The 55,438-nt window shown below is 72.4% G+C and carries 52 protein-coding genes (1 of these 52 only partly in view); 32 read left to right on the top strand and 20 right to left on the bottom strand.

Translation table 11 applies throughout. From position 1 onward, the window contains the following. Positions 1-2,562, bottom strand: partial view of a S8 family peptidase gene (locus ACQB60_RS24760; RefSeq protein WP_496928310.1) — the 5' portion only. 1,215 nt of this gene lie to the left of the window's left edge; 2,562 of the gene's 3,777 nt are visible here — the first part of the coding sequence; its start codon is at positions 2,560-2,562; the stop codon falls past the left edge of the window. Positions 2,563-2,777: 215 nt separating this feature from the next. Here ACQB60_RS24760 and ACQB60_RS24765 point away from each other — a divergent pair, with 215 nt between their 5' ends. The 3 genes from ACQB60_RS24765 to ACQB60_RS24775 all read left to right on the top strand — a co-directional run bounded on the left by ACQB60_RS24765 (position 2,778) and on the right by ACQB60_RS24775 (position 4,863). Beyond that, entirely contained in the window at positions 2,778-3,761 is a 984-nt protein-coding gene (locus ACQB60_RS24765; protein ID WP_496928311.1) for a winged helix-turn-helix transcriptional regulator, read from the top strand. Positions 3,762-3,830: 69 nt separating this feature from the next. Next, positions 3,831-4,313: a DUF456 domain-containing protein gene (locus ACQB60_RS24770; RefSeq protein ID WP_496928312.1), complete on the top strand. Its 483-nt coding sequence runs from the start codon at positions 3,831-3,833 to the stop codon at positions 4,311-4,313. A gap of 175 nt (positions 4,314-4,488) precedes the next feature. Next, complete coding sequence (locus ACQB60_RS24775; RefSeq protein WP_496928313.1) at positions 4,489-4,863, top strand: PPOX class F420-dependent oxidoreductase; 375 nt, start codon at positions 4,489-4,491, stop codon at positions 4,861-4,863. Positions 4,864-4,884: 21 nt separating this feature from the next. Here ACQB60_RS24775 and ACQB60_RS24780 read toward each other — a convergent pair whose 3' ends face one another. The 3 genes from ACQB60_RS24780 to ACQB60_RS24790 all read right to left on the bottom strand — a co-directional run bounded on the left by ACQB60_RS24780 (position 4,885) and on the right by ACQB60_RS24790 (position 8,566). Then, positions 4,885-6,327, bottom strand: a complete 1,443-nt coding sequence (locus ACQB60_RS24780) for a bifunctional transcriptional activator/DNA repair enzyme AdaA (protein ID WP_496928314.1) — start codon at positions 6,325-6,327, stop codon at positions 4,885-4,887. 178 nt (positions 6,328-6,505) lie between these two features. After that, complete coding sequence (gene rsgA, locus ACQB60_RS24785; protein WP_496928315.1) at positions 6,506-7,651, bottom strand: ribosome small subunit-dependent GTPase A; 1,146 nt, start codon at positions 7,649-7,651, stop codon at positions 6,506-6,508. Positions 7,652-7,912: 261 nt separating this feature from the next. Further along, complete coding sequence (locus tag ACQB60_RS24790) at positions 7,913-8,566, bottom strand: TetR/AcrR family transcriptional regulator (RefSeq protein ID WP_496928316.1); 654 nt, start codon at positions 8,564-8,566, stop codon at positions 7,913-7,915. A gap of 162 nt (positions 8,567-8,728) precedes the next feature. On the opposite strand from ACQB60_RS24790, the gene ACQB60_RS24795 reads away from it, so the two are divergent. From ACQB60_RS24795 to ACQB60_RS24825, 7 genes are read left to right on the top strand one after another with little or no spacing between them, the layout of a single operon-like run. Then, complete coding sequence (locus ACQB60_RS24795) at positions 8,729-9,901, top strand: VOC family protein (RefSeq protein ID WP_496928317.1); 1,173 nt, start codon at positions 8,729-8,731, stop codon at positions 9,899-9,901. Further along, entirely contained in the window at positions 9,898-10,839 is a 942-nt protein-coding gene (locus tag ACQB60_RS24800; protein WP_496928318.1) for a fumarylacetoacetate hydrolase family protein, read from the top strand. Before ACQB60_RS24795 ends, ACQB60_RS24800 begins: the two co-directional genes overlap by 4 nt. After that, positions 10,836-12,407 carry a bifunctional 3-(3-hydroxy-phenyl)propionate/3-hydroxycinnamic acid hydroxylase MhpA gene (mhpA, locus tag ACQB60_RS24805; protein WP_496928319.1) on the top strand — a complete coding sequence of 524 codons (1,572 nt, stop codon included), beginning with the start codon at positions 10,836-10,838 and terminating at the stop codon, positions 12,405-12,407. The genes ACQB60_RS24800 and mhpA overlap by 4 nt, the downstream gene beginning before the upstream one ends. A gap of 51 nt (positions 12,408-12,458) precedes the next feature. Continuing rightward, the gene (locus ACQB60_RS24810; protein WP_496928320.1) at positions 12,459-14,447 is read left to right on the top strand and encodes an acetoacetate--CoA ligase; all 1,989 of its coding nucleotides are present in this window, start codon (positions 12,459-12,461) and stop codon (positions 14,445-14,447) included. 26 nt (positions 14,448-14,473) lie between these two features. Continuing rightward, positions 14,474-15,073 (top strand): chemotaxis protein CheB, encoded by a 600-nt coding sequence (locus ACQB60_RS24815; RefSeq protein ID WP_496928321.1) that lies wholly within the window; start codon positions 14,474-14,476, stop codon positions 15,071-15,073. Beyond that, on the top strand, positions 15,073-16,977 hold the full coding sequence (locus tag ACQB60_RS24820) for a CheR family methyltransferase (RefSeq protein WP_496928322.1): 1,905 nt from the start codon (positions 15,073-15,075) through the stop codon (positions 16,975-16,977). Before ACQB60_RS24815 ends, ACQB60_RS24820 begins: the two co-directional genes overlap by 1 nt. 25 nt (positions 16,978-17,002) lie before the next feature. Next, complete coding sequence (locus ACQB60_RS24825) at positions 17,003-17,887, top strand: GAF and ANTAR domain-containing protein (RefSeq protein WP_496928323.1); 885 nt, start codon at positions 17,003-17,005, stop codon at positions 17,885-17,887. Between the two features lie 32 nt (positions 17,888-17,919). On the opposite strand, the gene ACQB60_RS24830 is transcribed toward ACQB60_RS24825, so the two are convergent. Then, positions 17,920-18,318: a protein-tyrosine phosphatase family protein gene (locus tag ACQB60_RS24830; RefSeq protein WP_496928498.1), complete on the bottom strand. Its 399-nt coding sequence runs from the start codon at positions 18,316-18,318 to the stop codon at positions 17,920-17,922. A 178-nt stretch (positions 18,319-18,496) separates the two neighbouring features. Next, positions 18,497-19,192, bottom strand: a complete 696-nt coding sequence (locus ACQB60_RS24835) for a pyridoxamine 5'-phosphate oxidase family protein (protein WP_496928324.1) — start codon at positions 19,190-19,192, stop codon at positions 18,497-18,499. 358 nt (positions 19,193-19,550) lie between these two features. On the opposite strand from ACQB60_RS24835, the gene ACQB60_RS24840 reads away from it, so the two are divergent. Together ACQB60_RS24840 and ACQB60_RS24845 are read left to right on the top strand one after the other, a co-directional pair. Continuing rightward, positions 19,551-22,442, top strand: coding sequence for a glycoside hydrolase family 2 TIM barrel-domain containing protein (locus ACQB60_RS24840; protein ID WP_496928499.1), 2,892 nt, complete (start codon positions 19,551-19,553; stop codon positions 22,440-22,442). A gap of 109 nt (positions 22,443-22,551) precedes the next feature. Beyond that, positions 22,552-23,349 carry a hypothetical protein gene (locus tag ACQB60_RS24845; protein ID WP_496928325.1) on the top strand — a complete coding sequence of 266 codons (798 nt, stop codon included), beginning with the start codon at positions 22,552-22,554 and terminating at the stop codon, positions 23,347-23,349. On the opposite strand, the gene ACQB60_RS24850 is transcribed toward ACQB60_RS24845, so the two are convergent. Further along, the gene (locus ACQB60_RS24850; protein ID WP_496928326.1) at positions 23,291-23,950 is read right to left on the bottom strand and encodes a DUF4389 domain-containing protein; all 660 of its coding nucleotides are present in this window, start codon (positions 23,948-23,950) and stop codon (positions 23,291-23,293) included. The genes ACQB60_RS24845 and ACQB60_RS24850 overlap by 59 nt on opposite strands. Positions 23,951-24,111: 161 nt before the next feature. Here ACQB60_RS24850 and ACQB60_RS24855 point away from each other — a divergent pair, with 161 nt between their 5' ends. Beyond that, entirely contained in the window at positions 24,112-24,561 is a 450-nt protein-coding gene (locus tag ACQB60_RS24855; protein WP_496928327.1) for a VOC family protein, read from the top strand. Here ACQB60_RS24855 and ACQB60_RS24860 read toward each other — a convergent pair. Together ACQB60_RS24860 and ACQB60_RS24865 are read right to left on the bottom strand one after the other, a co-directional pair. After that, complete coding sequence (locus tag ACQB60_RS24860; protein WP_496928328.1) at positions 24,538-25,272, bottom strand: DUF6597 domain-containing transcriptional factor; 735 nt, start codon at positions 25,270-25,272, stop codon at positions 24,538-24,540. The two genes, ACQB60_RS24855 and ACQB60_RS24860, sit on opposite strands and share 24 nt — an antisense overlap. Positions 25,273-25,282: 10 nt before the next feature. Continuing rightward, on the bottom strand, positions 25,283-26,242 hold the full coding sequence (locus ACQB60_RS24865) for an AraC family transcriptional regulator (protein WP_496928329.1): 960 nt from the start codon (positions 26,240-26,242) through the stop codon (positions 25,283-25,285). 80 nt (positions 26,243-26,322) lie between these two features. Between ACQB60_RS24865 and ACQB60_RS24870 the strand changes: the two genes are divergently transcribed. Then, entirely contained in the window at positions 26,323-27,195 is an 873-nt protein-coding gene (locus ACQB60_RS24870) for an NAD(P)H-binding protein (protein ID WP_496928330.1), read from the top strand. A gap of 108 nt (positions 27,196-27,303) precedes the next feature. Here ACQB60_RS24870 and ACQB60_RS24875 read toward each other — a convergent pair whose 3' ends face one another. Then, positions 27,304-28,455 carry a YihY/virulence factor BrkB family protein gene (locus ACQB60_RS24875; protein WP_496928331.1) on the bottom strand — a complete coding sequence of 384 codons (1,152 nt, stop codon included), beginning with the start codon at positions 28,453-28,455 and terminating at the stop codon, positions 27,304-27,306. A 17-nt stretch (positions 28,456-28,472) separates the two neighbouring features. Between ACQB60_RS24875 and ACQB60_RS24880 the strand changes: the two genes are divergently transcribed. Continuing rightward, positions 28,473-30,107: an acyl-CoA dehydrogenase family protein gene (locus tag ACQB60_RS24880; RefSeq protein ID WP_496928332.1), complete on the top strand. Its 1,635-nt coding sequence runs from the start codon at positions 28,473-28,475 to the stop codon at positions 30,105-30,107. A gap of 258 nt (positions 30,108-30,365) precedes the next feature. Next, positions 30,366-31,670 carry a helix-turn-helix domain-containing protein gene (locus ACQB60_RS24885; protein ID WP_496928333.1) on the top strand — a complete coding sequence of 435 codons (1,305 nt, stop codon included), beginning with the start codon at positions 30,366-30,368 and terminating at the stop codon, positions 31,668-31,670. Between the two features lie 6 nt (positions 31,671-31,676). Here ACQB60_RS24885 and ACQB60_RS24890 read toward each other — a convergent pair whose 3' ends face one another. Then, entirely contained in the window at positions 31,677-32,195 is a 519-nt protein-coding gene (locus ACQB60_RS24890; protein ID WP_496928334.1) for a hypothetical protein, read from the bottom strand. Between the two features lie 148 nt (positions 32,196-32,343). On the opposite strand from ACQB60_RS24890, the gene ACQB60_RS24895 reads away from it, so the two are divergent. Continuing rightward, complete coding sequence (locus ACQB60_RS24895) at positions 32,344-33,603, top strand: sensor histidine kinase (protein WP_496928335.1); 1,260 nt, start codon at positions 32,344-32,346, stop codon at positions 33,601-33,603. Between the two features lie 29 nt (positions 33,604-33,632). Here ACQB60_RS24895 and ACQB60_RS24900 read toward each other — a convergent pair whose 3' ends face one another. Next, positions 33,633-35,246, bottom strand: coding sequence for a PH domain-containing protein (locus ACQB60_RS24900; RefSeq protein ID WP_496928336.1), 1,614 nt, complete (start codon positions 35,244-35,246; stop codon positions 33,633-33,635). Then, complete coding sequence (locus ACQB60_RS24905) at positions 35,243-35,803, bottom strand: PH domain-containing protein (RefSeq protein WP_496928337.1); 561 nt, start codon at positions 35,801-35,803, stop codon at positions 35,243-35,245. Before ACQB60_RS24905 ends, ACQB60_RS24900 begins: the two co-directional genes overlap by 4 nt. Before the next feature lie 126 nt (positions 35,804-35,929). On the opposite strand from ACQB60_RS24905, the gene ACQB60_RS24910 reads away from it, so the two are divergent. The 12 genes from ACQB60_RS24910 to ACQB60_RS24965 all read left to right on the top strand — a co-directional run bounded on the left by ACQB60_RS24910 (position 35,930) and on the right by ACQB60_RS24965 (position 46,276). Continuing rightward, positions 35,930-36,490 carry a GNAT family N-acetyltransferase gene (locus ACQB60_RS24910; protein ID WP_496928338.1) on the top strand — a complete coding sequence of 187 codons (561 nt, stop codon included), beginning with the start codon at positions 35,930-35,932 and terminating at the stop codon, positions 36,488-36,490. A 139-nt stretch (positions 36,491-36,629) separates the two neighbouring features. After that, complete coding sequence (locus ACQB60_RS24915) at positions 36,630-36,713, top strand: putative leader peptide (RefSeq protein WP_384836728.1); 84 nt, start codon at positions 36,630-36,632, stop codon at positions 36,711-36,713. A gap of 151 nt (positions 36,714-36,864) precedes the next feature. Further along, a complete protein-coding gene (locus tag ACQB60_RS24920) occupies positions 36,865-38,562 on the top strand; it encodes a nitrite/sulfite reductase (protein ID WP_496928339.1) in 1,698 nt (565 codons plus the stop codon). Beyond that, the gene (locus ACQB60_RS24925; RefSeq protein WP_384836445.1) at positions 38,559-38,738 is read left to right on the top strand and encodes a hypothetical protein; all 180 of its coding nucleotides are present in this window, start codon (positions 38,559-38,561) and stop codon (positions 38,736-38,738) included. The genes ACQB60_RS24920 and ACQB60_RS24925 overlap by 4 nt, the downstream gene beginning before the upstream one ends. Then, complete coding sequence (locus tag ACQB60_RS24930; protein ID WP_496928340.1) at positions 38,735-39,451, top strand: phosphoadenylyl-sulfate reductase; 717 nt, start codon at positions 38,735-38,737, stop codon at positions 39,449-39,451. The genes ACQB60_RS24925 and ACQB60_RS24930 overlap by 4 nt, the downstream gene beginning before the upstream one ends. Then, positions 39,448-40,062, top strand: a complete 615-nt coding sequence (gene cysC / locus ACQB60_RS24935; protein ID WP_496928341.1) for an adenylyl-sulfate kinase — start codon at positions 39,448-39,450, stop codon at positions 40,060-40,062. Before ACQB60_RS24930 ends, cysC begins: the two co-directional genes overlap by 4 nt. Continuing rightward, positions 40,059-40,997: a sulfate adenylyltransferase subunit CysD gene (cysD, locus tag ACQB60_RS24940; protein ID WP_496928342.1), complete on the top strand. Its 939-nt coding sequence runs from the start codon at positions 40,059-40,061 to the stop codon at positions 40,995-40,997. The genes cysC and cysD overlap by 4 nt, the downstream gene beginning before the upstream one ends. A 2-nt stretch (positions 40,998-40,999) precedes the next feature. Then, positions 41,000-42,367 carry a sulfate adenylyltransferase subunit 1 gene (locus ACQB60_RS24945; protein ID WP_496928343.1) on the top strand — a complete coding sequence of 456 codons (1,368 nt, stop codon included), beginning with the start codon at positions 41,000-41,002 and terminating at the stop codon, positions 42,365-42,367. 262 nt (positions 42,368-42,629) lie between these two features. Beyond that, on the top strand, positions 42,630-43,733 hold the full coding sequence (locus ACQB60_RS24950) for an aliphatic sulfonate ABC transporter substrate-binding protein (protein ID WP_496928344.1): 1,104 nt from the start codon (positions 42,630-42,632) through the stop codon (positions 43,731-43,733). Between the two features lie 44 nt (positions 43,734-43,777). Continuing rightward, on the top strand, positions 43,778-44,578 hold the full coding sequence (locus ACQB60_RS24955) for an ABC transporter ATP-binding protein (RefSeq protein WP_496928345.1): 801 nt from the start codon (positions 43,778-43,780) through the stop codon (positions 44,576-44,578). Beyond that, positions 44,565-45,491 (top strand): ABC transporter permease, encoded by a 927-nt coding sequence (locus ACQB60_RS24960; protein WP_496928346.1) that lies wholly within the window; start codon positions 44,565-44,567, stop codon positions 45,489-45,491. Before ACQB60_RS24955 ends, ACQB60_RS24960 begins: the two co-directional genes overlap by 14 nt. A gap of 5 nt (positions 45,492-45,496) precedes the next feature. Beyond that, positions 45,497-46,276, top strand: a complete 780-nt coding sequence (locus ACQB60_RS24965) for a sirohydrochlorin chelatase (RefSeq protein ID WP_496928347.1) — start codon at positions 45,497-45,499, stop codon at positions 46,274-46,276. 84 nt (positions 46,277-46,360) lie between these two features. Here ACQB60_RS24965 and ACQB60_RS24970 read toward each other — a convergent pair whose 3' ends face one another. Next, positions 46,361-46,903: an RICIN domain-containing protein gene (locus tag ACQB60_RS24970; RefSeq protein ID WP_496928348.1), complete on the bottom strand. Its 543-nt coding sequence runs from the start codon at positions 46,901-46,903 to the stop codon at positions 46,361-46,363. A 165-nt stretch (positions 46,904-47,068) separates the two neighbouring features. On the opposite strand from ACQB60_RS24970, the gene ACQB60_RS24975 reads away from it, so the two are divergent. Continuing rightward, on the top strand, positions 47,069-47,965 hold the full coding sequence (locus ACQB60_RS24975; RefSeq protein ID WP_496928349.1) for an SCO6745 family protein: 897 nt from the start codon (positions 47,069-47,071) through the stop codon (positions 47,963-47,965). 22 nt (positions 47,966-47,987) lie between these two features. Here the strand turns inward: ACQB60_RS24975 and ACQB60_RS24980 are convergent, their stop codons facing one another. Continuing rightward, positions 47,988-49,049: a helix-turn-helix domain-containing protein gene (locus ACQB60_RS24980; protein ID WP_496928350.1), complete on the bottom strand. Its 1,062-nt coding sequence runs from the start codon at positions 49,047-49,049 to the stop codon at positions 47,988-47,990. Positions 49,050-49,142: 93 nt separating this feature from the next. On the opposite strand from ACQB60_RS24980, the gene ACQB60_RS24985 reads away from it, so the two are divergent. Together ACQB60_RS24985 and ACQB60_RS24990 are read left to right on the top strand one after the other, a co-directional pair. Further along, on the top strand, positions 49,143-50,450 hold the full coding sequence (locus tag ACQB60_RS24985) for an MFS transporter (RefSeq protein WP_496928351.1): 1,308 nt from the start codon (positions 49,143-49,145) through the stop codon (positions 50,448-50,450). A 140-nt stretch (positions 50,451-50,590) separates the two neighbouring features. Continuing rightward, positions 50,591-51,139 (top strand): GNAT family N-acetyltransferase, encoded by a 549-nt coding sequence (locus tag ACQB60_RS24990; RefSeq protein WP_496928352.1) that lies wholly within the window; start codon positions 50,591-50,593, stop codon positions 51,137-51,139. A gap of 10 nt (positions 51,140-51,149) precedes the next feature. On the opposite strand, the gene ACQB60_RS24995 is transcribed toward ACQB60_RS24990, so the two are convergent. From ACQB60_RS24995 to ACQB60_RS25015, 5 genes are all read right to left on the bottom strand, one after another. Further along, positions 51,150-51,794: a mycothiol-dependent nitroreductase Rv2466c family protein gene (locus tag ACQB60_RS24995; RefSeq protein WP_496928353.1), complete on the bottom strand. Its 645-nt coding sequence runs from the start codon at positions 51,792-51,794 to the stop codon at positions 51,150-51,152. A 68-nt stretch (positions 51,795-51,862) separates the two neighbouring features. After that, complete coding sequence (locus ACQB60_RS25000) at positions 51,863-52,891, bottom strand: ketopantoate reductase family protein (protein ID WP_496928354.1); 1,029 nt, start codon at positions 52,889-52,891, stop codon at positions 51,863-51,865. A gap of 22 nt (positions 52,892-52,913) precedes the next feature. After that, positions 52,914-53,303, bottom strand: coding sequence for a nuclear transport factor 2 family protein (locus tag ACQB60_RS25005; protein ID WP_496928355.1), 390 nt, complete (start codon positions 53,301-53,303; stop codon positions 52,914-52,916). After that, complete coding sequence (locus tag ACQB60_RS25010; protein WP_496928356.1) at positions 53,296-53,856, bottom strand: DUF1697 domain-containing protein; 561 nt, start codon at positions 53,854-53,856, stop codon at positions 53,296-53,298. Before ACQB60_RS25010 ends, ACQB60_RS25005 begins: the two co-directional genes overlap by 8 nt. A 91-nt stretch (positions 53,857-53,947) precedes the next feature. After that, positions 53,948-55,156: a S8 family peptidase gene (locus ACQB60_RS25015; RefSeq protein ID WP_496928357.1), complete on the bottom strand. Its 1,209-nt coding sequence runs from the start codon at positions 55,154-55,156 to the stop codon at positions 53,948-53,950. Positions 55,157-55,438: the final 282 nt, after the last annotated feature.

Consider the following 55,438-nt stretch of genomic DNA (forward strand, 5'->3'; position numbering starts at 1 on the left):
CGCCTCGCGGGCGCTGCCGCTGTCGGGGACCTTGACCAGGGCGATGCTGCCCTTGGCTCCGGCGGCGGCGAGCTCCTCGGGGGTGCCGTTCTTGGCGTCGACGAGGCGGGCGCTGCCGGTGCCGTCGAGGTTGACGGAGCCCGTGGAGGCGGTCACCGGGTGCAGCTTCAACGCGTCGCCCTGGACGGCCAGTTCGGAGACGGGCGGGGCGGTCGCCCGCCAGTAGCTCACCGACTCGTAGGTGCCGTCGGTGGCCTTGCCCTCGACCGAGGCGTAGTACCCGGCGACGGCGCGGCCGCCCTGCGCGGTGCCCGTGTGCAGCCAGGTGTCGTCCCAGGAGCGGGCGAAGCCGAGGGTGGCGCCGCTCGACTCGGACGCCTTGTCCGTCTTGATCGACAGGCGGTGGGCCTTGCGGGCGTCGAGGGTGATCGTGGTGTCCTTCTTCACCTCGACCTGTGGACGGGTCAGCTGGGTGAGGGAGTTGACGAGGGTGCCCTGCCGCTCCGGCGTCGCGACGAAGCCCGACAGGAAGTAGGAGCCCGGACGCACCTGGTACGTCTGGTCGCCCGCGCCCCCGTTCGTGCGGCGCTCGCCGCTCGCGTCGTCCATGCCGATGACGTCGACGGACGAACCGGCGTCGGCGGGCCTGCCGCCCCGGTCGATGAGCTTCACGCGCAGGCTCACCGTCTCCGGCTGCACGTACAGGGCGAACGGCGTGGTGACCCGAACTCCCTTGGCCGTGGCGAGGATCCGGCCGGTGACGTCGCCGTACTGGGCGCGCTTGAGGTCCGCGTCGGGGGTGACCTTCAACGGGACCTTCGCGGTGGCGCCGGGGGCGACGGTCACGCTGCTGCGCGCGAGGCGGGCGACGGAGGAGCGGACGGCGGACCCGTCGTTGCCGGTGACGCCCTGGACCTTGAGGCTCAGCTTCACCGGCTTGTCGGTGGTGTTGGTGTACGGGACGTCGACGCTCGTGCGGTCCGAGGAGTCCTGCGGCCAGCCGAAGCTGCCGCCCTGGACGGCGGGTGCGCCGAGGACGCGCTGGTCGACGGCGGCCTTCACGTCGAGGCGGCCGCCGCCGGTCTCCCGGACGTCGCCGGTGGCGCGGCTGTCCGCCGACGACACCAGGGCCGCCTTGATCTGCCGGGCGTCCCAGCCGGGGTGGGCCTGCTTGACGATCGCGGCGGCGCCCGCGACGTGCGGGGTCGCCATGGAGGTGCCGCTCATCGACTGGTAGGCGTAGACGCCGCGGCCGCCCGCGTTGGCCGCGGAGATGCCGACGCCGGGCGCGGCGATCTCCGGCTTGAGGGTGTGCGAGCCGTTGACGGGACCGCGGCTGGAGAAGTTCGCGGTGGAGTCGTCGCGGTCGACGGCGCCGACGGTGAGGACGCTGGGCGCACAGCCGGGCGAGGAGACCGAGTTGAGGGCCGGCCCGGTGTTCCCGGCGGCGATGACGAAGAGGGTGTTCTCCGCCGACCGGGCGAGCTCCTCGGTCGCGGTGGACATCGGGTCGGTGCAGTCGGTCTCCGCCGGGTTGCCGAGGCTCATGGAGACGACGTCGGCCTTCTGGTCGACGGCCCACTGCATGCCCGCGATGATCCACGAAGTGGCGCCCTCGCCCTGGTCGTTGAGGACCTTGCCGTGGAGGAGGTCGGCGGCGGGGGCGACGCCCTTCTTCTTGCCGTCGCTGGCGGCGCCGGTGCCGCCGACGGTGGAGGTGGTGTGGGTGCCGTGGCCCTGGCGGTCCTCGTTGTCCGGGGAGTCCGTGAAGTTCTCGACGGCGGATATCCGGCCCTTGAGGTCCGGGTGTTCGGCGTCGGCGCCGGTGTCGAGGACGGCGACCTTGGTGCCCTTGCCGTCGTAGCCGGCCGCCCATGCCTCGGGGGCGTGCACCTGCTTCGTCGACCTGTCGAGACTGGCCTTGACCTTCTGGTCGAGCCAGAGCTTCTTCAGGCCGGACGCGGCGGCACGGGACCTGGCTCCGGTGACGTCCGCCCAGAAGTCCGCGGCCTTCTTCTTGTCGGCCTTCAGGGCGACGCCGTCGACGGGGTCGAGGACGAGGCCGCGCGTGGCCCCGCGCGGGGCGGCGGGCGCGGAGCGGGCGACGTCAACGCCCTTGCCGTACACGGCGATCAGCGGCAGGGACTTGCTGTGCGCGTCGTCGTAACCCTGCCGGATCAGCCCGGTGACGTTGAAGAGCTCCTCGTCGACGCGGCCGGAGGAGAGCGCGTGGTCGGCGCCCTCGGGGTAGACGTACAGGTCCTTGCCCGACTGGCGGGTCTGCAGGAGGGGGGCGGTGCCGTCCTCGCCGGGCAGGGCCATCGCGGCGGCGCGGCCCTGCGCGTCGTACGACACCAGGACCCGGTCGCCGGTGACGAGCGTGACCACCGAACTGCCCTCGCCGCGCGGCACGCTGCCGGTCAGCGGGTGCTCGCGGCCCTTGTGGGCGGTGTTCTCGCGGGCGGTGTCCGTGTGCGGCTCGGCCATCGACGGCACGGCCGCGGTGACGGCGAGGACGACGGCACTGGCCACTCCCCATGCCGTACGGGCTCTTCGACGCATCGCTCTCCCCAGGGTTGACGGGCACGCACGCCTGACCACGGCGAATGCGGACCAATGGCCCGATTCGCGGCGGTGGTTGGTGCTGCGGTGGCGTCACCCTCGCAGAGAGGCGGCAGGTGCGGGGATGATGTCGAGCGGCGGGTTTACGCCGTGGCCGCTATCCGCCATCGCGGCCGCGGAACCGCCGGAACGGATCCTGGGGAGGACGTCGCCGCATGCTGGCCGCGATAGGACTGGACGAGACACACGAATCGGCATACCGGGCCCTCGTCGCGGTGGGGGCCGCCGACGTGCCCGCGCTCGCGCGCAGGCTCACCCTCGGGGAGCCGGAGACGGAGCGGGCGCTGCGCCTGCTGGAGCGGCACGGGCTCGCCGCGCAGGCGTCGGGGCGCGCGGGCCGCTGGGTGGCGGCGCCGCCCGGGGTCGCCCTCGGGGCGCTGCTCACCCAGCAGCGGCACGAGCTGGAAAAGGCGGAGCTGGCGGCGACCCTGCTCGCCGAGGAGTACCGCGCGCAGGCCGCCGAGCCCGCCGTGCACGACCTGGTGGAGGTGGTGACCGGCGCCGACGCCGTCTCCCAGCGCTTCCTCCAGCTGCAGCTCGGGGCGAACGCCGAGGTGTGCGCCCTGGTGACGGGGCGTCCGGTCGTCGTCTCCGGCATGGACAACAAGGCCGAGGAGCAGGCCACCAGCAGGGGCGTCAGCTACCGCGTCGTCGTGGAGCGGGACGTCCTCGCCCTCCCCCACGGCCTGACCGAGCTGTCCACCGCGATCGGCAGGGACGAGCAGGTCCGCCTGGTCGACCGGGTGCCCACGAAGCTGGTGATCGCCGACGGCGCCCTCGCGATGGTCCCGCTGACCTCGAAGGCCGCCGAACCCGCCGCCCTGGTGGTGCACGCGAGCGGCCTCCTCGAATCCCTCGCCGGGCTCTTCGAGGCGGTGTGGCGGGGCGCGCTCCCGCTGCGGCTCGGCGAGTCCGGGACGGTGCGGGAGGCGGCCGCGGCCGGGCCCGACGGCACGGACCTGGAGATCCTCTCGCTGCTCCTGGCCGGGCTCACCGACGCGAGCGTCGCCAAACAGCTCGACCTCGGGCTGCGCACCGTGCAGCGCCGGGTCAAGCGCCTGATGGAGCTGACGGGGGTGACGACGCGGCTCCAGCTGGGCTGGCACGCGTACGAGCGGGGGTGGGTGGCGCGCGTCTGAGCCCACGGGATCGGTGGGCTCGGCCTAACGTGACCTGCGGTTTTGCCCCGGCTCCTGCACGCTGGGCAGATGGGAGCATGGGAACTCCTGCTGGTCGGCGTCGTCATGCTGCTCGGCCTGTGCGGAGTACTGGTGCCCGGGGTGCCGGGGCCGTGGCTGGTGTGGGCCGCCGTCCTGTGGTGGGCGCTGCAGAGCCCGAACCCGCTCGCGTGGGGGGTCCTGGTCGGCGCCACGCTGGTGCTCCTCGCGGCGCAGGGCATCCGCTGGCAGCTCCCGCCCCGCCGCCTGAAACAGGCCGGCGCGACCCCTCGCATGGCGTACTTCGCGGGTGCGGGCGCGCTCCTCGGCTTCTTCGTGCTGCCCGTGCTCGGCGCGATACCGGGCTTCATCGGCGGCATCTACCTCGGCGAACGGCTGCGGCTCGGCGGCCACGGGGAGGCGGCCACGGCGACGCGCACGGCGATGCGGGCGGGCGGCACGAGCGTGCTGGTGGAGCTGTTCTCGTGCCTGCTGATCCTGGGGGCGTGGCTGGGGGCGGTGTGGTGGGGGTAGGCGCGTGTCCAGGTGACCAGGTGTCCAGGTGTCCATGGTCTTGGGTCTGCGGCTCTGGGGTCCTGGGGTCCTGCGGGGGCCCTTCGGTCCTGCGGTCCTGCGGGGGCCCTTCGGTCCTGCGGCCTAGGTCCGCGCGCCGATGTGGTGGCGGGGGTGGGCGTGACAGGCTCGCGGCATGAGCGAATTCAGTGAGGCGGAGCGCGCGTACCTGAAGTCCCAGCGGCTGGGGCGGCTCGCCACGGTCGACCCCTCGGGCCAGCCGCAGGCCAACCCGGTCGGGTTCTATCCGCAGGACGACGGGACGATCCTCATCGGCGGCTTCGCGATGGGCACGACGAAGAAGTGGCGCAACCTCCTGTCGAACCCGCGGACTTCGCTCGTCGTCGACGACATCGTGAGCCTCAAGCCGTGGAAGGTGCGGGGCGTGGAGGTCCGGGGCGATGCCGAACTCCTCACCGGGCCCCATGAGTTGGGCCCGCACTTCAGCGAGGAGCTGATCCGCATCCACCCGAAGTGGATCCACAGCTGGGGGCTCGACCTGGAGGCGTGACCGGGCGGCCGGGACCGCGGATCAGTGGCCGCGGGCCAGCCAGATGTGCCGCAGTCCGTACGAGCGCCAGGGGCGCCAGCCCGCCGCGTCCGGTTCGCCGTCGCCGGGCACCGCGACGTCCGGGTCGCCCAGGGCGCGCATGCGGATCACGGCGGCGGTCCGCGCGTCCATGCCGGGCAGGGCGCGCAGGGCCGCCGCCGCGTCGTCCCGGTCGGCCCCGGCGTCCAGGCGCAGCGTCCCGTCGGCGAGGGCGGTGGCGAGGGCGCCGAGCGGGCCCGGCTCGCCCGCGAGGGCCGCGGGCTCGGGGAAGACGTGGGTGAGGCTGCCACAGGGCGCGTCGAGGGCCTTGCCGAACCTCAGGGTCAGCTCCGCGGCGGCTTCCGCGCCCACCAGGGCCCGGATCGCCAGCTCCTCGGGGTCCGCGGCGCCGGGCGAGCGCAGGCCGGGGCGGGCGGCGACCAGCGGGGCGAGCCCGGGGTCGGCGGCAAGGCGCTCGTCCACCGCGTACGGGTCGGCGTCCAGGTCGAAGAGCTGACGCAGGCGCTGCACGGCGGTGGTGAGGTCACGCAGGTCGGCGAGGTGCAGCCGGGCGTCGAGCCAGCCGGAGCGGGCGCGCTCCTCGACGGCGACGATGCCGGTGCTGTGCGGGAGGCGGAGCGTACGGCGGTACGTGCGTCCGCCCGGCTCACCTCTCCCGGCCTGCTCGCCTCTCCCGGCCTGCTCGCCCCGCTCGCCCTGCTCGCCCCGCTCGCCCGTGATCTGCTCGATGCCCGCCACCGCCTCGCGGGCCAGGAGGTCGAAGACGACGCCCGCCTGGTAGGGGCCGCGGTAGGCGAGGCGCAGGGGGATGCCCGCGGCGGGTGTGGCCCGCGCGGCACCGCTCTTGGGGGCGGCGGCGCGCAGGGCGGTGGGCGTGAGCGCGTACACGGCGCGGATGGTGTCGTTGAACTGGCGGACGCTCGCGAAGCCCGCGGCGAAGGCGATCTCCGTGATCGGCAGATCGGTGGTCTGCAGCAACACCCGTGCGGTGTGGGCGCGTTGGGCGCGGGCGAGCGCGACCGGGCCCGCGCCGAGCTCGGCGGTGAGCTGGCGCTGGACCTGCCGGGCGCTGTACCCGAGGCGCACGGCGAGCCCGGACACGCCCTCGCGGTCCACGACCCCGTCGCCGATCATGCGCATGGCGCGGCCCACGACGTCGGCCCGCACGTTCCACTCCGCGGAGCCGGGGACGGCGTCCGGGCGGCAGCGGCGGCAGGCCCGGAAGCCGGAGCTCTGGGCGGCGGCCGCGGTCGTGTAGAAGCGGACGTTCTGCCGCTTCGGGGTGACGGCCGGGCAGCTGGGGCGGCAGTAGATGCCGGTCGTCTCGACGGCGAAGAAGAACTCGCCGTCGAAGCGGGCGTCCCGGCTGCGGACGGCTTCGTAGCGGGTGTCTTCTTGTGCGGCGACTGTGTTCACGTAGTCCATTGTGCGGGGGCGCTGCCGCGTGGGCTGGCGGATTTCGGACGCGACGTTCTGGGTGGGCGGCGGGTCTTTCTCCGGCGCTCCGCGCCGGGTGCTTGGGCGCTCCGCGCCCCGTAACCACGGCGCTCCGCGCCGGCCGTGGGGCGCCCTCGGCCTCAAGGGCGCCCCACGATCCCGTTCGCTAGCGCCAGCGCCCCCGCTTCGCCTCCATCGCCGCCTTCCCCTCCGCCCCCTTCAGCCGCCACTCCCGGCGGATCTCCGCACGCAGCCGGGCATCCGTCTTCGCGACGATGCGCTGGTTCTCGCGGAGCAGCTTCCGGTAGCTCTCCAGGCGGCGCTCGGGCAGGGTGCCGTCCTCCAGGGCGGCCCGGACGGCGCAGCCGGGCTCGGACTCGTGGGCGCAGTCGTGGAAGCGGCAGTCCGCCGCGAGTTCCTCGATCTCTGCGAAGACCTGGCCCACGCCCGTCTCCGCGTCCCACAGGCCGACCCCGCGCAGCCCCGGTGTGTCGATGAGCACGCCGCCGCCCGGCAGGACGAGGAGGTTGCGGGTCGTCGTCGTGTGCCGGCCCTTGCCGTCGATGTCGCGGACCGCCTGGACGCCCATCACGGCCTCGCCGATCAGCGCGTTCGCGAGCGTCGACTTGCCCGCGCCGGACTGGCCGAGCAGGACCGAGGTGCCGCCGCCCACGACCGCCGCGAGGACCTCCACGCCGTCCCCGGCCTCGGCGCTCAGCGCCAGGACCGGCACGCCCGGCGCGGTGGTCTCCACGTCCTGGACGAGGTGCGCGAGCGTCACGGGGTCCGGCACCAGGTCGGACTTGGTGAGCACGACGACGGGCTGGGCACCCGACTCCCAGCCGAGCGCCAGGAACCGCTCGACCCGGCCGAGATCGAGCTCGGCGGCGAGCGAGACCGCGATGATCGCGTGGTCCACGTTGGCCGCGAGGATCTGGCCCTCGGACCGCTTCGAGGAGGTGGAGCGGACGAAGGAGGTGCGGCGCGTGAGGTAGGCCCGTACGAAACGGGGGTCGCCGTCGGGGTCGACGGCTGCCCAGTCCCCGGTGCACAGGACCTTCAGCGGGTCGCGCGGCGTGACGTACTCGGTGTCCGCCCGGACGGTTCCGGCGGCCGTGATCACGTCGCACTGTCCCCGGTCGACCCGCACGACCCGGCCGGGCACCAGGCCCTGCGCCGCGTACGGGGCGAACTCGGCCTCCCAGTCGGCGTCCCAGCCGTACGCGGCAAGGGAGTTCGACGAAGACGAGGGCGAGGACGACGCCGAGGACGAGAAAGGAGAAGCGGAAGAAGAGGAAGACGATGAAGACAAGGGGTGACCCTTCAAGAAGGTGACCCCGGCGCGCGCGAGCTCGCGCGGAAGGAAGAGGAAGGTCAGCCGGGGATCACGGAGAGGTGAGAGGACTTCTGGTCGCGGGCAACGCCCATCGCGGCAACAGCCATCGGTCACACCTCCTGGATCACACTCAGCCGACAACAGCGGCACCGGGCCGCCGTCCGAACAACGGGAACCTTAGACGGAGATCCCGGCGGCACGCCAGCTCTTTTTCCGGCACCGGTCCTCACGGGCGGCTCAGCCGCTCGGCACCGGTCCGCCCGGCACCGGCGGCAGCGGGCGCCCGGCCACTTCCCGGGCCTCGTCGGGCGGCAGGCCGAGCATGCGCAGGATCAGCGCCGCCAGCTGCCCGGCCGCCTCGGGGCCCGAGACGTCGGGCCGTACGGACTCCAGTTGCAGCAGTCCGAGGAGCGAGCCGCCGACGGCGGAGAGGGCGATGCGGGGGTCCTCCACGGAGAAGCGGCCGCCGGCGACCCCCTTCTCAATGTCCCGCAGGGCCCGCGGGGCGAGGCCCGTGTCCGCGTGCAGCTGCTCGATGCCGCGCCGCCGCAGCACGTGCGCCAGCTCCGGATGGGTCTCGACCATCCCGACCGTCATCCGCACGCTGACCGAGAAGACCTCCGCCGGGTCCTCGATGCCCTCGACGACGGTGTCGATGAGCTGCCCGTACTCCTCCAGCGCGTCGGTCACCGCCGCGTCGAAGAGGGCGGTCTTGCTCTCGAAGTGGTTGTAGAACGAGCCGAATCCGATGTCCGCGCGGTCGGCGATCGACTGGATGCTCGCCTCGGCGGCCGCCCCCTCCGCCAGCAGGGCGCGCGCCGCACCGATCAGGGCCGCGCGCGTCCGGGCCCGGCGGCGCTCGAAGCGGTTGCTGGTGGGTGTGTCAGGCATGGGGGCCAGAGTACTGGGCCGCGCCACACAACTGACGATCACATCAGGACTGACGTACGACCTGGAAAGTGTTGACACGAGTCTTCATCAAGAGTGATGCTTTCATCAACTTACGACGCCGCTCCCTCCGCACAGCTGCTCGCCCGCCCGAGGAGTACAGCCATGACAGCCAGGACGTCCGGCATCCGCACCCCCTCCCCCACCCCCGCCCAGGACCCCCACCACGGCCTGCACAGCGAGCACGGCTCCCGGCGCGGCGAGCATCCGGGGCGGGGCCGCGACCCCGTGGTGAAGGTGGCCGACCTGGCGTGGCTGGAGTTCGAGAAGCCCGACCTGGACCGGGCCGAGGTCTTCGGCCGCGACTTCGGGTTCGCCGTCGCCGCCCGCACCGAGCGGGAGCTGTGGCTGCGCGGCACCCTGGCTGGCGCGCCCTGCATGGTGATCCGCAAGGGCGTCGCCTCCCGCTTCATCGGCCCCGCCTTCCGGGCCGCCGAACGCTCCGACCTGGCCCGCCTGGCCCGCGCCACCGGCCGCACCGTGCGGCCCCTGAGGGACGCGGACCACCTGCCCGGCGGCGGCGCGACGGTCGACCTCCTCGACCCCTCCGGCTGCACCGTGCGCGTCGTGCACTGCGCCGAGGAGCTGTCCGCGCTGCCCGAACAGCGGCCGCTCACCCTCAACTTCGGCACACGGCACCCGCGCACGAACGCCGTGCAGCGCCCGCCCCGCGAGCCGTCCCGCATCCAGCGCCTCGGCCATGTCGTCCTGGAGTCACGGGTGTTCGCCCAGGCCCTGGACTGGTACCTGGACACGCTCGGCATGATCGTCAGCGACTTCCTGTTCCTGGACGGGCAGCGCGACCGGGGCCCGACGATGGCGTTCCTCCGCTGCGACCAGGGCGGCCGGGCCGTCGACCACCACACCCTGGCCCTGCACCTGGGCCCCGGCACCGGCTATGTCCACTCCGCCTACCAGGTGACCGACCTCGACGCCCTGGCCGCGGGCGGCGAGTACCTCAACGAGCGCGGATATCAACGGAGTTGGGGTATCGGGCGGCATGTGCAGGGCAGTCAGCTCTTCGACTACTGGCGCGATCCCGACCGCCTCATGCTGGAGCACTTCACCGACGGCGACCTCTTCTCGTGCGACGTCGAGCCGGGCTGGGCGGCCATGTCCGGCAGCGGCCTGGCCCAGTGGGGGCCGCCGGTCACCCGTGACTTCCTCGGCGCCGCCCCGTCGCCCGCCCGGCTCCGCGAGGTGCTGACGGCCCTGCGCGGCGACAACGAACTCGATCCCGCCCGTCTGCTCGGCCTGATGAAAGCGATGAACTCATGAGTACGAACGTCCTGCGCGGCGCCGACGGCTGGTGGGCGGTCCACGGCGACCGTGCCGTCCGCATCGACACGAAGGCCGTCACCACCGCGGAACTGCTCGCCGACTGCGACGCCGTGCGCAACACCGCGCACGCGGCTGACGGGGACGGCGTTCCCGTCGGCGACGTCGTGCCGCTGTCCCCGGTCACCACCCCCTGCCGGGTGGTGGCACAGATGGTCAACTACCGCAGCCACGCCCGGGATTCGGGCTTCACCGACCAGGTCCCGCCGACGTTCTTCCGCAAGGCGTCGGGCTCGGTCAGCGGTCCCGGCGACCCCATCCTGCGGCCCCCGCACGTCCGCTTCCTCGACTACGAGGTGGAGCTCGGCCTCGTCATGGGCGCGCCGCTGCCCGTGGGTACCACCGTCGCCGAAGGGGACCTGCCCTCGTACGTCGCCGGGCTCGTCGTCACGAACGACGTCAGCGCCCGTGACGTACAGCTGACCAAGGGGCAGTTCTACGAGAGCAAGTCGTACCCCACCTTCACGCCCACGGGGCCGTATCTGACGCTCCTCGACCCCGAGGACTTCGACCACCTGATCAACCTGCGGCTCACGCTGTCCGTCAACGGCGAACCCCGCCAGGACCGCACTCTCACCGACATGATCGTCCGCCCTGCGCGGGCCCTGACCCTGCTCGCCCGCTTCCAGACCCTGGACCCGGGTGACCTGCTGCTCACCGGAACCCCGGGAGGCACGGCGCTGAAGGCGCCCCCCAAGGCCGTCGAGAAGATCGGTGCGCTGCTGCCGCCGGCGGTGAAGTGGAAGGCGTTCTTCAACAGCCAGGCGAGGAACCCCCGTTATCTGCGCTCCGGCGATGTCGTCACCGCCGCCATCGCCACCCCCGACGGGCGGATCGACCTCGGCAGGCAGCGCACCACGGTCGCGGACGCACGGTGAGCGGCGCGTCCCGCGTTCCCGTGGTGATCGTCGGCGCGGGCCCCGTCGGGGTCACGGCGGCCCTCCTGCTCGCCCGGCGCGGAGTGCGCACCGTCGTCCTGGACCGCCACCGGGACGTGTACCCGCTGCCGCGCGCCGTGGCCATGGACGACGAGGTCCGCCGGATCCTGCAAGCGGTGGGCGTGCACGAGGAGTTCGCCGCGATCGCCCGCCCGGCAGGCGGGCTGCGCCTGCTGGACTCCCGGCACCGTGTCATGGCCGAGTTCCGGCGCGACGCCCCGCACGGACACCACGGCTTCCCGCAGACGACCCTCTACGACCAGCCCGCACTCGAACGGCTGCTGCGCGACGCGCTGGCCACGTACCCCGCGTGCGAACTGCGCGGCGGAGTCGAGGTGACCGGGATCGAGCAGGGCGGGGACGGGGGCGGCGACGGGCGCGGGCCCGTCCGCGTGACCTTCCACGGTGACGGCGGCGAGGAGGAGTTGTGGGCCGACGCGGTGCTCGGCTGCGACGGCGCGGGCGGCCTCACCCGCGAGGCGATCGGCGCGAGCTGGCAGGACCTGCGCTTCGAGGAGCGCTGGACGGTCCTCGACGTGCGCACCCGGCTCCCCGTACGCACCTGGGAAGGCGTGGATCAGGTCTGCGACCCGGTGCGGCCCGCGACCTTCATGCGCATCGGGGAGGACCGCTACCGCTGGGAGTTCCGGCTGGGCGACGGCGAGGAGCCGGACCCCGCCCGGTTGCGTGAGCTGGTGGCGCCGTGGGTGGACGTCCCGCCCGGCGCCCAGGACTTCGAGGTGCTCCGGCAGACGGCGTACACCTTCCGTGCCCGCATCGCCGACCGGTGGCGGCGCGGCCGCGTGCTCCTGCTCGGCGACGCCGCCCACCTGACCCCGCCCTTCATCGGACAGGGCCTGTGCGCGGGCCTGCGCGACGCCCACAACGCGGCCTGGAAGCTCGCCCTCGTCCTGCAACAGGGCGCCGACGAGCGGCTGTTGGACACCTATCAGCAGGAACGCGCACCCCATGCCCGGCACATGATCCGCCTCGCGGTCGCCCTCGGCTGGGCCATGACCGGCGGCCAGGACCGGGCCGCCACCCTGCGCCGCACGGCCCTCGCCGCCGCCTGCCGCGTCCCCGGCCTCACCGCGAGACTCGCCGCCGACCACGGCCCGGCCCTGTCCCCGGGCCCCCTCGTGCGCCGCACCCGGACCGGACGCGGCCTCGCGGGCACGCTCTGCCCACAGCCCTGGATCACGGTCGGCGGCCGCCGCGTCCAGCTCGACGACGCCCTCGGCGACGGCTTCGCCCTGCTGAGCGCCCCGGCCGCCGAGGCCGGTGCTCCCCTGCCCCCGTCCGTACGGGCCACCGCCGAGGCTCTCGGCGCCCGCGTCCTGCGCGTCGACGGTGCCCTCGCCGCGTGGCTGCGCGCGGGCCGGGCGGACGCCGTGCTGCTGCGCCCCGACCGCGTGGTCCTCGACACTCTCGCACCGGGCGCCGCGCACTTCACGGGCACGGAAGCCTGGGCCCCGCTGCTGGCCCCGCACCCCACGACCGCGTCCTGACCTTCCGTACTTCCTGAGCTTCATGACCCGTCCCGACGAGGAGCGCACGTCATGTCCACACCCTCACCGGCCGAACTGCCCGAGCCCTTCTGGACCCCCGACCCGGACGCGTCGGCGGCCAGCCGCATCGCGGAGTTCGCCCGCCGCGTCGGCATCGAGCCCGGCGACTACGCCGCCCTGCACCACTGGTCCGTCACCGACCTCGAAGGCTTCTGGGCCGCCGTCTGGGACCACTTCGCCGTCGACTCGGACACCCCGTACGAGCAGGTCCTGGCCGAGGACAAGATGCCGGGTGCCCGCTGGTTCCCCGGCGCCACCCTCAACTACACCCGGCACGCCCTGCGCGACCTGGACCCCGACGCACCCGCGGTCGTCGCGCTCGACGAGACCGGCGCGAGCCACGAGACGACGGGGGCGGAACTCCGTGCTCAAGTGGCCTCGGTGGCCGCGACGCTGCGGGACCTCGGGGTCGGCCGCGGCGACCGGGTCGTCGGCTATCTGCCCCACACCCCGCACGCCGTCGTCGCCTTTCTGGCCACGGCCTCCCTCGGCGCCGTCTGGTCGGTCTGCGGCCAGGACTACGCGCCCCGGGCGGCCGCCGACCGCTTCGCCCAGCTCGAACCCACCGTCCTGGTCGCCGCCGACGGCTACCTCTTCAACGGCACCGTCCACGACCGCCGCGAGGCCGCCCTCGAACTGGGCCGGTCCCTGCCCACCGTCACCGCCACGGTCCTGGTGAGCCACGTCGGCCTGCCCTGGCAGCCGGACCCCGACGGGCGGACGGTCACCTGGCAGGAGGCGACCGCCCGAACCGTCCCCCTCGACTGCGTCCCCGTACCGTTCGACCACCCCCTCTGGGTCGTCTTCTCCTCCGGCACCACCGGCCTGCCCAAGGGAATCGTCCACGGCCACGGCGGCGTCCTGCTCGAACACCTCAAGACGCTCGGCCTGCACAGCGACCTCGGCCCCGGCGACCGCCTCCTCTGGTACACCACCACCCACTGGATGATGTGGAACCTCGTGGTCTCCGCCCTCCTCACCGGCGCCACCGCCTGCACCTACGACGGCAGCCCCGCCCCGCAGTCCCGGCCGGACGTGCTGTGGGAGCTGGCCGCCCGGCACCGCGTCACCGTCTTCGGCACCAGCCCCCAGTACCTGCTCGGCATGGCCAAGTTCGGCATCGAGCCGTCGGTCCACGACCTGTCCCGCATCCGCGCCATCGGCTGCACCGGCTCCACGCTGCCCGCCTCCGCCTACCCCTGGGTGCGCGAACACGTCGGTGAGCACGTCCAGTTGGTGTCCGGCAGCGGCGGCACCGACGTCGTCTCCGGCTTCGCGGGCAGCGCGCCGACCACCCGGGTCTGGGCGGGCGAGCTGTCCGCCCCCCACCTCGGCGTGGCCCTGGCCGCGTACGACACCGAAGGGCATCCCGTGACCGGCCGGGTCGGCGAACTGGTCGTCACCCGCCCCATGCCGTCCATGCCGCTGTACTTCTGGAACGACCCGGACGGCACCCGCTACCGCGACGCCTACTTCGCCACGTATCCCGGCGTCTGGCGGCACGGCGACTGGATCACCCGCACCGCCCACGGTTCGGTGATCGTCCACGGCCGCTCCGACTCCACCCTCAACCGCAACGGCGTCCGCCTCGGCAGCGCCGACATCCACGACGTGGTGGAGCGCCTGCCGGAGATCGCCGAAGCCCTCGTCATCGGGGCGGAGGAACCGGACGGCGGCTACTGGATGCCCCTGTTCGTGGTCCTCGCCGACGGCGCCGTCCTGAACGACGCCCTGCGCGACACGATCCGCCGCGCCGTCCGCACCGGAGTCTCACCCCGCCACGTCCCCGACGAGATCCGCCAGGTCCCCGCCATCCCGCACACCCGCACCGGCAAGAAGCTGGAAGTCCCGGTCAAACGCCTCCTCCAGGGCGCCCCGCCCGCCCAGGTGGTCAACCCCGGCGCCGTCGACGACCCCGCGCTGATCGACTACTACGCGCGCCTGGGGGACGAACGCCGCAAGGCCGCCGATGCCACCTGAGCCGGGCGCTCCGCTAGGCTCACAAGGTGACCTCCCAACCGTACGAGACGGAGCCGTACGCCGTGGTGGCCGTGGCGTCGTCGGCCGGGGGGATCCAGGGGCTCAGCGTGCTGCTCAGCGACCTCAGCGCTGACTTCCCGCTGCCCGTGCTCATCGTGCAGCACCTCGACCCACGGCACCGCACGCTCCTCCCGGACGTCCTGTCCCGGCGCACCCCGCTCCTGGTGAAGCTCGCGCAGAGCGGCGAGCAGGTGGAGGGCGGCACGGTCTATCTGGCGCCGCCGAACCGGCACCTCCTGATCGGGCCGGAGGGGAACATCTCCCTCTCGGACAGTGAACTCGTCCACTTCGTACGGCCTTCGGCGGATCTTCTCTTCGAGTCGGTGGCCGGGGCCTACGGTTCGCGGGCCATCGCCTGCGTGCTCACCGGAACGGGTGTGGACGGGGCGATGGGGGTGGACGCCGTGAAGTCGCGCGGGGGCACGGTCATCGTGGAGGACCCGCGGACGGCCCAGTTCGCGGGAATGCCGGGGGCCGCGGTGGACACCGGAGCCGTCGACTTCGTGCTACCTCTTGAGGAAATCGCCGCGGCCATCCGCGAGCTCGTCGAGACCAAGAGGCAGTGATGAACGATCAGTCCGGGGCGCCCGACCCGACCGGAGCACCCGAACCGACGGAGACGACCGAGTCGGCTCAGGACCTGGAGAACCTGCTCGAGTTCATCCGTGACGCTCGGGGCTTCGACTTCACCGGCTACAAGCGGTCCACGCTGACCCGCCGCATCCGCAAGCGGATGGCCCACGTGGAGCTGGAGGAGTACGCGGACTACCGGGACCGTCTGGAGACCGACCAGGACGAGTTCCACGAGCTGTTCAACACCATCCTCATCAACGTGACCTCGTTCTTCCGCGACGTGGACGCCTGGGATCTGATGCAGCGCGAGATCGTGCCGCGGATCGTGGACTCCGGGGAGGCCGACAGCGAGATCCGGGTGTGGAGCGCGGGCTGCTCCAGCGGCGAGGAGGCGTACTCGCTGGCCATCATGTTCGCGGAGGCGCTCGGCATCGAGGAGTGCCTGAAGCGCGTGAAGATCTACGCGACGGACGTCGACGAGGAGGCGCTGCGCGAGGGCCGCGCGGCCCAGTATCCGAGCCGGAGCCTGGAGGCGCTCTCGCCGGAGCTGCGCGACCGGTACTTCGAGCAGTACGGCACCTCGTTCTCCTTCCGCACGGACCTGCGCCGCCGGGTCATCTTCGGCCGCCACGACATCACCCGGGACGCCCCCATCTCCCGGCTCGACCTGCTGGTGTGCCGGAACACGCTGATGTACTTCAACGTGGAGGCGCAGCAGCAGATCCTGGACCGCTTCCACTTCGCCCTGCGCGAGAGCGGCTTCCTCTTCCTCGGCAAGGCGGAAATGCTCCTGAACGACGGGGAGCGGTTCGAGACCATCAGCATGCGCCAGCGCGTCTTCCAGCGCAGCCCCGGCGCCAGTGCCTCGCCGCTGCAGACCCCGCCGCCGCGGTTCCGGGCCGGGGTGGGCGGGGAGATGCAGGCCGTCACGCGCGCCCGCGAGCTGCGCGACCTGATCCTGGACACGACCCCGGGCGCGAGCATCGCCCTGGACACGGCGGGCGTCGTGGTGATGGTCAACAACGAGGCGCGGGCCCAGTTCGGGCTCAACCCCAACGACGTGGGCCGCCCCTTCCAGGACCTGGAGATCTCCTACCGGCCCACCGAGCTCCGCTCCCTGGTCGACCAGGCCACCCACGAGCGGCGGACGCTGCGCATCAACGGCGCGGTGCGCCAGCTCAGCAACGACGTGCAGTACCTCGACATCGTGATCCAGCCGGTCCTCTCCAGCTCCGGCATGCCCGTCGCGACGAACGTCACCTTCTCCGACGTCACCATGCAGACCCGCCTCAAGGAGGAGGTGAAGAAGGTCCGCGAAGACCTGGAGACGGCCTACGAGGAACTCCAGTCCACCAATGAGGAGTTGGAGACCACCAACGAGGAACTCCAGTCGAGCATCGAGGAACTGGAGACCACGAACGAGGAACTCCAGTCCACGAACGAGGAGCTGGAGACCACCAACGAGGAACTCCAGTCGGGCAACGAGGAACTGGAGACGATGAACGACGAGCTGCGCGTGCGCACCTCGGACCTGGACGAGACCCGGGCCTTCCTGGAGGGCGTCGTCGGCAGCATCGCGGCGGGCGTGGTGGTGCTCTCCGCGGACATGACGGTGCGCAGCTGGAACCGCGGCGCCGTCGACCTGTGGGGGCTGCAGCCCGAGGAGGTGCTCGACGAGTCGTTCTTCGGGCTCGACTTCGGGCTGCCCACCCACGCGTTGCGCGAGGTCATCGACACCTGCATCCGGTCGGGCAAGCGGTCCGGACCGGTCCAGGTGCCGTCCGTGAACCGCATCGGCCGCTCCATCCAGTGCGCGGTGATCTGCTCCCCGTTCGACGGGCACAACGGCGGTGTGGTGTTGCTCATGGAAGACCTCACCGCCCAGGGTGCCGGGTGAACCCTGAGCCCGTACGCTGTCCAACATGAGGGCTACACCTGGCGGTTCGGACGCCGTGGCCGAGGGCGGGCAGATGATCGCCGCCCTCTACCGGGCAGTCCTCGCTGCCGGACGTGCCGCCCGTGAGCTCGCACTCGCGGAGCGGCACGACCGCCTCGCCGCCGAGGGCAGCGAGCGCAACACCGAGTGGCACACGAAGCTCGCTGACCGGCATCGCAGCATCGCCCACTGCCACATCACCGCGTCCCGGCTCCAATACGCCTACGCCGACGGCATGGTGAGGTGGTTCAGCAACCGCGAGGGCCGCCGCCCCCTTTTCATGTCGGGCGTCGCGGACGCCTGCGGCACCCGCAGCGCCGCCCTGACGCTCCTCGGTGCCGACCTGACCCAGCTCGCGGTCGCCGCGTCCGACGTCCGCTCGGGCGAGGCACAGGACCTGGAGTACGTCCTCGGCGAGGGCCCGTCGGTCGACGCCGTGCGCAGTGGTACGCGGGTGAGCGCGTCGGGCACGGCCATCGAGCGGCGCTGGCCGAGCTACGGGGGCGGCCTCTCCGAGCTCGGCATCGGCTCGGTGATCGCGCTGCCGCTGACGGTCTCCTCGTCGTGCATCGGCGCGCTGACCCTCTTCGACCCGCCCTCGAGGGCCGCGGAGCGCGGCTCGGGCTCGTTCCGGGAGGTCGCCGAGGCCCTGGCGAAGTCCGTCCTCATCGGCCCGGAGGCCGACCCGGACCTGTACGGCAACACGGACCACCGCGCCTCCGTCCACCAGGCGGCGGGCGTGCTGTCCGTGCGGGTGGGCTGCACGGTCGCGGACGCGCTCGACCTGATCAAGGCGCGGGCGTTCTCGGAGGGGAAGCCTTCGGAGGAGATCGCGCGGAGGGTGTTGTCGGGGGAGCTGCGGCTCAACTGAGGGGCCACCCCGGCTGTGGGGTGGGTGCGCTTTCAGCGCGTGAAGCGGCGTACGTAGCGGCGCTGCCACGGAGTCTCCACCGCGTGCCGGTCGTAGTGGCGGCGCACGTACTCCACGGCTTGGGCCGCCGGAACGCCGTCGAGCACGGCGAGGCAGGCGAGCGCGGTGCCGGTGCGCCCCCGGCCGCCCCCGCAGGCGACCTCCACCCTGCTGTGTGCCGCGCGCTCCCACACGTCCACCAGGACGGCACGGGCCTCCTGCCGGTCGGCGGGCAGCCGGAAGTCGGGCCAGCGCAGCCAGCGGAACTCCCAGGGCTGGGCGGCCGGTTGCCTGCCGAGGAGGTAGACGCCGTACTCGGGGACGGGCCCCGCGGGCAGGGGGTGGCGCAGGCCGCGGCCGCGGACGAGGCGGCCGGAGGGGAGGGCGAGGATGCCTGGGGCGGTGGGGTCCCAGGGGGTGTGGGGGGCGTGAGGGTCGTGGGGCTGCGGTGGCGCGGAGTCACTGGGGCGCGGCTGCGGCTGCGGCTGCGGCTGCGCGGTGGCGTCGCCGGGCTGTGAGGTGGAGTCGCTGGGCTGCTGGGTCATCGGGGCACTTTACGGGGCGTCCCCGTCATGCGTACGGGCGGTCGAAGCCCGCTATGTGCGGGGGCAGCGGAATGCCGGGGGCGAGCTGCGGGTCGGCCGCCGGGGTGCCCCAACTCCACTCCAGCGGAAGGTTTCCGGCCCATACGGGGAGTTCGGCGTCGGGTCCTTCGCCGTCCTCGGGCGGGCCCGAGCTGGTCTTCACGGACGCCTCTTCGAGGGAGAGGGCGAGGAGGGTGGTGGCGGCGAGTTCCTTGCGGTGGGGGCGGCGGGCGTAGTCCCACTGTCCCGGTGTCGCGTGCTCGGTGAGCACGCGCAGGCCCTCGAGCTTCTCGTCCGGGTCGGTGATCTTGCGGGGCACTCCGTGGATCATCGCGCTCCGGTAGTTCACGCCGTGCTCGAAGACGGAGCGGGCGAGGACGAGGCCGTCGACGTGGGTGACGGTGACGCAGACGGAGGCGTCGGGGTGCGCGGCGAGGCTGCGGCTCGCCACGGAGCCGTGGAGGTAGAGGTTCGTCTCGTCGCGGCCGTAGACCGTGGGGATGACCACGGGGTGGCCGTCGATCAGGACGCCGAGGTGGCAGATGAAGCCGGCGTCGAGAATGGCGTCGAGGTGGGGGCGGTGGAGGCTGCCTTGGGCTCGCAGGCGGCGGTGGCGGGTGCGGGATGTCTCGGGGAGACGGGGCGAGAGCTGTTCCGGCTGTTCCGGCTGTTCAGTGGTCACATCTGGGGAAGGTACCGATTTCGCTGGGCCTTGGCCATGGGGGTGCTGTTTTGGTCTGAGGGCGGGGTGTCGTGCTACGAAATCCGCACTCTTTCCCCAATCCCGCCCCTTCCCGAATCCGCCGACTCCGTCGGCCCTGGGGCACCCATATCGCCGCTGACGCGGCTCGTCCTCAATCGCCGGACGGGCTATCTCTAGCCCGTCCGGCGATTGAGGACGAGGCCGTTCAGGCCGATCGGGGGTCTAGGGGCGAAGCCCCAGGACGGCCCGCCCAGGGGCGACGGAGTCGCCGGATCGGGAAGGGGCGGGGTTGGGGAAATGGCCCCGCAGGGACAACCCGCGCGGTCTCATGGAGACCATGGAGCTCCCCTACCACGAGGACATGTCGCCCGGCACCGGCTGTCTTCCGCCCCGCGCCTGGTACGCCTCCTCCGACGCCGACTCCCTCTCCCTCAACGGCCTCTGGCGATTCCGCCTCTCCTCCACAGCCGACCTCCCCGACCTGCCCCAACTCCTCGCCGACACCGGCCCCCACACCTGGCACGACCTCCAAGTCCCCGGCCACTGGCCCCTCCAGGGCCACGGCACCCCCCTCTACACCAACACCCCCTACCCCTTCCCCGTGGACCCGCCCCGCGTCCCCACCGAGAACCCCACCGGCGACCACCTCCGCCACTTCGACCTGCCCGCCCAGTGGCCCGCCACCGGCGGTTCCGTCCTGCGCTTCGACGGCGTCGAGTCCTGCGCCCGCGTCTGGCTCAACGGCACCGAGCTCGGCGAGTTCAAGGGGTCCCGGCTGCCCCACGAGTTCGCGGTCGGGCACCTCCTGCGCCCCGAGGGCAACGTCCTCGCCGTCCGCGTCCATCAGTGGTCGTCCGGGTCCTATCTGGAAGACCAGGACCAGTGGTGGCTGCCCGGCATCTTCCGCGACGTCACCCTCCTGCACCGCCCCGAAGGCTGCGCCCTCGACTTCTTCACCCACGCCTCGTACGACCATCGGGCCCGCACCGGCACCCTCCGCCTCGACTCCGACGTGCACGGCCGCGTCACCGTCCCCGAACTCGGCGTGGACGTCGCCACCGGAGAGTCCGTGACCGTGCCCGTCAAGCCGTGGACCGCCGAGACGCCCCGCCTCTACGACGGTGAACTAGCCCTCCCCGGCGAGCGGATCCCCCTGCGCATCGGCTTCCGCACCGTCGCCGTCGAGGACGGGGTCATCAAGGTCAACGGGCGCCGGATCCTCTTCCGCGGCGTCAACCGGCACGAGTTCCACCCCGACACCGGGCGCGCCCTCGATCTCGCCACCATGCGCGGCGACGTCCTGCTCATGAAGCAGCACAACATCAACGCCGTGCGCACCAGCCACTACCCGCCCCACCCCGCCTTCCTCGACCTCTGCGACGAGCTGGGCCTCTGGGTCATCGACGAATGCGACCTGGAGACACACGGGTTCGGGGCGCAGAACGCCTGGCGCGGCAATCCCGTCGACGACGAGCGCTGGACGCCCGCCCTCCTCGACCGGGCCGCCCGCATGGTCGAGCGCGACAAGAACCACCCCTCGGTCGTCATCTGGTCGCTCGGCAACGAGTGCGGGACGGGGCGCGGGCTCTCCGCCATGGCCCAGTGGATCCGCGGCCGCGACCGGGACCGGCTCCTGCATTACGAAGGTGATCCGTCCTGCGAGGACACCGACATGTACTCCCGCATGTACGCCGACCACGCGGAGGTCGAGCGCATCGGGCGGAAGGAGGACGAGGGGCCCGAGGCGAGGCGTCAACTGCCCTTCATCCTCTGCGAGTACGCGCACGCCATGGGCAACGGACCCGGCGGGCTCGACGAGTACCAGCGGCTCTTCGAGACGTACGAGCGCTGCCAGGGCGGCTTCGTGTGGGAGTGGATCGACCACGGCCTGAGCCACCCGGAGTACGGCTACGCGTACGGCGGGGACTTCGGGGAGGAGCTGCACGACGGGAACTTCGTCTGCGACGGGCTGTGCTTCCCGGACCGGATGCCGTCGCCGGGGCTCCGCGCGTACAAGCACGTCATCCAGCCCGTACGGTTCGCCTACGACCCGGGCGCGGGCACCGTCCGCGTCACCAACCTCCACGACTTCGCCGACCTGTCCGGCCTCTCCTTCGAGTGGACCTACATCCTCGACAGCGAGGAAAGGGGTTCGCAGGGCGGGGAGTTGGAGGTGCCGTCCGATCTTGCCCCTGGTGCCTCCGTCGAGCTGAAGCTGCCCGATCCGCCCGCGCTGAGCCGCTCCGCCGAGACCTGGCTGCACCTCACCGCGATGGTGGGCGAGGAGCGGAAGCCGTGGGCGCCGGTGGACCATGTGGTGGCGCGTGGCGAGTTCGCCGTGTCGGCGCGGCCGCCGGTCCGTGCCGCCCTGGGGCGGGCGCCGCGGCGTGACCCCGACGGGCTGCTCGGGCTCGGCCCGGGGCGCTTCGACGCGCGCACCGGTGAACTCAGGACCCTGGACGGGGTGCGGCTGACCGCGGGTCCGCGGCTCGACGTGTGGCGTGCCCCCACCGACAACGACTACGGAATGCCCTGGCTCCGGGAGCCTCAACTCGCCGTGCGGTGGCGGGCCTTGGGGCTGCATCGGATGCATCATCGCGTCGACGCCGTCGAGGTGGCCGATGACTCGCTTCTCGTGCGCACGCGCGTCGCTCCGGCCGCCCGCGACCTGGCCCTGCGGACCGTGTACCGGTGGACGTCCGACGGGGAGCGGCTGCGGCTCGCGGTGTCCGTGGCACCGGAAGGCGAGTGGACCGAGCCGCTGCCCCGGCTCGGTGTGCGGCTCGGGCTGCCCGCCTCCCTGACGTACGCGCACTGGTTCGGCGCCGTCGAGGAGGGCTATCCGGACACCGGCTCCGCCTCGTACATCGGGCGTGGGTGCATGGATGTCGGGCGGATGCAGACGCCGTACGTGCGGCCGCAGGAGAACGGTGCGCGGCCCGGGGTGCGGTGGGCCGAGCTGCGGACCCGGTTCTCCGGGGGCGGGGTGCGGGTGGAGGGGGAGCCGCCCTTCTGGTTCACCGCGCGGCCCTGGACGACCGAGCAGCTCGACGCCGCGCGGCACCGCACGGACCTCTCGCCCGGCCCGGCGGTCTGGGTCCACCTCGACCACGGGCAGCACGGCATGGGGTCGGGGTCGTGCGGGCCCGGTGTGCTGCCGCAGCATCAACTGCGCGCCGGGCACGCCGAGTTCGCCTTCACGTTCAGCGCTCCTGTGGCTCGTGGATGACCTGTCAGCGCCTTCCGGCACGCGGGCACATGCCGTATGGATGGTGCAGCGGGGCGGCTGACCGGCCCCCGCCAGGCTGCGCGGGCGCGCGAGCGAGGGGGCACACTGCATGGGTGGTCGGCACGTCCAGCGGGCCCGACGGCTCCTCGAGGGGTCCCTGAGCGACGCGGCCGCGCTGTCCGAGGAGCACCTGCTGGGCGCCGCGTGCTCGGCCGTCGCCGAACTCGGCGCCCGGGAGCGGCTCGTGCCGCTGCTGCGGGACCTCGCGGCCGGCGCCGGTGACCCGGCGGGCTGCGCCCGGCTCTCGTACCGCCATGTCCTCGGCTTCGACAAGCTGCTGCTCGTCGACGGCGGCCCGTGCCGGATGCTGCGGGCGCACGTCTGGCACCCGGGCGTGCGCGCGGAGAGCCGCGAGGACATCCACAACCACCGCTCGCCGCTCGCCTCGCACGTGGTGCGGGGCGCCCTCGGCATGGAGCTGTACGAGACGGCGCCGGAGGGCTCCATCCCGGCCTCGTGGTACCGCGAGTCGCTCTCCGCGCAGGAGGGCGACCGGCTGCTGGAACCGGCGGGGCCCGCGCGCCTGCGGCTCACGCAGGTCGCGCGGTACGGGGCGGGCAGCGGGTACGCGCTGCCGCCGTACGCCCTGCACCGCGCGTGGTGCGCCTCGGCGGGGCCGACGGTGACGCTGTTCCTGGAGACCGGTTCGGTGCGGCGGCGGTACACGGACGTGTTCGCGGCGTCCGGGGTGCGGCGCGGTGGCGGCACGGTGCCGAAGCGGCCGCTGGCCACGGCGGAGTATCTGGCGGAACTGGGCACGCTGGCCGATCTGTTGAGCGACCGGAGGGTCAGGAAGTCGGCTCGCGTTCGCCCTGGTCGAGCCGGTACGGCGGGTAGACGTCCGTGAGCAGCGTCCCGTACGCGATGACGCGCATGACCCAGCGGTGCAGGCCCAGGTTGAGGTCGAACATGCCGCGCGGGTAGTAGCCGCGGAAGAGCAGGCACACCCCGGCGTAGAAGGTGAGCAGGCCCCCGAGGCCGATGTTGCCGCCGTAACCGCCGGAGATGAAGGCCACGACGAGGAGCTGCGGCAGCACGAGCAGCCACCACTTGACGAGGACGAGCCCGCGGGAGAGCCGTTCCGGGTAGACGACGTCGAGGCGGGCCGGGTAGCCAGGGTCGTCGTCCAGCGAGAACGGCGGATAGCGGTCGGTGCCGAGCGTGCCGTACGAGTAGTACTCCACGCGCCAGGTCCAGCGCAGCACGCCGACGTTGAACTCGAAGAGGTGCAGCGGGTAGCGCCCCGTGAAGAGGATGGCGAACAGCGCGACGACGCTGATCAGGAAGTACGCGATCCACAGGAAGGCGAGCAGGAAGTAGTGCGGGATCGCGAGCAGCCACTTGACGAGCCACAGCCAGCGGGACAGGGCGGGTTCGTAGTCCGCCTCCAGGCGGACGGGGCTGATCGGGTGGGTCACCGGAACCTTCGTCATCGGCGTGGACGACATGGGCGATCGCCTCCCCGCGGGCGCGGGTCGGCCCGCTCTCCCTTCCCGTGTACGGCTGGCCGCGCGCCCCCGCAAGGAGAGGCGCGGTGTCCGTTTGCGCCATGTGCGGGGTGTCCGTTTCCTTCAAGACCGGGCCGGGACCGCCGCCTACGTTGGGTCGCATGAACACGAACAGCACCGACGAACCGGCCACCGGCACCCACCCCACCCCGCACCTCGACATGATCGGCATCGTCGCCGCCGACCTCGCCGCCTCGCTCGCCTTCTACCGGCGCCTGGGACTCGACTTCCCGGCGGGCGCCGAGTCGGAGCCGCACGTGGAGGTCACGCTGCCGGGCGGGCTGCGCTTCGCCTTCGACACGGAGGCGACGGTCCGCTCCTTCGTCCCCGGCTGGCAGCCCCCGGCGAGCGCCGGGCGGATCGGGCTCGCCTTCCACTGCGGCTCCCCCGCGGGGGTCGACGCCCGCTACGCGGAGCTGACGGCCGCCGGGTACCACGGCGAGCTCAAGCCGTTCGACGCCTTCTGGGGCCAGCGGTACGCGACCGTGCACGACCCGGACGGCAACGGCGTCGACCTGTTCGCGCCGCTACCGGACGCCGCCGCCCAGTAGCTCCCCGAGCGTCCGGCCCGCCAACTCCCGTACGTCCCGGGCCAGATGAGCCTGGTCCGCATAGCCCGCGAGGGCTGCCGTCGACGCGTACGGCACGCCGTCGCGGGCCAGGGCGAGGGCGCGCTGGAGGCGCAGGACGCGGGCGAGGGTCTTGGGCCCGTAGCCGAACGCGGGCAGCGCCTTGCGGCGCAACTGCCGTGCCCCCAGGCCGACTTCGTCGGCGGTCGCGGCGACGCCGCGGCCCGCCCGGAGGGACGCCACGACACGGCGGAGCACGGGGTCGGGGGCGGCCGCGTCGGCCGCCCGGCGCAGGGCGATCTCCTCCAGGGCGGCCATCGGGTCGGCGGCCGCGTCCACCGTCCCGGTCAGGCGGCGCACCTCGGCGGCGGGCCAGAGGTCGGCCAACTCGACGCGCTGGTCCCGCAGTTCGTGGGCGGGGGCGCCGAGGAGGGCGGGGGCGGTCCCGGGGTAGAAGCGCACCCCCACATAGCGCCGCGGCCGCTCCCCGCTCTCCGTCTGCGCACCCGAGAGGTAGGCGTGCGTGTCGGGGCCCGCGACGAAGAGGCGGCCCTCGGTCCAGAGCAGGTCCATGCATCCGTCGGGCAGGACGGGCGCCTCGCCGGCCCCGTCCCCGGCCGCGCCCGGGGTGCGGGTCCACACGACGGCACCGGACAGCCGGGAGGCCCGCTCGGCGTACTCCACGGTCTCCACCTGCTCCACGCTACGCCGGGCGCGTCCGGTGGTCCTGCGGGCTGACCCCGTACACCCGCTTGAAGGCGCTGGACAGCGCGAACGCGCTGCCGTACCCGACGCGGCGCGCGATGGAGCCGATCGTCAGCTCCGTGTCGCGCAGCATGTCGGCGGCGAGCGCGAGCCGCCAGCCGGTCAGATACGTCATCGGGGGCTCCCCCACGAGCTCGGTGAACCGCCGGGCGAGCGAGGCACGCGAGACCCCGGCCTTCGCGGCGAGGTCGGCGATGGTCCACGGGTGCGCGGGATCGTCCTGGAGCAGCCGCAGGACCGGGCCCACGACGGGGTCGCCGAGCGCCCGGTACCAGGCGGGGGCGGCCGCCTCGGGCCGGGAGAACCAGGCGCGCAGGGCGGCGATGAGCAGCAGGTCCAGGAGCCGGTCCAGGACGACGTCCTGCCCCGGTTCGTCGCGGGTGATCTCCTCCGCGAGCAGCGGCGTCACCGGGCAGTCCCACACGTCGGTGGAGAGCACGAGCAGCGGCGGCAGCGCGTCCAGGAGGCGGGCGCTGATCTCGCCGCGCATCGGGTACGTGCCGATCAGCATCTCCACGGAGGCGTCGAGTGACTCCCCCCACGACCGCATCCCGAGGTCCCCGTAGTGCCCGTCGGGGAACCCGCCGAGGGGTGCGCAGCGCTGCCCCTCCAGGATCTCGGAGCGGGGCGCGGTCGCCCGGTCGTCGGCGCAGATGTAGGGGTCGGGCCCGCGGGCGATGGCGAGGTCTCCGGCGCGCAGGAGCTGCGGCTTCCCGCCCGGGTCGCCGCCGCCCCCGGGGCCCTCCGGTATCAGCCATGCCTCACCGCGCACCATGACCATCACGGAGAGGGGCGCGCTGTCGGCGATGCGCACGGCCCAGGGCGGGTCGAACAGCGCCCGGATCATGAAGGCCCCCCGGGCCCGCGGCCCCTCCAGCAACCCCGCGAGTGCGTCCATGGGTGCAGCGTAGACGCACGCTTATGCGGGCGAGCCCTTCAAGGATGGTTCGTTGCGGCGCCCGGGAGTTGACTGAAGACATGACGAACAACAACGCACAAGACACGCAAATGCCGCGCCAGGGCGAGGACTTCACCGTCCTCGTCACGGGCGCCACGGGCAAGACCGGGCGCCGGGTGGCCGAATCCGCACGGGCGGCGGGCCTCACGGTGCGGGCGGCCTCCCGCAACGGGGCGGTCCGCTTCGACTGGGAGGACCGCGCGACGTGGGCCGACGCGCTGCGCGGCGCCGACGCCGCGTACCTCGCGTACATGCCGGACGTGGGGGCGCCCGGGGCCGCCGAGACGGTGGGCGCGTTCGCCCGGCTCGCGGGGGAACTGGGGGTGCGGCGCCTGGTGCTGCTCTCCGCCCGGGGCGAGGAGCAGGCGCTGCCGACCGAGGCGGCGGTACGGGACTCGGGGGTGCCCACGACGGTGCTGCGGTGCAGCTGGTTCGCGCAGAACCTGAGCGAGGGGCATCTGCTCGACGGGCTCCGGGGCGGGGAGCTGGTGTTCCCCGCCGGGGAGGTCCTTGAGCCGTTCATCGATACGCGGGACATCGCGGATGTGGCGGTGGCGGTGCTCACGGCCCCGTCCGGGGCGTATGCGGGGCGGGTGCTGGACCTGACGGGGCCGCGCCTGCTGTCGTTCCGGGACGCGGTGGGGGAGATCGCGGCGGCGACGGGGCGGGAGCTTCGCTATGTGCCGGTGTCCGCGCGGGACTACGGGGGTGCGCTGCGGGAGTTCGGGGAGCCGGAGGAGGCCGTGGAGTTCCGGGTCGAGCTGTTCGAGGCGAACCTGGACGGGCGCAACGCGAGCCTCTCCGAGGGGGTGCGGGAGGTTCTGGGCCGGGCCCCGAGGGACTTCTCCCGCTTGGCGGAGGAGGAGGCGGCGGCCGGCACGTGGAAGGTCTGACCTTCCCCTGGGGCTTCGCCCCTGGACCCCCTGTCGGCGCTGAACGCGCCTCGTCCTCGAACGCCGGCCCACCCGCCCATAGTGACGCCCGTCCGGCCGGAGGCAACGTTACGGCGCCTCGTCCCCATGGCTTCCGTTCCGCTTCGCATGGGTGCGGAGGCGGGACGAGACGTCCTCCGGCGGCAGGAAGCGCGACCAGCGCTCGGGGAACTCCGAGGGCATGTCGGGGTCGGGCCCGTCGCCCGCCTCCTCGGCCGCAGCCGCCCGCGCGGCCTCCGCCCGGGCGACGACCTCCGCCGCCCGCGCCTCCCGCAGCCTCTCGTTCGCGGCCCGCGCGGCGGCGGTCTGGACGGACGGCCAGACGTGGTCGATCGCCGCGTTCACCGCCGCGCCCACGAGCACCGCGAACGCGGACACCCCGATCCACAGGAGCACGGCGACCGGCGCCGCCAACGACCCGTAGATCGTGGGGCCCTCGACCGTGCTGGTCAGGTAGATGCGGAGGAGGAAGCTGCCGAGGACCCATATGCCGAGGGCGATCAGCGCACCGGGCACGTCCTCCACCCACGGCGAACGCACCGGCACGGACACGTGGTAGAGGGTGGTCAGGAAGACCACCGACAGGAGGATGACGACCGGCCAGTACAGGATCTGCACCACCGTCGTCGAGCCGGGGAGCAGCTTCACCACCGCGTCCGGTCCCGCCACCATCAGCGGCAGCGCCACCGAGCCGATCAGCAGCGCCACGATGAAGAGCCCGAAGGCGAGCAGGCGGGTCTTGACGATGCCGCGGGCGCCGTCGAGTCCGTACATCACGGTGATGGTGTCGATGAAGACGTTCACCGCGCGCGAGCCGGACCAGAGGGCGAACAGGAAGCCGATGGAGATGACGTCGGGGCGGCCGACCCGCATGACGTCCTCCAGTATCGGCTGCGCGATCTGGCTGACGCCCTTGTCGGACAGGACGGTGCGGGACGCCTCCAGGATGTTGTTCTCGACGCTCTCGATGGTGTTGGCGCCGGTCCAGCGGTCGACGTAGGCGAGCAGGCCGATCAGGGACAGGAGCAGCGGCGGCACGGAGAGCAGCGTGAAGAAGGCTGCCTCGGCCGCGAGTCCCAGGATGCGGTACTCCACGCAGGAGTTGACGGTGTCCTTGAGAAGCAGCCAGGCAGTCTTCCGCTTGGAGACGTTTCGATAGAGAGCGCGGGCCCGGGTCCAGCGGCCCGATGGCCGCCCGGGTGTTTCTTTTGCCTGGTGCACCTCCTTACCGTAGCGGCATGGCAGCCAGCACCCACACAGTGACCAACCAGGCTCCGCCCCTGGTGGGATATGACGTCTTTGCCGCCGACCGGGCGCTCACGGAGGCGGTCGAACGACATCTCGAACCGTCCCTCCTGGAGACGGCTCGCGCGGAGCTCTCCGAGCTCGGGCGGACCGCCGGTTCCGCGCAGGCGCAGGAGTGGGGGGTGCAGGCCAATGAGAATCCGCCCGTTCTGCACACGCATGACCGTTATGGGAATCGGATCGACGAGGTCGACTTCCACCCCGCGTGGCATCGGCTCATGGGAAGGGCCGTCTCGGCGGGGCTGACCGCCGCCTGGGTACGGCCCGGCGGGCATGTGCGGCGGGCCGCCGGCTTCCTGGTGTGGACGCAGGCCGAGGGCGGGCACGGATGTCCGATTTCGATGACGCACGCCGCCGTGCCCGCGCTGCGCGCCGATCCGGCGGTCGCCGCCGAGTGGGAGCCCCGGCTCACCTCCACCGTGTACGACGACGGGCTGCGGCCCGCCGCGCAGAAGGCGGGCGCCATCTTCGGCATGGGGATGACGGAGAAGCAGGGCGGCAGCGACGTGCGAGCCAACACCACGCGTGCGCGCGCCCTCGCCGAGGACGGCACGTACGAACTGACCGGGCACAAGTGGTTCTGCTCCGCCCCGATGTCCGACGGGTTCCTGGTGCTGGCGCAGGCGGACGCCGGGCTCACGTGCTTTCTCGTGCCCCGGGTGCTCGAGGACGGGACGCGCAACGTCTTCGCCATCCAGCGGCTCAAGGACAAGCTGGGCAACAAGTCGAACGCGTCGAGCGAGGTCGAGTTCGACGGGACGTGGGCGCGCCGGGTCGGGGACGAGGGGCGCGGGGTGCGCACCATCATCGAGATGGTCGCGGCGACCCGGCTTGACTGCGTCATCGGCTCCGCCGCGCTGATGCGGCAGGCCGTCGCGCAGGCCGTGCACCACGCCACGTACCGCGAAGCCTTCGGCGGCAAGCTGATCGACAAGCCGCTGATGCGCAACGTCCTCGCGGACCTGGCCCTGGAGTCGGAGGCCGCCACGACGCTCGCGCTGCGGCTCGCCGCCGCCTACGACACGGGCGGCGAGCGGGAACAGGCGTTCCTGCGGCTCGCGGTGCCCGCGGCCAAGTACTGGGTGACCAAGCGCTGCACCCCGGTCGCGGCCGAGGCCCTGGAGTGCCTGGGCGGCAACGGGTACGTGGAGGAGTCCGGGATGCCGCGGCTGCTGCGCGAGTCGCCGCTCAACTCCATCTGGGAGGGCTCCGGCAATGTGCAGGCCCTCGACGTGCTGCGGGCCCTGCAGCGGGAGCCGCAGGCCCTCAACGCCTTCCTGGAGGAGGTGGGTTCGGCCCGGGGCGCGGACCACCGCCTGGACGGCGCGATCAAGGACCTGCTGACCGAGCTCGCGGACCTGGAGGGCATCGAGGCGCGGGCGCGGCGTCTCGTGGAGCGGATGGCACTGGTGCTCCAGGGCTCGCTGCTCGTGCGGTACGCGCCTTCGGAGGTCGCCGACGCCTTCTGCGCCTCACGGCTCGGCGGGGACTGGGGCACGGCGTTCGGCACGCTGCCGCACACCCTGGACCTGGCTTCGGTGGTGGAGCGCGCGGCTCCGAGCGCGTAAGCCGGCCTGGTCACAGGCGAATTCACGGGGGTGGTGCTGCGCCGACACGGCACCACCCCCGCACACAGGCCCCGTGAGGAGCGTGAACGCCGTGCGAGCGGCGTTCGTTCAAGCTTCGATCACCGCACGGTTGTTCGCGAGAGTTGCAAGAGGTTGCAACCCTTGGCGGTTCCTCCACGAAGCATCTTCCCCGAGGCCGGGCACGGGGCACGATGGGTACATGCCCCTGCACAACGGCCTGTTCGGGAAGGAACCGTGATGGACGCGACGTCGACGCTCGATCTCGCGGCGATCTCCGCGCTGGACGCGGGCAACGCCGCCCGCCTGCTGAAGGGGGTCCGGGACGCGACGCTCTCCGGGCACCGGCCCCAAGTGCAGCCCCGGCAGCTGATCGGCGAGTCCTGGGGCCGCATGCTGCAGGGCGGCGTCGACCCGGACCGCGACTTCCGCTCCCGGCTGCTCAGCCTGGAGGAGCTGGAGGAGCGGCGGCGCGCCTCACCGCTCCTGGACATCCTGCCGGTGCTGCGCGAGGGCCTGGTAGGCGTCGCCGACGCCGCGCACCACATCATGGTGGTCTGCGACGTCGACGGCCGCGTGCTGTGGCGCGAGGGCAACGCGGCAGTGCTGCGCAGCGCGGACTCGCTCGGCTTCGAACTGGGCGCGGACTGGAACGAGTCGGTCGTCGGCACCAACGGCATAGGCACCCCCCTCGTGGTGCGCCGCCCCCTCCACGTGTTCTCCGCCGAGCACTTCGTGCAGACCCACCACGCGTGGACGTGCGCGGGCGCGCCCGTCACGGATCCGCGCGACGGCCGCCTGATCGGCGTGGTGGACGTCAGCGGCCCCATCACCACGATGCACCCGGCGACGCTCGCCCTGGTCAACTCGGTGGCCAAGCTCGGCGAGGCGCACCTGCGCGATCTGCATCTGACGGCCCTGGAGCGGCTGCGCGCGGTGGCCTCGCCGGTCCTCGCCCGGATCGGCGGCCGCGCCGTCGCCGTGGACACCCACGGCTGGACGGCGGCGGTCACCGGGATGCTCCCCAGCGACCGGGTGCCGCTGCCCAAGTCCCTTGCCGCGGGCACCACATGGCTGCCCTCGCTCGGCCGCTGCCGGGTGGAGCCGCTGCCCGGCGGCTGGCTGCTGCGCCTCGACGACGGTGCCCGCGACGGCGGTACGGGTTCCCGGGCCGCGACCCGCGTCGTCCTGGACGTCAGCGGCGCGCGCAGCTGGTCGGTGACCGTCGCGAGCGGCGCCGGGTGCTGGACGCACGAGCTCTCCCCGCGCCACGCCGAGCTGCTCTACCTGCTGGCCGCGCACCGCAGGACCGGCCGCACCGCCTCCGAGCTGTCCGAGGACCTGTTCGGCGACCCGGGCCGCACGGTGACGGTACGGGCCGAACTCTCCCGCGTACGGCGGTACTTGGGCGGACTCATCGCACACCGCCCCTACCGCTTCCACGAGGACGTCGAGGTCGAGGTGCGCACCCCTGAGCTGCCTCTGGACCTGCTGCCGCACTCGACGGCGCCGGCGGTGCGACTTGCGCGCGGCGGAGACTCTTAGGGGTGTTCATGTCTCGGGCACGGACTCCCAGCCGCGTCTCCACACCACCCACAGGTGCCCGTCGGGCCCCCGGTGGACCCGGAGTTCGCCGTCGGTGCGTGCCCGTGCCGCCTCCTTGAGCGCCGCGGGCCGCTCCGCCGAGTCCAGGGAGACCTCCGCGTCGTCGGTGGCGGCGAGGGTGATCCCGGAGGGGTCGGCGCTGAGCACGAGGCGGCACTGCGTGGCCTCGCTGCGGGAGAGCAGGGTGCGGCCGACGGCGTCCCCGGCCGCGAGGACCGGTTCGAGGAACCCTTCGGGCGCCTCGATCACCCGGGCCAGCGCCTCGGCCGCCGCGACCACGGCGCACGCGCCGCCGTCCCCGTCGAAGTGGGTCGTGAACTCCATGGAGAGGGCCGAGCTGAGGAGCCCGAACTCGCTTATCAGGGCGGGCTCTTGGACATCGTCGTGCACGGTCACGCCCTCGTGCACGGTCACACCCTCGGGCCCCACGCCCCCCTCGCGCTCGCCCCGCTCCATGCTCGACACCGGCGCACCCACCTGAACCCCCCGGTCCGTGACGTCTGAAGGTCGGAAAGCGGCCAGGGGCTGGGGCAGCTCGGTGAACGTATGCCCACCCGCCATCATTGGCCAGAGCTTCTTCGGCCAGTAAGCCCGTGGTCCTACCATGATCGACGTGGAATCCTCCGACTGGCTGCCGCGGCGCACCCGGGCCCTGCCGCCCTGGGGCGCCCGGGCCGTGGATCTCGTCCTGTGCCTCCTCGTACTGACGACGCTCACAGCGGTCCTCAGGGCGGGCGGTTCCCCGGAGGACCGGATCGCCCCCGCGCTCCAGGCCGCCGCCGCGCTCGCGCTGCTGTTCCGGCGCACCGCGCCGATGTGGGTCATGGCCCTGATGCTGGTCGCCGCGGTGCCGATGGTCACCGAGGGCGTCTCCCCCGGCACGCTGCCCGCGGTGGACGAGTCCGGGGTGTGGGTGCCGCTCGCGGCGCCCTTCGCCTGCTACAGCGCGACGGTGTTCGGCGCGAACCTGCGGCTCGCCTGGGCCCTGACGGGCGCCCTCACCCTCGTCGCCACCCGCCCGTGGGCGCCGGACGCCGCCATCGTCGCGCCCGGCCTGCTGCTCACCGCCGTGCCCGCGCTCGCCGGGATGTACGTGCGCTCGCAGCACCGCCTCGCCGACGTGCTCAGGGACCGTGTCGAACGCGCCGAGCGGGAGCAGCACTTGCTCGCCGAGCGGGCCCGTTCGGAGGAGCGGGCGCGTCTTGCGGTGGAGATGCACGACATCGTGACGCACCGGGTGAGCCTGATGGTCCTGCACGCGGGGGCGCTGCGGATGACCACCCGCGAGGACGCGACCCGGCGCGCCGCCGAGGAGCTGCGGGCGGCGGGGCACCAGGCGCTGGAGGAGCTGCGGGAGTTCCTGGGGGTACTGCGGTCGCCGGCCGGCGAGCGGACCGTGGCGGACGGCGCGGCACCGGGCCGGGCGGCCGGGGAAGCCGCCGGCCCCGATCTGGAGGACCTGATAGCCGAGTCGGCGGCGGCGGGCGTGCGGATCGCGTTCACGCGCACCGGAGACTCCGGTGTGGTGTCACCGGTGATCGGCCGGACCGTGTACCGGGTCGTCCAGGAGTCCCTGTCCAACGCGATCAAGCACGCGCCGGGCGCCGCCGTCGAGGTGCGGGCCCGATACGGCCGGGAACACGTGCGGTTGACGATCCGGAACGCGGAGCCGGGGCACGGACCGCCTGCTGACGCCGGCGAGCACACGCTGAGCCGCAGCGGCTCCGGCGTGGGCCTGCTGGGCCTGCGCCGACGCGTCGGCCTCGTGGGCGGCGAGCTGCACGCCGGGCCGTCGGCCGGGGGCGGCTTCGAGGTAGAGGCCCGGCTCCCGGTCTTCGTACCGGCCAAGGAGGCGGTGCGCGGCGGGAGTTGAGCGGGAGCCTCCCGGGTGCCGCACCGTGGTCACCGCCGCTCGGCGAAGGGCGCGAGCAGCCCCGGCACGGCCTCGGCGGCGAAGCGCAGCCCCTCCGCGAGCTCCACGTCCCGTACCGGGAAGGCCCCGCTCCTGCAGGCGGCCGTGGTGACGTGGAGGGTGGCGAGACCCGCGCGGCGCTGCAGGGGCGACTGGGCGATCTTCCAGCCGATCACGCTGTCGCGCCGCAGGGCGACGGTGCGCCGGACGAAGAAGCCGTACCGCGTCACCAGGTAGGGGCCGTCCAGGGCGTGGCCGAGCGAGCGGTAGGCGCCGCGGGCGCACAGCGCACCGAGAGGCAGCAGCACCACGGCGGAGATCCACGCGATGTGCAGGAGTACGACCGCCGCGGAAGCGGCGGAACTCGCGGGCCTCCCGGGACTTGCGAGCGCGAGGCACAGGCCGACGACGGCGGGCACCGCACACCCGGCGAGCACCATGACGGCGGCCCTGACCTGGCGGCGGCGCAGCGCGGCGCGCGGGTGGCGGCGCAGCCTGACGGCGGTCGGGGAGAGGCGGCTGCCGACGACGGCGGCGGCGATCGCGTGGGCCCGGCCGCGCGGCACGGCGGGGCTGAGCACCCGCAACTTGGTGGCCTCGGACTCCTCCGCCGTGTCCAGGCCGGTCGCGACGGCCGCGACCTGTGCGCCGCCGCCGAGCCGCAGCACCAGGGGCTCGGTGACCTCGACGCCACGCATGCGGCGCGCGTCGACGGAGAGGGAACGGGTGGTCAACAGGCCACGGCGCACGGCGAAATCACCGTTTCCGTCGCGCTCCAGGCGGTAGCCCCACCACTCCTCGGCGGCGAGGGCCACGGCGGTGACCGACCCGAGCACGAGCAGCGCGAGCGCGCCGAGGGCGACGCCCTCCCCCAGCCCGGTGACGCCCAGCACCCCGACGGTCGCCCGCAGCACCCGCTCCGGCTCGACACCGAGCCCGTCCAGGACGCGCACACCCGCGCCACCCGCGACGACGACGGCGAGCACGCCCCAGGAGTTGAGCGGCATATAGCGCAGCCAGGCCCAGTCGAGGCGGGCGATGACGCGGTCGCGGCCCGGGGACCCGGACCGGCGCGCGGCGGCCGCCGCGACGGACCGGCGCAACAACTGCTGCCGCAGAGCGCCCGCGTCCCCCTTGCGCAACGCCTCAAGACGCACGTCCCCCTGGCCGTCTCCGCCACCACCGCCGCCCTCGGCCGTGGTGACCTTCACCGCGACGAGCCCGAAGACCCGCAGGAACGGATCGGCGACGAGGTCGACACCGCGGATACGGTCGCACGGCACGGCCCGATGCCTGCGCCCGAGCAACCCCGTGCGCACCTCCAGGAGTTCGCCGGTGACGCGGTAGCTGGTGGTGAGGAGCTCGACGAGCCGCCACAGCATGATCGCCAGGAAGACCCCGCCGATCAGACCGAGCCGGACGAACGCCTCACGGTCGAGCCGCCCCTGACCGGCCACCCCGTAGAAGCCGACGGAAAACACGGGCGGGACGAGCCACTTGAGCTGCACGAGCAGCAACCGCTTGTCGAGCCGCCGCCACGCCCCCCACCCCGCGTCGTGGGCCATCTCATTCCCCGTACCGCCGCTCTCCACAGCGCCCCTCATGCCGCACCGTCCCCCTCGGTGGCCTGGGCCGCGGCGGCGAGACGGGCCGCGAGCTCCTCGGCCCGCGCGCGCCCGAGGCCGTGCACGCGCACGGGCCCGGCGGCGGAGGCCGTGGTGACGACGAGGGTGGAGAGGCCGAGCAGCTGCTGGAGCGGGCCGCGCGCGGTGTCGACGGTCTGGATGCGGGCCATCGGCGCGATGCGCACGAGCCGCCAGAGCGAACCGGAGACGGTGTACACCGCCTCCCCCGTGGCCTCCCAGCGGTGCACGCGATAGCGCCACCGCGGCACGGCCACCACGAAGGCGGCCGCCACCAGCACCAGTCCCGCACCGACGCCGCCGATGACGCCGGCCGACGGCGACAGCCACCACCACAGCCCGGCCAACGCCCCCGCCGCACAGGCGAGTCCGCCGAGGGAGACGAGGGCGGCCTGCAGGGTCCACCAGGTCACGGCCCGCCGGTCCACGGCGTGCGCCGGCGGGCGGAGCCCGTACTCGATCGTCTTCCCCTGCATCTGTGCCGACCCCTCGCCCTTCCCGGATTCCCGCGTGGTCACGCTCCGTACGGAGCTGCGGCAATCCTGTTCCGGCGACGGCCCCCGGCGCTGCCCTCCAAGGTCGCGATCGCACCCGACGAAAGCGCGGCCGGCCACTACTTTCGTCGGTGTGATTCCCTGACCTCCATGAGCATCACAGTCACCACCTGGTCCCTGGAGCAGACGTCCCCCACGGACCTGCTCCCCGCCGCCGCGCCCGAAGGCGATGTGCGGATCGTGCGGGCCGAGGTGCCCTCGCCGGAGTTCAGCCGCTTTCTGTACGCCTCCGTGGGTGGCGACATCCAGTGGACGGACCGGCTCGGGTGGACGTACGCGCAGTGGACCGAGGTGATCGGGCGGCCGGGTGCCGAGACCTGGGTGGCCTACGACCGCGGGACCCCGGCCGGATACGTGGAGCTGGACGCGCAGGAGGACGGCGTCGTCGAGATCGTCTACTTCGGGCTCGTCCCGGCGTTCCGGGGGCGCCGCATCGGCGGGCACCTGCTCGCGTACGGCGCCCGGCGGGCCTGGGACCTGGCCGAGCGGTGGCCGGAGCGGACGCCGACCAAGCGCGTATGGCTGCACACCTGCAGCAAGGACGGTGAGCACGCGATGGACAACTATCTCCGCCGTGGCTTCAAGCTCTTCGACACCAAGGTCGAGCAGGAGCCGGACGTGGCCACTCCGGGTCCGTGGCCGGGCGCCTGACCAGCACGGTGTGCGGACCGCGCGCACAGTGCGCGGGCCTGGTGTGACCGGCGACACCCTTGTCCATGATCTGGGACAAGGGTGTCCACATTTTGGATAATGGTGGACTGGGCCGAAAGTCCCGTGACACGCTTCCGTCATGTCTGCAGCTGGAATTGCCTTGGTGAGTCGACGCCACGTCGACCTCGGCCGCATGTCCAGCGCCATCTGTCCGGCCTGCTGATCGACTCAGCGCAACCGCCGCAGAGCAGCGCCTCCCGCTGCACCTCCCTTTACTGACTTCCCGCTGACCTTCCCCTGCGCACCGCCGCGCCGCCGCCGCGAGTGTGCTGGTCAGAGCCGCTCAAAGCCTGTCTTGAAGAAGGACGTGTCCCATGGCCGCCACCCCTGAAAAGCCCACGAGCGCCGCGCCCCGCCGCAAGGTGAGCCGTCACCGCGGCGAGGGGCAGTGGGCCGTCGGGCACTTCACTCCGCTCAACGGCAACGAGCAGTTCAAGAAGGACGACGACGGTCTCAATGTGCGGACACGCATTGAGACGATCTACTCGAAGCGCGGCTTCGACTCCATCGACCCGAACGATCTTCGTGGGCGGATGCGGTGGTGGGGGCTCTACACCCAGCGCAAGCCCGGGATCGACGGCGGCAAGACCGCGATCCTGGAGCCGGAGGAGCTGGACGACGAGTACTTCATGCTGCGCGTGCGGGTCGACGGCGGCCGGCTCACCACCGAGCAGCTCCGCGTCATCGGCGAGATCTCGCAGGAGTTCGCGCGCGGCACCGCCGACATCACCGACCGGCAGAACATCCAGTACCACTGGATCCGCGTCGAGGACGTCCCGGAGATCTGGCGACGCCTTGAAGCCGTGGGGCTCTCCACCACCGAGGCGTGCGGGGACACGCCCCGCGTCATCCTCGGTTCGCCCGTCGCCGGGATCGCCGAGGACGAGATCATCGACGGCACGCCCGCCCTGGAGGAGATCCAGCGGCGCATCGTCGGCAACCCCGAATTCTCCAACCTGCCGCGGAAGTTCAAGTCCGCCATCTCCGGCTCGCCGCTGCTCGACGTGGCGCACGAGATCAACGACATCGCCTTCGTCGGGGTCCGCCACCCCGAGCACGGGCCCGGCTTCGACGTCTGGGTCGGCGGCGGCCTCTCCACCAACCCCAAGATCGGGCAGCGGCTCGGCGCCTGGGTCCCGCTGGACGAGGTCCCCGACGTCTACGAGGGCGTCATCTCGATCTTCCGTGACTACGGCTACCGGCGCCTTCGCACCCGCGCCCGCCTGAAGTTCCTGCTCGCCGACTGGGGCGCCGAGAAGTTCCGCCAGGTCCTGGAGGACGAGTACCTGAAGCGGAAGCTCGTCGACGGGCCCGCCCCCGACCAGCCGGTGGAGCGCTGGCGCGACCACGTCGGGGTGCACCGGCAGCAGGACGGCCGGTTCTACGTCGGGTTCGCGCCGCGCGTCGGCCGGGTCGACGGCGCCACGCTCACGAAGATCGCCGAAGTCGCCGCCGCGCACGGCTCCGGCCGCCTGCGGACCACCGCCGAGCAGAAGATGATCGTGCTCGACGTGGAGGAGGAGCAGGTCGATTCGCTCGTCTCGGGGCTTGAGGCGCTCGACCTGAAGGTGAACCCCTCGCCGTTCCGGCGCGGCACCATGGCCTGCACAGGCATCGAGTTCTGCAAGCTCGCCATCGTCGAGACGAAGGCGCGCGGCGCCTCGCTCATCGACGAACTGGAGCGCCGCCTGCCGGAGTTCGACGAGCCGCTGACCATCAACCTCAACGGCTGCCCGAACGCCTGCGCCCGCATCCAGGTCGCGGACATCGGCCTCAAGGGCCAGCTCATGCTCGACAAGAACGGCGAGCAGGTCGAGGGGTACCAGGTGCACCTCGGCGGCGCGCTCGGCCTGGAGGCCGGGTTCGGCCGCAAGGTCCGCGGCCTGAAGGTCACCGCGGCCGAGCTGCCCGACTACGTGGAGCGGGTCCTGACGCGCTTCCAGGCGGAGCGCGAGGACGGCGAGCGGTTCGCCGCCTGGGCCGCGCGCGCCTCCGAGGAGGCCCTCTCATGAGCGAGCGTGCCGCCCCCTTCCACTGCCCCTACTGCGGGGACGAGGACCTGCGCCCGAACGAGACCGGGCACGGCGCCTGGGAATGCGCGGCGTGCAATCGGGCCTTCCAGCTGAAGTTCCTCGGGCTGCTGTCCCGGGGCCTTCAGCACACCAGCGGTGGAGGGGAAGAGATATGACGACGGCTCAGAGCCAAGAGCAGCGTACGGACGACGAGTTGAAGGCACTCGCCGAGCAGGCGGGCCGCGACCTGGAGGACGCCTCCGCGCTGGAGATCCTCCAGTGGGCGGCCGGCACGTTCGGCCCGCGCTTCTGCGTGACCTCCTCGATGGAGGACGCGGTCGTCGCCCACCTCGCCTCGCGGGCCCTGCCCGGCGTCGACGTCGTGTTCCTCGACACCGGCTACCACTTCCCCGAGACCATCGGCACCCGCGACGCCGTCGAGGCCGTGATGGACGTCAACGTCATCACCCTCACCCCGCGCCAGACGGTGGCCGAGCAGGACGCGGAGTACGGCCCGAAGCTGCACGACCGCGACCCCGACCTGTGCTGCAAGCTGCGCAAGGTGCAGCCCCTGGAGGACGGCCTCAAGGGCTACGCCGCGTGGGCCACCGGGCTGCGCCGCGACGAGTCCCCGACCCGGGCGAACACCCCCGTCGTCGGCTGGGACGAGAAGCGCCGGAAGGTGAAGGTCTCGCCCATCGCCCGCTGGACGCAGGACGACGTGGACGCCTACGTCACCGAGCACGGGGTGCTGACCAACCCGCTCCTGATGGACGGCTACGGCTCCGTGGGCTGCGCCCCCTGCACCCGCCGCCTCCTGGAGGGCGAGGACGCGCGCGCCGGGCGCTGGGCCGGAAACGCCAAGACCGAGTGCGGGATCCACGGATGACCGCGCCCCAGCCCCAGCAGGCACAGACCCCGCAGGTACAGACCCCGCAGGCACAGACCCAGGAGAACCACGTGACGACCGGAGCCACCGTCTGGCTCACCGGCCTGCCCAGCGCGGGCAAGACCACCATCGCGTACGAGCTGGCGGGCACCCTGCGCGCCGGGGGCCACCGCGTGGAGGTGCTCGACGGCGACGAGATCCGCGAGTTCCTCTCGGCGGGCCTCGGCTTCAGCCGCGAGGACCGGCACACCAATGTGCAGCGCATCGGCTTCGTCGCCGAACTCCTCGCGCGCAACGGCGTGTTGGCCCTGGTCCCGGTGATCGCGCCGTTCGCGGACAGCCGCGAGGCGGTGCGCAAGCGCCACCAGGCGAACGGCACCGCGTACGTCGAGGTGCACGTCGCGACGCCGGTCGAGGTGTGCTCCGTACGCGATGTGAAGGGCCTGTACGCCCAGCAGGCCGCGGGTGAGATCTCCGGGCTCACCGGGGTCGACGACCCCTACGAGGCACCCGAGTCGCCCGATCTGCGCATCGAGTCCCAGGACCAGACCGTGCAGGAGTCCGCGGCCGCGCTGCGCGCGCTGCTCATAGAGAGGGGTCTGGCCCGATGACCACGACCGTCAACTCCCTTGACGAGGGCACCGATTCGCCGTACGCCCTCAGCCACCTGGACGCGCTGGAGTCCGAGGCGGTGCACATCTTCCGCGAGGTGGCGGGCGAGTTCGAGCGGCCGGTGATCCTCTTCTCCGGCGGCAAGGACTCGATCGTCATGCTGCACCTGGCGCTGAAGGCGTTCGCCCCCGCGGCGATCCCCTTCTCGCTCCTGCACGTCGACACGGGGCACAACTTCCCCGAGGTCCTCGAATACCGCGACCGCGTCGTCGCCCGGCACGGGCTGCGCCTGCACGTCGCCTCCGTGCAGGACTACATCGACCGCGGCGTGCTCAAGGAACGCCCCGACGGCACCCGCAACCCCCTCCAGACGCTCCCCCTCACGGAGAAGATCCAGGCGGAGAAGTTCGACGCGGTCTTCGGCGGCGGGCGGCGCGACGAGGAGAAGGCCCGCGCCAAGGAGCGGGTGTTCTCGCTGCGCGACGAGTTCTCGCAGTGGGACCCGCGCCGTCAGCGCCCCGAGCTGTGGCAGCTCTACAACGGCCGCCACGCCCCCGGCGAGCACGTGCGCGTCTTCCCGCTGTCCAACTGGACCGAGCTGGACGTGTGGCAGTACATCGCCCGCGAGTCCATCGAGCTGCCGCAGATCTACTTCGCGCACGAGCGGGACGTGTTCAGCCGCTCGGGCATGTGGCTGACCGCCGGCGAGTGGGGCGGCCCCAAGGACACCGAGCCCGTCGAGAAGCGCCTGGTGCGCTACCGCACCGTCGGCGACATGTCCTGCACGGGCGCCGTCGACTCGGACGCCACCACGCTGGACGCCGTCATCGCCGAGATCGCCGCGTCCCGGCTGACCGAGCGGGGCGCCACGCGCGCCGACGACAAGATGTCCGAGGCCGCGATGGAAGACCGCAAGCGCGAGGGGTACTTCTAACCATGAGCAACCACAGCACCACCGAGCCGGGCGCCGAGCCGTTGTCGGTCGAGCAGCTCTCGGCGACCACCCTGCTGCGCTTCGCGACCGCCGGTTCGGTCGACGACGGCAAGTCCACCCTCGTGGGCCGCCTGCTGCACGACTCCAAGTCGGTCCTGACCGACCAGCTGGAGGCCGTCGAGCACGCCTCGCGCAGCCGCGGCGCCGAGGGCCCCGACCTGGCGCTGCTCACCGACGGCCTGCGGGCCGAGCGCGAGCAGGGCATCACCATCGACGTGGCCTACCGCTACTTCGCCACCGCGCGGCGCCGCTTCATCCTGGCCGACACCCCGGGCCACGTGCAGTACACCCGCAACATGGTCACCGGCGCCTCGACCGCCGACCTGGCCGTGGTCCTGGTCGACGCCCGCAACGGCGTCATCGAGCAGACCCGCCGCCACGCGGCCGTCGCGGCGCTCCTGCGCGTCCCGCACGTCGTGCTCGCCGTGAACAAGATGGACCTCGTCGCCTACGAAGAGACCGTCTTCGCGAAGATCGCCGAGGAATTCACCGCGTACGCCGGCGAGTTGGGCGTCCCGGAGATCACCGCCATCCCGATCTCGGCGCTCGCGGGCGACAACGTGGTGGAGCCGTCCTCGAACATGGACTGGTACGGCGGCCCCACCGTCCTGGAGCACCTGGAGACGGTCCCGGTCAGCCACGACCTCACCTCCTGCCACGCGCGCCTGCCCGTGCAGTACGTGATCCGGCCGCAGACCGCCGAACACCCCGACTACCGCGGCTACGCGGGCCAGATCGCGGCGGGCACGTTCCGCGTCGGCGAGCCGGTGACGGTGCTCCCGTCCGGCCGCACGTCGAAGATCTCCGGCATCGACCTGCTGGGCGAGCCGGTCGACGTGGCGTGGACCCCGCAGTCGGTGACGCTCCTCCTGGAGGACGACATCGACATCTCGCGCGGCGACCTGCTCGTCCCGAGCGGCGACACCCCGCCCACCACGCAGGACGTCGAGGCGACGGTCTGCCACGTCGCGGACACGGCCCTCACGGTCGGCCAGCGCGTGCTCCTGAAGCACACCACGCGCACGGTCAAGGCGATCGTGAAGGAGATCCCGTCGCGCCTCACCCTCGACGACCTCTCGCAGCACCCGGACCCGGGGCAGCTGGTCGCCAACGACATCGGCCGGGTGAAGGTCCGCACGGCCGAGCCGCTGGCCCTGGACTCCTACGCGGACTCGCGCCGTACAGGTTCCTTCCTGCTGATCGACCCGTCCGACGGGACGACGCTCGCGGCGGGCATGGCGGGCGACTCCTTCGCCGCACCTGCCGCCGAAGGTAACTCCCCGGTGGACGACGCGGGTTGGGACTTCTGACCATGCTCTACGTCGACATGTTCGCGACGTTCGCGAAGGAGGGCGGCCGCATCGGCAGCGGTGCCCTCGGCAGCGGGCAGGGCGGAGTGGCGCGATGTGCGCGATGACGTACGCGCACCGCTTGCGCGCCCATGGACGTCGTGCACGACCCGCGCGTCCTGCACTCCCTGCACTTCCCGCACCCCCCGTACGACGAAGACCTGCCGACCTCCCGGCGCCGCCCTGACGGCGGAGCCGCCGGGCCTCTGAGAGGAACACCTCCGTGCGACCACGCACCCGCCTCACCGCTCTTGCCGCTCTGCCGCTGTTCGCTCTTGCGCTCGGCGCCTGCGGGTACGGCTCGGAGGCCGACGACGACGGCAACGACAAGGCCAACATCGCCGCCGGCGCGAAGAAGATCGAGGGCCTCGACAGAGTGAACATCGGGTACTTCCCGAACCTCACCCACGGCACCGCCCTCGTCGGCAAGCAGGAGGGCCTCTTCCAGAAGGAACTGGGCGCCACCAAGGCCGAGTACGCCCAGTTCAACGCGGGTCCCTCGGAGATCGAGGCGCTCAACTCGAAGTCCATCGACATCGGCTGGATCGGCCCGTCCCCGGCCATCAACGGCTATGTGAAGTCCCAGGGCAAGGGCCTGCGCATCATCGGCGGCGCGGCCTCGGGCGGCGTGAAGCTCGTGGTGAACCCCGACAAGATCAAGTCGGTGAAGGACGTCAAGGGCAAGAGCATCGCGACGCCGCAGCTCGGCAACACCCAGGACGTGGCCCTGCTCAACTGGATCGCGGAGAAGGGCTGGAAGGTCGACCCGCAGAGCGGCAAGGGCGATGTGTCGGTGGTCCGCACCGACAACAAGATCACCCCGGACGCGTACAAGTCCGGCTCCATCGACGGCGCCTGGGTGCCGGAGCCGACCGCCTCCAAGCTGGTCGCCGAGGGCGGCAAGGTGCTGCTCGACGAGAAGGACCTGTGGCCGGACAAGAAGTTCGTGATCACCAACATCGTCGTGCGGCAGGACTTCCTCAAGGAGCACCCGAAGGTCGTCGAGGCGGTGCTGCGCGCCTCCGTGAAGACCACCAAGTGGATCCAGGACAACCCGGAGAAGGCGAAGACCGCGGCCAACGCCGAACTGAAGGAAGCTTCCGGCAAGGCCCTCCCGGCCGAGGTCATCGACCCGGCGTGGAAGTCCATCGACTTCACCGACGACCCGCTCGCCAAGACGCTGGACCTGGAGGCGGACCACGCGGTCAAGGCGGGCCTCCTGGAGCAGCCGGACCTCAAGGGCATCTATGACCTCCGGCCGCTGAACAAGGTCCTCGTCGACGAGGCGCAGCCGGGCGTCGACGACGCCGGTCTCGGCGCCAAGTAGTCCCGGATCACGCCCCGTTCATCCGCTCCCAGGAGGTGACGACCATGACGACCACCACGCTCACCAAAGACAGCACGGCCACGGACACCGTCACGGCTACCGAGTACGCCGCGCGCATAGGGCATGTCTCGAAGTCCTTCGCCGGGCCCGCTGGTGCGCAGCTCGTCCTCGACGACATCACCCTCGATGTCGCCCACGGCGAGTTCGTCACTCTCCTGGGAGCCTCCGGGTGCGGCAAGTCCACGCTGCTCAACCTGGTGGCGGGCCTGGACCGGCCGACCGCGGGTGACATCACCACGGACGGCCGCCCGGCGCTGATGTTCCAGGAGCATGCCCTGTTCCCGTGGCTGACCGCGGGCAAGAACATCGAACTCGCCCTGAAGCTGCGGGGCGTGGCCAAGTCCGACCGGCGCACCCGGGCCGAGGAGCTCCTCGAACTGGTCCGCCTGGGCGGCGCGTACGGCAAGCGCGTGCACGAACTGTCGGGCGGCATGCGCCAGCGCGTGGCGATGGCCCGCGCCCTCGCGCAGGAGAGCAAGCTGCTCCTGATGGACGAGCCGTTCGCCGCGCTCGACGCGATCACGCGGGACGTCCTGCACGACGAACTGACCCGCATCTGGCGGGAGACGAACGTCTCCGTCCTCTTCGTGACGCACAACGTCCGCGAGGCCGTCCGGCTCGCCGAGCGCGTCGTGCTGCTCTCCTCGCGCCCCGGCCGGGTCGCCCGCGAGTGGACGGTGGACATCCCGCAGCCGCGCCGCATCGAGGACGCGGACGTCGCGGAGCTCTCCGTCGAGATCACCGAACAACTGCGTGGGGAGATCCGCCGCCATGGCCAGCACTGATACGAAGACGGCCGACGGCGGCGCACCGGACGCGCCCGCCGAGCCGGCCGGGCACGGGGACCTCGCGGGGCTCGAGGCGGGGCTCGACGCGCTGGAGACGACCGTCTCCGGCCGCACCCCGTTCCGCAGGACGTTCGTGGACAAGATCCTGCCGCCGATCATCGCCGTGGCCCTGATCCTGGTGGTCTGGCAGGCGCTGGTCTCCTTCAAGATCGTCGATGACCCGAGCAAGCTGCCCCCGCCCGCCGACGTCTGGCAGGAGGTCCGGAACGCCTGGCTCCAGGGCGAGCTGCTCGGCTACATCTGGACGTCCGTCTCCCGCGGCCTCTTCGGCTTCCTGCTCGCCCTCGCCATCGGCACGCCCCTCGGCCTGCTCGTCGCCCGGGTGAAGTTCGTGCGTGCCGCCATCGGCCCGATCCTGTCCGGCCTCCAGTCCCTGCCGTCGGTCGCCTGGGTGCCGCCCGCCGTGATCTGGCTGGGCCTCAAGCCCGAGGCGATGTACGCGGTGATCCTGCTCGGCGCCGTGCCGTCCATCGCCAACGGCCTGGTCGCGGGCGTCGACCAGGTGCCGCCGCTCTACCTGCGGGCGGGCCGCACCCTGGGCGCGACGGGCATCCGGCACACCTGGCACATCGTGTTCCCGGCGGCCCTGCCCGGCTATGTGGCGGGCCTCAAGCAGGGCTGGGCCTTCTCCTGGCGCTCCCTGATGGCCGCGGAGATCATCGCCACGCACCCCGACCTGGGCGTGGGCCTCGGCCAGCTCCTGGAGAACGGACGCACCAACAGCAGCATGGCCCAGGTGTTCCTCGCCATCTTCCTCATCCTGATCGTCGGCATCGCCATCGACCTGCTGATCTTCAGCCCGCTGGAGCGCTGGGTCCTGCGCAGCCGCGGCCTCCTGGTGAAGAGCTGATCCCCATGTACGCCACGGTCCGCCCCGCCCGCCCGGTCCACCCGGTGCTCCTCGTCGTCGCCCACGGCAGCCGCGACCCGCGGCACGCCGCGACGGTGCACGCCCTCGTGCGCGAGGTGCGGGCGCGGCGGCCGGAGCTGCGCGTGGAGACGGGGTTCCTGGACTTCAACGCCCCTTCCGTTCCACAGGTGTTGGAGTCCTTGGAGGCCGACGGCGTACGGGAGGTGGTGGCGCTGCCGCTCCTCCTCACCCGCGCCTTCCACGCCAAGGCCGACATCCCCGCCGTACTGCGCGAGGCGGGCGCGCGGCTGCCCCGGCTGCGCATCCGGCAGGCCGAGGTCCTCGGCCCCTCGCCGCTGCTCCTCGACGCGCTGGAGCGACGGCTGTACGAGGCGGGCCTGACGCCCGCCGACAAGGGCTCGACCGGGGTCGTCCTGGCCTCGGCGGGCTCCTCCGACCCGGAGGCGATCGCAGTGATCGCTGAAATCGCGCGGGAGTGGCGGCACACCGGTTGGTGCGCCGTGCGGCCTGCGTTCGCCTCCGCATCTCTTCCCCGCACGGAGGACGCGGTGCGGGAGTTGCGCGCCCTCGGAGTGCGCCGAGTCGCCGTCGCGCCCTACGTGTTGGCGCCGGGCTTTCTGCCGGACCGGATCGCGCGGGGCGCGGAGGCCGCCGGCGCCGATGTCCTCGCGCAGACGCTCGGCCCCGCGCCCGAGGTGGCCCGACTGGTCGTGCAGAGATATACGGAGGTGCGGCTCGCGCACCGTCTGGCGGTCAGTGCCTGAATTCAGAGAATCCCCGCCGCGGGCCGTATCGGCCGGAGGCGGGGATTCTTTACCTGTTCCCTTTTCGGGGTGGCAGGGAATTGCCTACTTCGCCTTGAAGATCTGGCCGCCGCTGACCTTGCTGTTGCACTTGGACGTGCCCACCCACGTGCCGCTGGACTTACGCCCCTTGTACGCGCCGAGGCAGAGCTTGCTCTTGACGTTCTGCGGGTTGAAGTACGCGCCCGGGTTGGTGCTCACGTACTGCCACTTCTGCGACGCGGAGCTGTTGCACCTGGTGACGTGCGACAGCCAGCCGACCTTGCCCATCCGCTCGGTCTTGGCGCCGTCGAGGCACAGCTTGGTGTTGGTGGCCGGGTGCAGCTTGGCGACCGCCCTGCCCTTGTACTTGGCGAAGTCGATGCGCCAGAGCTGGTACACGCCGCCGGTGCAGCCGCGGACCCGCTCGCGCTTGCCCTTCTTGGTGCTGGCCTTCGCCTGCACGCTCAGGCAGATGTTCTTGCCGTGCTGGAACTTGAGCGAGCGCCAGGAACCGGCCGCGTGCGCCTCACCGGCGCTCACGGCACCGGCGGCGAGGCAGAGAGAAGCCGTGGAAGCGAGCACGGCGAAACGCTTTCTTGCTGCCATGAGGAATACCCCCGTCTGTTCAGTTTTCCATGACGGAGAAAGATTACTCAACAAGATCGTTTAAAAACAGGGAAACTCAAGGGCGTTCACGAAATTACACCTTCCCCACACAGTTATGTGAGGCGGTCTTCCCGCACCGCCCCCCAGGCTCTAACTTGTGGCCCCATGACCACTGTGACCGCCGCCGTGGCGGACTCCCGGGCCCTGTGGCTGCGCGCCGAACCGCCGCACGCCGTCGTCTACTTCGCAGAGGAGTGCCGCGCCCTGAGCGGGGCGCTCGGGCTCAAGGGTTTCTGGATGGGGTACTTCGCTGCCCGCACGGCGCCCCTCGGCGCGGTGGGCCCCGGCGCGGCCACGGCGGCGCTCGGGGTGTTCGCGCCGGGCATGGTCGCGCGGGCCCTGCCGTCGGCGTGGGAGCTCGCCCCGCCTGCGCGGGTCGTCGAGGAACGCGCGGCCCGCACCGCACGTGCCCTGCGTGCCCTGGTGCCCGACGCCGAGCGGATCGCCGCCGAGGTGAACCCGGCGCTCGCCACCGCCGTCGCCCAGGCCCCGCCGCTCGGACGCCCCCTCTTCGCCGCCAACCGCGACCTCTGCACCGCCCCGCAAGGAGCCGATCCCGTCCAGGAGCTGTGGCAACTGCTCACCTGTGTACGGGAGTTCAGGGGCGACGCCCATCTGGCCGTCCTCGCCGACCGGGGTCTTGACGGCTGCGAGGCGCTGGTCCTGGCGGCGGCGACCGGACGGGTGGGCACCGGCTCCATCCGGCAGGACCGGGGGTGGAGCGAGGACGAGTGGGAGGAGGCGGTGGACCGGCTGCGCGCGCGAGGGCTCGTCGCGGGCGGGGCCGGTGGCGGCGCGGGCGTCCGGGTCACCGACCAGGGGCTCACCGAGCGGGAGTTGATCGAGGACGCGACGGACCGGCTCGCGGCCCGCCTCCTCGACCCGCTCACCGAGAAGGAGACGCACGCGCTCCTCTCCGGCCTCGAACCGCTGTCGCGTTCCGTACGGGACTCCGGCGTGCTGCCGTTCCCCAATCCGATGGGGCTGCCCAAGTGCCACTGAGCAGCCATGAGTTGGTGGCCCGTCAGCGGCAGAGCTCGTCCCCAAGCCCCGTCCGCCCGTACCGCACGCTCCGCCCCGCCCGCACCCTGCTCAGCAGCCCCGCGTCGTAGAGCACCGCCAGGTGCTGGCTCACCGCCCCGGGAGTGACCCCGAGCCGGTGGGCCAGCTCCGTCGTGGAGGCGGGTTCGGCGAGAAGCAGGAGCAGGCGGGCCCGGGGTGCGCCGAGGAGGCGGTCGAGAGCGTGGCCGGAGACGGGAACGGGGTCTCCCCTGCTCGAACGAAGTGGAGAGCTCGGAATGGGGTCTCCCCTGCTCGAACGAAGTTGAGAGCTTGGGGAAGGGTCCTCGGAGATCACGGCCCGGCCCCGCGCCGGGTAGACGAGGAGCGGCGGGCGCTCCGGGTCGATGGCCGTCTGCGTGCCGCGCGCGAACATCGTCGGCGCGAGCACCATGCCGCGCCCGGCGAGCCGGATGTCCGCGTCCGGCCAGGGGTGCAGCGCCTCCTGGCCCGTGATGCACAGCGCGTGCCCCCGCCACAGCAGCCGCCGGTCGATCCCCTCGAAGAGCGCCGCCGCCCCCTGCTCCGCCAACACCCGCCCCCGGTGGGCGAGATCGGCCTCCATGACGCCCCGCACCCTGGGCCACCAGTCGGGCGCGAGGCAGCTGTCCCAGTACGCGGCGAGCGCGTCGGTGATCCGCTCCAGGAGCACCTCCGGGCGCCCGAGGTCCCGTCGGACCACCGCAGGCACGGCCGCCGACTCCCCGTAAGCGGCGACGAATTCGGGCCCCAGGAGCTCCGGCGGGGTGTCCCGCAGGCGGGCCAGGTCGGCCGTGAACGGAAGCCGCGCCCTGGTGGGCCTCGGCGTCAGGAAGTCCGGCACCCACAGGCGGTGCGAGACCAGCGCCGAGAGCAGCTCGGTGTCCTGCCGCTCGAAGGCGGGGCGCAGCCTGCGCAGCCAGGGCCGCTGGTGCGGGTAGCGGGCCGGGTCCCGCCAGGCGCGCAGCGAGAACACGGCTTCCTGGAGCGGCGAGTACGCGAAGGACGTACTGGCGAGGTCGTCCACGCCGAAGCGGAACTCGATCATCCCCCTGGCCTCCCCCGATGCCCGGCCCTCCCCTGATTTAGCTCGACACTAAATCAATGTCGCCGCGGGCCACCCGGCGGGTTGGCTGTCTGCATGACCACGTCAGCGTCCCTGTCAGAGACAGAAGTGAGCCCCGGCAGGCCGAAGTCGCCCGCCTCCCTCCCCGTGGTGCGGCGGCTCTCCCTCATGACCTTCCTCAACGCCTTCGGCAACGGCCTCTTCTTCCCGCTGGGCGTCCTCTACTTCACGCGCATCGTCGGGCTCGACACCACCTCCGTCGGGCTCGGTATGACGGTGGCCGGAGTCGTCGGGGTCGCCGCGGGTGTCCCGGCCGGGCGGGCGGCGGACCGCTGGGGCAGCAGGCGGGTGGGCGGGCTGTTGTGGGGCGGCTGCGGGGTGGCCACGACGGCGTACGTCTTCGTGGACTCGTATGCCGCGTTCCTCGTCTCCGTGATCTGTGTGACGGGTCTGCTGCAGGCGGGGCGGGGCGTCCTCGGCGCGATCTACGCGGACGTGCTGCCGCGCGCGAACCGCACGGAGGCGCGCGGATTCCTGCGCGTGGTCACCAACGTGGCCATGGGCCTGGGCGGCGCCTGCGGCGCGGTCGCGCTCCAACTCGACACCCGGGGCGCCTACCTCACCGTCATCCTCATCAACGCGCTGTCCTTCGCCGCGCCCGCCCTGATGATCCGCACCCTGCCGGTGGCCGCGCACCGCCGCGACCTGGCGGCCGACGCCGTCGCCACCGCGGACCCGGCCCGTGGCCGGGCCGAGCCGGGCAACCGGTGGCGGGCCGTGCGGGATCTGCCGTACCTCGGGATGACCTTCCTGTACGCGGTGCTCGTCATGCAGTACACGCTCCTCGAAGTGGGCCTGCCCCTGTGGATCCTGGAGCGCACCGACGCGCCCCGCTGGACCGCCGCCCTGCTCCTCATCGTCAACTGCGCCCTGGTGGCGCTGCTCCAGGTGCGGGCCAGCCGCGCGGCCGCCACCGTGCCGACGGCGGTGCGGGCGATGCGCAGGTCCGGGCTGCTGCTCGCGGTGAGCTGCGCGGCCTTCGCGCTCACGGCCGGGCTGGATCCGGTGGGGGCGGTGGTCGTCCTGGTGGCGGGCGCGGTGATCCAGGTGGTCTCGGAGGTCCTGATGGCGGCGGGCGGCTGGACCCTCGGCTATGAACTCGCGGACGCCCACGCCCACGGCGTCTACCAGGGCGTGTTCAACTCCGGCCAGGCGGTCGGCATGATGGCGGGCCCCGCCCTGGTGACGCTCACGGCGGTGCGGCACGGAGCCGTCGGCTGGGCCGTGCTCGCGGTGCTCTTCGCCGCTGCGGGACTCGCGGTGCGCCCGACGGTGCGGTGGGCGCAGCGGGACGGGGACTGGCGGGGCGAGAGCGCCGCCTGACCCCCGCGACCTGCGATCTCCGCGGGCAACTGCCCCCGGAACCTTCGATCTCCGCAGGCAACTGCCCCCGGAACCTGCGAGGGCAATGGACGCCCCAAACCGGTTGCCGCTGCGTGCGGCGCGGGCCTAACGTGCCGCGAATGACCCCGGAACTGCGCTCCGAGCGCCTCCATCTGTCCCCCTATGTCGCCGCCGACCAGGAGGACTTCGTCGCGCTGTTCCAGGACGAGGCCGTGGGACGCTGGTTCGGGGACGGCATGCAGAGCGCGGCCGAGGACCGCGCCCTGTTCGGCCGGATATTCACGCTGATATACGCCGAGGAGCGCTTCCCCGTGTGGGCGGTGCGGCACGAGGGCCGGTACATCGGGCACGCCGAGGTGAAGCCGTCGCCGGAGCGCTGGCTCGACGGCCACGAGATCGTCTACGGGCTGCACCGCTCCAGCTGGGGCCGGGGCCTCGGCACCGAACTGGCGCGCCTGCTCACCTCGTACGGGCACGACACGCTCGGCCTGGACGAGGTGCACGCGACCGTGGACTCCGAGAACGCCACCTCGATCACGGTCCTGAAGCGGCTCGGCTACACCCAGGGCCGCGAGGTGCCGGAGGAGAACGGCCGGATCACGCTCCTGCTCACCTCGCGGCACCCCCACGGCACCGACGACAGCGACAACAGCGACGACGCCTGCTGACAGGGGTCGCTCAGCTGAAGTCGAGGCCCCCGGTCCGGGTCCGCTTCAGCTCGAAGAAGTCCGGGTGGTTCGCCAGGACCCGGAAGCTGTCGAAGAGTTCCGCGGCCTTCTCACCGCGCGGGATCGCCCGCAGGACGGGGCCGAACCACACGGTCCCGTCCACGTGGATGGTGGGCGTGCCCACATAGCCGTCCGCCTCCGGGTCCTTGCCCGCGTCGTGGCTGCGGCGCAGCGCCTCGTCATGGGCGGAGTCGTCCGCGGCGGCGGCGAGCTCGGCGGGGAGCCCCGTCTCGGCGAGCGCCTCGGCGACGGCCCTCCCGAAGTCGTGCTCGTAGGTCTCCTTCTGCCCGTGGATGCGGTTGCCGAGCGCGGTGTAGAGGCCGCGCTGCACCTCGGGCCCGTGCTTCTCGGCGGCGGCCGCCACGACCCGCACGACGCCGAGCGACCGGTCCACCAGGTCCCGGTACCAGTCGGGCAGTTCATTGCCCTCGTTGTGCAGGTACAGGCTCATGACGTGGAAGTTCAGGTCGAGGTCACGGGCCTTCTCGACCTCCAGGATCCAGCGGGACGTGATCCAGGCGAAGGGGCAGGCGGGGTCGAAGTAGAAGTCGATGCGGGTGGCGCCGGTGGTGCCGGTCGTGGTGTCCGTCGTCATGTCGCCGACCCTATCCAGCAAGTGGCGCAGCGGCGTGGGCCACTGCGCCAGCGTGCCGCTGGGCCATTTCAGTCTCCGAGATCCGGGTCCGCCGCCGGCTCCGCGCGCTCCACCAGCTCCGTGAGCTCCGCCACCGTCAGGGACCCGGCCGCCCTGCGCTCCCGCGCGAACGCGTTGGCGACCTCCTGGAGGGCGTCGTTGACCGGCGTCGCCACCCCGTGCAGCCGCCCGAGGAGCGCGATCTCTCCGTTGAGGTAGTCGGACTCGATGGTGCCGGTGCCGCGGGTGAGGCTCTGCCAGGAGGAGCCGCCGCCGCGCTCGGAGCCGTCGAAGGGGTCGAAGCGGACCTCGGCGCGGGCCTCCTGCTGCTCCGCGTCCCCCGCCACCTCGATCCCGGCCGCCGCGAGGACCGCCTCGCCCTCGGCGCGGGCGCGGGCGAAGAGCGCGCGGCCCGCGTCGTCCTTGATGGTCCCGGTGGCCGCCTCGATGGCGTTGGCGAGGTTGGAGAGGAGCTTCCCGTACTTCCAGCGCAGCACGTCCGGCACGACGGGCGCGAGGAACTTGGCGCTCTCCAGGTCGGCGCCGATGTGTGCGGCCGTCTCGTCGGTGCCGTGCGGGTAGCGGCCGAGGTGCAGCATCCCGGTGTAGGGGCCATTGGGGGCCGTGACCGCGCCGGGCTCCACGTGGCTCGCGGGGAGGTAGACGCACATCGCGTACACCCGGCGGAAGCGGCGCAGCGCCATCCGCTCGCTCTCCACGCCGTTCTGCGCGCAGACCAGCGGCAGCCGCTGCCCGGCCGTGCCGCCCCCGGCGACCGGCCGGCCGCTCCACGCGTCCAGGGCGGCCGTGCTGTCCTGGGTCTTCACCGCCAGGAACAGCACGTCGTCGGCGCGCAGTTCACCCAGCTCGGCCGGGCCGGTGACGACGGGGAGCCGGTGCGTCCTGACGCCCTCGCTGGTGGTGAGCCGCAGCCCTTCGTCCCGCAGCGCGTCGTGGTGGGCGCCCCGGGCGACGAGCACCACCTCGTGGCCGAACTCGGCGAGACGGCCGCCCACGGTGCCGCCGATCGCCCCTGCTCCGATGATGATGTAGCGCATGAGGTGCAGCCTCGCACACGCGTCAGGCGCCCTCGGTGTACGGGGTCCCCTGGTGGAACCAGAGCAGCCAGCGGCCGTCCCCGGCGCGCCGCCACAGCGAACTGCGGTGCGCGAGGCGGCCGTTGTGGTTGGTGTCGAAGGTCAGGTGGACGAGGTCGTCGGCGAGCTGGACGCCCTGCATGCGGGAGGTCGTGGTCGGGCTGACCCGGGTGTCCGCGCGCGAGGTCAGGGCCTCGATCACCGATTCCCGGTCCCAGCGCGTCCCGGACACCCCGAACTCGCTGAACTCCGGGTGCAGACAGGCCCCGAGCAGCTCCGGGGAGGCGCGCACCTCGGGGTCGAGGAGGAACAGTTCGCGTTCGATGGCGGCCTCGACGGCCTGGGGGAGGTCGGTCCTTGGCGAGTCAGTCATGGGTGAGCTCCACGAGCTTGACGACGGTGTTCCAGTTGCGCGAGGTGGCGACGAGGCCCTTGGTCAGGGTCGGCCGGGCGAGGGTGTCGGCGAGCTTGGAGCGGCCGAGCCCGTCGGGCGCGTAGAGGTAGAGGGCGCGGTCGCCGAGGCGGAACTCCTCGGGCAGGAAGGCGGGTTGGTCGATGGCGGCGAAACGGGCCTCGTCGACCGGCGCCGAGAAGTAGGTGACGTGCAGCTGCCTGCCCTCCAGTTCGGCGGCCGGGAAGGGGCAGGCGTCGACGACGGCCTTCAGATAGGCGGCGTCGCGCACCAGGACGTCCACGGCGAAGCCGAACTCCTTCTCGATGGCCTCGCTCACCCGGGCCGCGAGGACGTCCTCGCTCGCCTCCTCGCTCGCGAAGGCGGCGTTGCCGCTCTGCAGATACGTTCGTGCGTCGGCGCACCCCAGGCCGGTGAGCAGCGTGCGCAGCCGGGCCATCGGGACCTTCCGGTGGCCGCTCACGTTGATGCCGCGCAGCAGCGCCGCGTATCTCTTGATCGCCTTCGTCGCCATGCGCACACGATAAGGCGGCCGCCGTGCCCCGTGGGGGTGGGCACGACGGCCGCGGTTCGAGGGGGCCGCCCGGAGGCGGCCCGTGCTCGTGTTACTCGCCGACCTTCAGGAGCTTGTTCGGGGTGCCCTCGGACGGGTTGGAGATCTTGTCCGGGGTGGCACCGTCGGTGAGCGCCTTGGCGACCGCGTCCGGCTTGGCGTCGGGGTTGGCGCCCAGGTAGACGGCGGCGGCGCCGACGACGTGCGGGGTGGCCATCGACGTGCCGGAGATGGTGTTGGTGGCGTCGTCGCCGGTGTTCCAGTCGGAGGTGATGTCCGAGCCAGGGGCGTAGATGTCCACCACGGAGCCGTAGTTGGAGAAGTCCGACTGCTTGTCGTCCTTGGTGGAGGAGGCGACCGTGATGGCCTCCTTCACGCGGGCCGGGGAGCCCTGGGACGCGTCGGTCGACTCGTTGCCCGCGGCGACCGCGAAGGTCACACCGGACGCGATGGACTTCTTGACGGCCGCGTCGAGGGCTTCGTCGGCGCCGCCGCCGAGGCTCATGTTGGCGACCGAGGGGCCCTTGTGGTTCTTGGTGACCCAGTCGATGCCCGCGACGACCTGCTCGGTGGTGCCGGAGCCCTGGCCGTCCAGGACCTTGACCGCCACGACCTTGGCCTTCTTGGCGACGCCGTGCGCGTCACCGGCGATGGTGCCGGCGACGTGCGTGCCGTGGCCGTTGTCGTCCTCGGCCTTGTCGCTGTTGTCGATGGCGTTGAAGCCGTAGGACGCGCGGCCGCCGAAGTCCTTGTGGCTGATGCGGACACCGGTGTCGATGACGTACGCGGTCGCGCCCTCACCGGCACCGTCCGGGTACGTGTACTTCTTGTCGCCCTTGGTGTCCGCCTGGTCGATGCGGTCCAGGCCCCACGACGGCGGGTTGTCCTGGGTGGCGTCGATGCTGAACTTCTTCGACTGGACGACCTTGCCGACGGCCGGGTCGGCGGCGAGCTGCTTGGCCTCGGTCTCGCTCAGGCCCTTGGCGGAGAAGCCGTTGACCGCGGAGGAGTAGTTGCGGCTGAGCGAGCCGCCGTACTCCTTGGCGAGGTCTTCCTTGGCGCCCTTGTCGGTCTTCTCGTCGAGCATGACGATGTAGTTGCCCGCGACGGCGCCCTTGGCGTCCAGGCCGTAGACCTTGCCCTCGGCCGGGGCCGAGGCGCCCGCGAACGGACCCGCGAAGACGGTGACGCCCACGGCGGTGGCAGCGGTGGCTATGCCGGCGGCGAGCTTCATCGAACGTGCGCGCTTGTGAGATGCCATGAAGAGGGGTCTCCTCGTGGTGTGTTGTGGGGGGATGTGGGGGGTGTTGTGCGGACGCAGCAACCTTCACGGCGTCTGGCCCGAAGCTCCGGAAGATCTACGGGCGTTGAGACGAAACCCTGTCCGATTGACACGCGCAGATCAATACCTACACACACCTGTGACTTGTTCAACAAGGTTTCGCAATAACAAATCGGGTCTCGTTTGCCACATGGGACATTCCTCGCCGCCCCTCCTCCGGAGCCCCTTGGATGATCATCCCAACTCGCTTTAGGTGTAGGG

The organism is Streptomyces odontotermitis (genome assembly GCF_050510915.1).
Classification (GTDB): domain Bacteria; phylum Actinomycetota; class Actinomycetes; order Streptomycetales; family Streptomycetaceae; genus Streptomyces.

Excerpts from the sequence above, each read along its gene's own strand:
- ACQB60_RS24765 (WP_496928311.1), top strand. The coding sequence starts at position 2,778 with ATGCTGGCCGCGATAGGACTGGACGAGACACACGAATCGGCATACCGG.
- ACQB60_RS24770 (WP_496928312.1), top strand. The coding sequence starts at position 3,831 with ATGGGAGCATGGGAACTCCTGCTGGTCGGCGTCGTCATGCTGCTCGGC.
- ACQB60_RS24775 (WP_496928313.1), top strand. The coding sequence starts at position 4,489 with ATGAGCGAATTCAGTGAGGCGGAGCGCGCGTACCTGAAGTCCCAGCGG.
- ACQB60_RS24780 (WP_496928314.1), bottom strand. The coding sequence starts at position 6,327 with ATGGACTACGTGAACACAGTCGCCGCACAAGAAGACACCCGCTACGAA.
- ACQB60_RS24790 (WP_496928316.1), bottom strand. The coding sequence starts at position 8,566 with ATGCCTGACACACCCACCAGCAACCGCTTCGAGCGCCGCCGGGCCCGG.
- ACQB60_RS24795 (WP_496928317.1), top strand. The coding sequence starts at position 8,729 with ATGACAGCCAGGACGTCCGGCATCCGCACCCCCTCCCCCACCCCCGCC.
- ACQB60_RS24800 (WP_496928318.1), top strand. The coding sequence starts at position 9,898 with ATGAGTACGAACGTCCTGCGCGGCGCCGACGGCTGGTGGGCGGTCCAC.
- ACQB60_RS24810 (WP_496928320.1), top strand. The coding sequence starts at position 12,459 with ATGTCCACACCCTCACCGGCCGAACTGCCCGAGCCCTTCTGGACCCCC.
- ACQB60_RS24820 (WP_496928322.1), top strand. The coding sequence starts at position 15,073 with ATGAACGATCAGTCCGGGGCGCCCGACCCGACCGGAGCACCCGAACCG.
- ACQB60_RS24825 (WP_496928323.1), top strand. The coding sequence starts at position 17,003 with ATGAGGGCTACACCTGGCGGTTCGGACGCCGTGGCCGAGGGCGGGCAG.
- ACQB60_RS24840 (WP_496928499.1), top strand. The coding sequence starts at position 19,551 with ATGGAGCTCCCCTACCACGAGGACATGTCGCCCGGCACCGGCTGTCTT.
- ACQB60_RS24845 (WP_496928325.1), top strand. The coding sequence starts at position 22,552 with ATGGGTGGTCGGCACGTCCAGCGGGCCCGACGGCTCCTCGAGGGGTCC.
- ACQB60_RS24850 (WP_496928326.1), bottom strand. The coding sequence starts at position 23,950 with ATGTCGTCCACGCCGATGACGAAGGTTCCGGTGACCCACCCGATCAGC.
- ACQB60_RS24855 (WP_496928327.1), top strand. The coding sequence starts at position 24,112 with ATGAACACGAACAGCACCGACGAACCGGCCACCGGCACCCACCCCACC.
- ACQB60_RS24865 (WP_496928329.1), bottom strand. The coding sequence starts at position 26,242 with ATGGACGCACTCGCGGGGTTGCTGGAGGGGCCGCGGGCCCGGGGGGCC.
- ACQB60_RS24870 (WP_496928330.1), top strand. The coding sequence starts at position 26,323 with ATGACGAACAACAACGCACAAGACACGCAAATGCCGCGCCAGGGCGAG.
- ACQB60_RS24880 (WP_496928332.1), top strand. The coding sequence starts at position 28,473 with ATGGCAGCCAGCACCCACACAGTGACCAACCAGGCTCCGCCCCTGGTG.
- ACQB60_RS24885 (WP_496928333.1), top strand. The coding sequence starts at position 30,366 with ATGGACGCGACGTCGACGCTCGATCTCGCGGCGATCTCCGCGCTGGAC.
- ACQB60_RS24900 (WP_496928336.1), bottom strand. The coding sequence starts at position 35,246 with ATGAGGGGCGCTGTGGAGAGCGGCGGTACGGGGAATGAGATGGCCCAC.
- ACQB60_RS24910 (WP_496928338.1), top strand. The coding sequence starts at position 35,930 with ATGAGCATCACAGTCACCACCTGGTCCCTGGAGCAGACGTCCCCCACG.
- ACQB60_RS24915 (WP_384836728.1), top strand. The coding sequence starts at position 36,630 with ATGTCTGCAGCTGGAATTGCCTTGGTGAGTCGACGCCACGTCGACCTC.
- ACQB60_RS24920 (WP_496928339.1), top strand. The coding sequence starts at position 36,865 with ATGGCCGCCACCCCTGAAAAGCCCACGAGCGCCGCGCCCCGCCGCAAG.
- ACQB60_RS24925 (WP_384836445.1), top strand. The coding sequence starts at position 38,559 with ATGAGCGAGCGTGCCGCCCCCTTCCACTGCCCCTACTGCGGGGACGAG.
- ACQB60_RS24930 (WP_496928340.1), top strand. The coding sequence starts at position 38,735 with ATGACGACGGCTCAGAGCCAAGAGCAGCGTACGGACGACGAGTTGAAG.
- cysC (WP_496928341.1), top strand. The coding sequence starts at position 39,448 with ATGACCGCGCCCCAGCCCCAGCAGGCACAGACCCCGCAGGTACAGACC.
- cysD (WP_496928342.1), top strand. The coding sequence starts at position 40,059 with ATGACCACGACCGTCAACTCCCTTGACGAGGGCACCGATTCGCCGTAC.
- ACQB60_RS24945 (WP_496928343.1), top strand. The coding sequence starts at position 41,000 with ATGAGCAACCACAGCACCACCGAGCCGGGCGCCGAGCCGTTGTCGGTC.
- ACQB60_RS24955 (WP_496928345.1), top strand. The coding sequence starts at position 43,778 with ATGACGACCACCACGCTCACCAAAGACAGCACGGCCACGGACACCGTC.
- ACQB60_RS24960 (WP_496928346.1), top strand. The coding sequence starts at position 44,565 with ATGGCCAGCACTGATACGAAGACGGCCGACGGCGGCGCACCGGACGCG.
- ACQB60_RS24965 (WP_496928347.1), top strand. The coding sequence starts at position 45,497 with ATGTACGCCACGGTCCGCCCCGCCCGCCCGGTCCACCCGGTGCTCCTC.
- ACQB60_RS24970 (WP_496928348.1), bottom strand. The coding sequence starts at position 46,903 with ATGGCAGCAAGAAAGCGTTTCGCCGTGCTCGCTTCCACGGCTTCTCTC.
- ACQB60_RS24975 (WP_496928349.1), top strand. The coding sequence starts at position 47,069 with ATGACCACTGTGACCGCCGCCGTGGCGGACTCCCGGGCCCTGTGGCTG.
- ACQB60_RS24980 (WP_496928350.1), bottom strand. The coding sequence starts at position 49,049 with ATGATCGAGTTCCGCTTCGGCGTGGACGACCTCGCCAGTACGTCCTTC.
- ACQB60_RS24985 (WP_496928351.1), top strand. The coding sequence starts at position 49,143 with ATGACCACGTCAGCGTCCCTGTCAGAGACAGAAGTGAGCCCCGGCAGG.
- ACQB60_RS24990 (WP_496928352.1), top strand. The coding sequence starts at position 50,591 with ATGACCCCGGAACTGCGCTCCGAGCGCCTCCATCTGTCCCCCTATGTC.
- ACQB60_RS24995 (WP_496928353.1), bottom strand. The coding sequence starts at position 51,794 with ATGACGACGGACACCACGACCGGCACCACCGGCGCCACCCGCATCGAC.
- ACQB60_RS25000 (WP_496928354.1), bottom strand. The coding sequence starts at position 52,891 with ATGCGCTACATCATCATCGGAGCAGGGGCGATCGGCGGCACCGTGGGC.
- ACQB60_RS25005 (WP_496928355.1), bottom strand. The coding sequence starts at position 53,303 with ATGACTGACTCGCCAAGGACCGACCTCCCCCAGGCCGTCGAGGCCGCC.
- ACQB60_RS25010 (WP_496928356.1), bottom strand. The coding sequence starts at position 53,856 with ATGGCGACGAAGGCGATCAAGAGATACGCGGCGCTGCTGCGCGGCATC.
- ACQB60_RS25015 (WP_496928357.1), bottom strand. The coding sequence starts at position 55,156 with ATGGCATCTCACAAGCGCGCACGTTCGATGAAGCTCGCCGCCGGCATA.